Origin of the sequence: Granulicella sp. S190 (genome assembly GCF_009766095.1) — a bacterium.
GTDB lineage: Bacteria > Acidobacteriota > Terriglobia > Terriglobales > Acidobacteriaceae > Edaphobacter.
Window position 1 is genome coordinate 573,715 of record NZ_LMUD01000014.1, and the last position, 57,671, is coordinate 631,385.

The window sequence follows — 57,671 nt, forward strand, 5'->3', positions numbered from 1 at the left end:
CACCCTGCTGCGCGCAGATCTGAATGAGCAGGCACTCCCGCAGATCTCTCGACCCCACTCCCACCGGATCGAGATAGTTCACTACCCTTCGCGCCTCGCGAACAGCCGTTAGAAGCGGCCCCATCGTCTCATCCGCTGCTGCCGCAATATCCAGCTCAACGCTCTCCCCAGCCTCTTTCCCGCCGGGCGCCTCCCATAGGTGCGCCAGCCTGCCCTTGGTTCCGCGCTCGAAGGGAATCGGCTCAGACCGGGCAGGCTCGCGCATCTGCATCAGAGCTTCGACCAACTCCTCGTCGCTCGCCGTCAGGTAGCCATTCTCATCGAGATTTCCGATTACCAACTCAGCCGCTGCACGAACCTCCGGGCTCAGGGTCAACGAACCCAGCTGCCACGTCAGATGGTCGCTCAACGTGCCCGGTTGAGACAGGAAATTTTCAAACGAAGGCTTGTCGTACTCCTCAAAGTTCGAGGCCGTACGAAAACCCGGGTCAAGATAGTCCTGAAAATAACTTCCGAAGTCGATCTCATCGAAGGGGTCTTTTTCTACCCGCTCGCTCTCCGCCGCAACGTCTTCCGCAGAGCGCTCCCGATCTCCTTCAAGCCCGGCTCTCTCATCCAGCGAGACGACCGACTCCTCCAACTCTTCCAGCACCGGATTCTCCACCATCTCGGTGTTAATCATCTCCCTCAGCTCAAGCTTGTTCAGCGCCAGCACGCTGACCATCTGCACCAGTCCAGGCGTCAATACCTGTCGTTGTGAGACTTTCAAGTTCAGCTTCGGTTGCAGCAGCAAGTTAAACCCCTCATCGACCAACAACTAAATTTGCTGTAGAAGCGCCGCTTTGGCACCTCTCGTGCTCATTGTGCAATTAACTACAAACAGAGCGCCATTTTCTGACTTTGCCTCAGTCTACACGCCCCGTCTTCAACTGGCTGTAAGTCTAACCCTATCAAAGGCTGCGCGTGCTGCATCAATAGCATCTTGGTCTTACAACAGAAGTTGTAAACTTGCGGCCAGCTAATCCATGGAGAAGTTTTCACCAAGATAAATCCGCCGCACCTCGGGATCACGCCCCAGTTCCCCCGGTGTTCCCGTCTTAAAAATCTTCCCCTCGGCGATGATGTACGCGCGATCGGTCACCGATAAAGTCTCCCGCACGTTGTGATCTGTGATCAATACGCCGATCCCACTCTTCTTCAATCCGAAGATGATCTCCTGGAGATCCAGCACGGCGATCGGATCGATCCCGGAGAAGGGTTCATCCAGCAGAATGAATGCCGGTTCGATCGCCAGGCAACGCGCGATCTCCACTCGCCTGCGCTCTCCTCCGCTCAGCGCATACCCTCGCGTCTTTCGCACATGCCCAAGGTTCAGCTGTTCAATCAGCTTCTCTGTACGTGTGCGACGGCTCTCCCAGCTCAACTGCTGGGCCTCCAGCACCGCCAGAATATTGTCCTGCACCGTCAACTTGCGAAAGACCGAAGGCTCCTGTGGTAGATAACTGATGCCGTAGTTCCTTGCCCGTAGATACATTGGCAACCGGCTGATGTCGTGGCCATCGGCCAAAACGCGCCCCGTATCCGGCCGCACCAGACCCACGATCATGTAAAAGCTCGTCGTCTTTCCCGCACCATTCGGCCCCAGCAGCCCCACGACCTCGCCCTGCTCGATCTCAAGACTGACACCCTTTACCACCTGGCGGCCGCCATACGACTTGCCGATCTCCTCCGTCGATAACGTCTTCATTGCTTGTTCTTCACCCGCGTCTCCGTGCGCACTCTCTGCCCTGCGCCACTCTCTCCTTCATTAGAAACTACGACGTTCTCATCGCCCGCATGGAATCGCAACGACGTACCGGTCACGGTCCCTTGCTGGTCGTCCACAACTTTGGGCAGAGCCGCCGCCGTCCCGGTCAACACGAACATGCCATCGCTCGCCGTGTACACCACCTGCTCACCACTCGCGCGGCGTCCGGGCTGCTGTATCTCGATATGTCCGCTCGCCACCACCCGCTCCACGCTGCCGCCCATAAATCCTCCGGCAGCGACAGCCTTCTTCGCTCCATTCGTCACGGCTGCCTGCAGATAAACTACCGCCTGCTGCCCGCGCATGCTGCCCTCAGCACTATCGACCTGAATCCCGCCCGTAAAGTCAGCCCTGCGCACCTCGTCGGAGTAGACCAGATCCCGGCTGATCACCCGCACCACGCTGGCCTTCCCGCCCGCGATCTGCTTCCCTGTCTTAGCCGGACTCGCAGCATCCGCCTTCGGATTCAAGCCACTGACCAGCACCGTATGCACCGCACCCGGAGCGCCCTGCCCTTCGCCATGCGCCAGCAGTCTCTTCTGCTTCTGCTCAAACTCGATCACCGGAGCATCCACCTGGGATGCACCCTGCCACAACCGGGCCGGGCTGCTTCCTGAGCCATAAAACTTCGCTACCTGTGAATCATGTTTCAACTCTGCCCGCGACGCCAGAACATGCACCGGCTCGTCCGTACTGCCCGGCTGACGAAAACTCGCCTTCACCGAGCCGTCTGCCGTAGCGTCACCCGTCTGCTGCTCGCTGATCACGCGATCTGCCCACAGCACATTGCTCCCATCGCTCGCCTGCACATTGCCGGTCAGCGTCGTACGCTCCAGCTCCCCATCGTAGACGGCGCGTTCCGCGGTCACCCGTTCTTCCGTCGGCGCTGCAGAATCTCCAGGCTTCTTCACCGGCAGCTCCGTCATCACCACGTGTCCCCGTTCGGTAGCGTTCGCAATCTCATCGGCACCCTGGCCCTTATGCGTGACACCTGCCGTCACGGGCCGGAAATGTGCCAGCAGAGAGTCTCCAGAGCTCGTCTCAACCACTCCTTTCGCATTAACCCTGCGCATCGACGTATGTCCATCGCCATGCAGCTCTGACAGATGATCCGCGTTCCCGACTCGTACAAAGTGTGCGGTCAAAACATCTCCACCCAACGCGCTGCTGGTCGCACCGCCCCCCTTCAACGCGGGGTCCATTACCTTCAGCCGAGCATCTCCCGTAGCCTTCGCGTCTCGAATCTGCGCCTTCTCTGCCCCCTCTGCTGCAAGCGACAACTCTACCTGCCCCGCATTCAACTCACGCTCCGACCACGCCTCGCCCGCTGCCTCACTCGCCCGAACCTTCTCGTGCAGATGCACCGCCCCGATCATCACCACATGCTCCGGACGGCCAACCTTGTCGAACGCCGCCCGCCCCTCCTTGGCCTCACCCTTCGCCTGTCGCAAGGGTTCATCCGTCGAATACCTCACCCCGCCCAGCATCACCGCCGACTGCGGTTGACTCTGCGCATTCAACGTCATCTCGCCACGCGGCGCCACCATGGTTCCGCTCGTTCCATTGGTCAGGGTCACGTCGCCCTCAGCCTCCAGCCGCTGCACCGTTCCATCAGGCCTCAGATGCACTACAACGTTCTTGCCCTGCACCGTCTCTCCAGCGCCGCTCTTCCCACCTACGGCCACGTACTTCGCCTGGGTCAGCAAAGCTCTCTCGTTCTGCCGGTCCAGCTCTGCCCGCGACGCCGTCAACACCACCGGCCTGTCACGCTCCAACCCATTCACCTTCACGGCCGAGTGCAACACCACCACGCCCGTATCCGAGTTGTAGTCCGCCCCCACCGCATGCCCCGTCAACCCGCCCGACTCAAACTCGATCTCATTATCCGTCGCAGCAATCCCCAGCTTCTGCAAAAACACCAGCCCGCTGGTCGTCACATGGATCAGCCGCACATCCTTCTTCTCCTCGGCCTTCCCGCCATGCAGATCCTTCCCTGCCGCATAGTCCATCTTCGCGTTCGCATCGCTGGCCTCGGGCGCCTGCAGATCGATGTGTACCTCCCCCTCCGCACGAATCACCCCGTTCTTCTGGTCGTACTCAAACTCTTTCCCGTAGATGCGGTCCGCCCGATCTTCCTTCCGTCCATACAACACGATCCCCACATCGTGCAGCGTCACCTTGCCGTCGGCACGCTCCACCGCCTTCGCAGCATGAACTGTGTAGATTGTCCGCCCCTGCACCGACTGCGAGTACGTAAACCCGTTCGTCTCCCGTCGAACGTTCACCCCCAGCTTCTTCGGCAGATTCGTCAGAAACCGGTGCGCCCGGTAGTGGGCATACCCCAGAAAAGCCGCGATCACCATCACGAGCAGGCCCGCACCCACCAGCAACCACACTCGCAGCCGTTCTACCGAAACGTTCATTCCCTACTATCTTCTCATTCCGGTCACTTCGTGACGTGTATACCGCTTCGCTCGGCGCTCCCGTTGGTCGCGAACTAGAATTCCGAGCAACGAGCACCACGCGAAGCAATCACGCGCCACGAAGTGGCCACCCTCCGCGCAGGAGGCCCGTCCGGCAGGACACGTCTTCAACCATCTAAAAGGTCTAAACTAGAGATATGGCCGATCAGCTTTACCTTAGTCTCTGGTTTCCCAACTTCCGCTTCGACACCCTCCCTGCGACCATGGTCTCGGTGATGCGCCAGTTCGCCCTCATCAGCGGAGAAAAGCGCGTAGTGGCAGCCAGCGTCTACCCCATCAGCTTCACCGAAGCCCCGACCTACCAGCGGATCTACGTTAATGACGACCGTGCCGAAGAAAATCTGGATACCTCCGGCTCCATCATTGAAAACGCCGTCGCCGAGGCCACCGAGCAGCTCCACGACGACATGGCCTATGAGTTCGAAATGCGCTGGAAGCTCTGGTCGCCCGAACTCAACCCAACCCCGATCAACCTGGACATCGATTCCGACAACGACATCGACCCCGAGTACGAGTCCGCTGCGCTTGATACGCTCTGGAAGCTCCAACCCGCCACCGTCCGCATCCTGGGCTTCGGCCCCCAATTTGACGACTCCAGCTTCGATCAGAACGGCCACATTCGCATCGACTTCGGCCTCGATACGCCATGGCTCGCCGAAACTCTCGAAGACGAGCAGCTCGACGAAGACGCCACCAAACACATTCAGCAAAATGTCGAGATGCTCTTGGCCTTTACCCTCTCGGTAGAAAAAAACTGCGGCATCAGCAGCCGCCTGCTCTGGACCGAGTCCGGCGAACCCCTCGCTCAGAAGCTGATCGACCGCCTCCAGCGCGTCAACTAGCGCCATCTAGTAGTTGGCGTAGAGTCTGCCATGCCCCTTTGTCTGTCACTCCCGAAGAGTCTGCGGGTTGCCTTCAACCCAGACAAATCTGCGCTAGCTCTCAGCCGTCGCAGACTCACTCTGCGCAATCTTTGCCACCGCCGCAGCCTTCGCCTCTTTTCGCAGCCTCGTCTCGCGTAGTGCCACCCACATCAACCCCGCAAAGGTCAGCATCAAGACCCCGTAAGCCCGCGTTCCATGCAGCTGCGAAGCATCTTCATACAGCAGCGTCAGCCCCACAAACACAAAGAACACATGCGCGCAGAACACCTGCAGCGAAGCCTTCCCCAGCGTCAGAAACGGCTCCACCGAGATCAGCCGTATCAGATATCGCCGAAACCAGTAACAAATGATCAAAAACGCCGCTAGATTGACCACCCGCATCGGCCCGATCTGCCACTTGTCCAGCCCTATTCCCAACGACTCCTGGGTCAGCATCGGCCCCAGCCAGTTATGCCGCACCCCAAGAAAAAAAAGACACACCGCCCCGCAACCAGCCACGGCATATCCCGGAATCCGCTTCAGTGGCATCTCTCCCTGCGCGCTCTTCGCGCTAAGCCATAGCCCCGCAATCCACACCCCCTGCCATGCGAACAGGTTGAACGCGCCTGTCTGCTGCAGCGGAATCGGCAGGTGCGTCACGCGCACCACCCAGGCGTGCACCAGCTCTCTCAGCCCGAACTGCGCTCCGACCCACAGCGCCGCGCTTCCGCCAAGCACCCACCGCCAGCCGTAGCGCACACCCACCGCCAGCGCAATCGGCGACAAAAACAGGAACAGGACATACATCGGCAGAATATCCAGCAGCGGAGGGCAGTAGATCAGCAGCACGCCACCTAGAATCGCGACCTTCGGATGAGCAAGATAAAAGTTGATCAGGTTGTAGATCGCCGGCCTGTGCGTCTTCGCCGCAAACTCGGCCGCAATGGTAAACGCGAACGCCAGCATCAGCAGGTGGTAGCCATAGATCTTCAGCGTCCGCCGCCATAGCTTCACAATCACGCCCCGCACGCCTGCCATCGCGTCTCGCAGATACACCTGGCTCACCAGCATCGCGGACAGGAAGACAAACCCCTCCGCTGACGACACAAACCCGGCCGGCTGATTCACAAAGTCGCTGAAGTGTGTTGGCATGTGGGTGAACGTCATCCACACCAGGAACAGCCCGCGCAGCGCATCCAGCTCCGGTCTCCTCTGCATCTTTGGGCTGCTAAGCGTCACCAGACCCCCATCCCTTAGAGCGCCCCTTCAGTGTATCGGCACTCCAAACGACTCTCGTCACGCCACACCGTCTCTGAGTTCGCCAGACCGAGACTCGTGCGCAGTGCGTTCCTTTTATCATCCTGTTCTTCCACTTCAAATGAGACGCGCAAATAGCGCATTCGCACCCTTCTCCTCCGCACTCAAAGTAAATTTCCTTATCCGTTGCAAGAAATACGAAATGACAAAAATGAGACATCAAAGAGACTTGAAGGAGGAAAAGGAGGGAATTTTCACTCAAAAACTGTGTTCTATCTGCAGGAGAAATTTGTAATGCGATCAACACTCAAGAATCTCGTACTGGCATTTGCCGCTCTTACAACCGCCACTTCGTTTGCCGAGAATGTGCGTGCGTATGTTCCATTCAGCTTCAACGTCAAAGCACAGGTGTTTCCAGCCGGCTACTACGACGTCACGTTGGACCCGCCCCACAGCTTTATCAGCCTGGTCAGCGAAAAAGACTCAACTAAATTCTTCACCATGGCCACTGGATCGGCAGAAAAACGCACCGCTGAAACCGTACTGCACTTCACCGTCACCGGCACAGACCATTGCCTGAATACCATTCAAATGGGACAGCGACTCACTCTTAATGTCGCCTGTCGCACGCCCAGCCGCGACATCATCACCGTGCAGGGCCACTAAGAAGACACCAACAAGAAGCACGTGGCGGCCTCATTGCGGAAGCAGCAATGAGGCCGCTTCTCTTTACGAACTTCATCGAAATCTCTTATGCCTTCTTTACGAAGGCGGTGCTGAAATAGGACAAGTCGGCAAGAACAAAGGCCGACAGGAGAGAGTTCGATGAACACCTTTCGCACCCGCAGACCGCTTCTCGTAAACGCCACGCAGTGCCTCCACCCCACGCTTATCCTCACCGACTCTGGCCAGCGCAAAGCCTATCCCGGCGACTGGATCATCGAAGGCGAAAACCGCGAGCGCTACATCGTCGACAACACGTTCTTCCAGCGCACCTTCGCCCCCATCCCGTGGGAGTCCTCCAGCGAAGGCCGCCACTACGGCAGCTAAACGCCGCCAGCCCCGCCACAACCCTGAACCTAAACTCAACCAACAGCCCGGTCTTCGCGACTAACCAAAGAGAAAAGCGCAGTGTCCTATGGCATTGTCCCAGATACTAGAACCCCCCTCATCTCCGTTCCCACCCTCGCTGACACACTCACTAACAGCCTCATTTCTTCACTCTGACTCGCCAGCGCGGCCTCTCCCCGCAACTCCCCGCAGCAACCTCAAAACCATCTTCCTGCGAACGCGCAAGGCGCAGTTGCAGGACACCCACGCGATCCATCAACTCATTAACAGCCTCTCGCACGATGGAACGCTCCTGCCCCGCTCCCACGCCGAGATCTGCGCCAACATCAACACCTTCACCATCGTCGAAACCCATACCCACCAGTTCCTCGGCTGCGCCGCACTCCACGTCTACGGCCAGCACCTCGCCGAGATTCGCTCTATCGTCGTACGCCCCGACATCAAAGGCCACGGAGCCGGTGGTCTGCTCGTCAAGGCCCTCATGCACCAGGCCAAATCACGCGGCATCCAGTGCGTCTCCCTCTTCACCCGCATCCCCGGCTTCTTCGAGCACTTCCACTTTCGCGTTGCCGGCCGCCAGGCCTTCCCCGACAAGGTGTTCAAAGACTGCAGGCACTGCGCTCGCCGCCACGCCTGCGACGAGACCGCCATGGCCTTTGGCCAGCTTCCCACCGCACGAGATCTGCAGCAGGTCGAACACTTCCTGCCTCCCCAGGAATCAGGGCTGGTACAACTTCAGCTCTGAAACATGACCAGGAAGTGTCATCCAAGGCACCACCTTCGCACGTTACTCTTGCTGCCAACGGTTTCGCCATGCATGATGACGAACACGTAGCAGCAACGAATCAGCGTCTCACATCACCATAGTAGGTTGAAGGCGCATCTCCATTGCAGTTGAAGGAGCAATTTGCCCTAAAGTCCCCGGAAGCCAGCGACACCTCGCCCAGGAAAACATGATGAACTACATCGAATCGAAACAGATCGCACCGACCTTTCAATCCAACTTTCGCGCAGAAGATGGCCTGCATTCCCGCAGCCGCTGGAGCAGCTTCTGCGAAGGAGTCCTCATCCCGCTGGGCTCCCTCTTCGCCGTGTTCCTCTTCATGCTCGGCGCAATGCTGATCCTGTCCTAGCCCGCGACCACGATCTCCGAGAAGTCCGCGATCCTCGAAAACTCCCCGAAGACATTGTTGACAAGAGAGAGACGGCTCGCACGAACGTCAATCTGATCCGTAAGCACCATCACGGTATCAAAGAACTCCCGAAGCAGTGGCCCGAACTTCGCTATATCGATAAGCGCACCCTCATAATCCCCTCCCGCCGCCAAATTCTCGATTTCAGGCGCTCGAAGTCGTAACTCCTCATAAAGCGCAATCTCTGAAGAATCGAATAATTTTCCAGGTGCCGAAGGTATTTCATATCCCTTCTCCTTTGCCTGCGCAAGGATGTTCTTCATCCGCTTGAATGCCGAAGCAACTTCTGCAAAGCCCTCGCCGCGACGAACCGCCGTCACCGCCTCTGCACGCGCCACGGCATCCCGCACATCGTCAGAGCCTGTCGCGAGCACTGCCTTGACCACGTCATAAGCCTGTCCCCGCGCTTCGCGCAGATAGAAGTCGAGTCGCTCCGCAAAAAAATCTCGTACCTTTGCAACCACCGCAGGATCGAAGCTCCCGCTCTCCGCAACTTCGCTCAGCTTCAACGGAAGCGCCATCTCCGTCTCCGCCAGAATCTTCACAATCCCATTCGCCGCCCTGCGTAGCGCGAACGGATCCTTCGAGCCGGTTGGCTCCAGTCCCAACCCAAACATCCCCGCGATCGTATCCGCCTTATCCGCAATCGCGAGCAGCGCGCCCTCCACCGTCCGCGGTACAGAGTCATCCATCGACTCCGGCTTGTACTGGTCATAGATAGCATCGCCGACAGCGGCAGGGAATCCCTGCGAACGCGCGTACAGTCCGCCCACCACACCCTGCAGCTCCGTAAACTCCTTCACTAACTCGGCAGTCAAATCCGCCTTCGCAAGTAAAGCCGCTTGATCCAAGGCCGCCACATCGACCGCCACGCCATGCTTTGCAACAATCCCGGCAAGTCCGGCCGCTACCTTCCGCACCCGCTCCGTCTTCTTTTCATAACTCCCAAGATCCTTCTGGAACGTCACGTTCTCCAGCAGCTTTACCCGCTCCACCAGCGGCACTCGCTGATCGAACTCCCAGAAGAACCTCGCATCATTAAACCGCGCTCTCAGCACCCGTTCATTGCCATGCCGAATCACCGCCACACCCGCCTCATCGGCCTCGGTATTCAACACCGCCAAAAAATGAGGAGCCAGCTTGCCTTCCTTATCCTCCACCGCAAAGTAGCTCTGGTGATCCCGCATCACCGTCACCAGAACCTCCTCAGGCAACGCCAGGTACTCGCTCTCGAACCCGCCCAGCAACACCGAAGGCCACTCCGTCAACTGCGTCAGCTTGTCCACCAGCGCATGATCCTCGCGCCATCGCAGCCCCGACCCCGTGGGATCACCAGCCCGCGTCACCTTGTCCAAAGCCTTGCGAATCCTCTGCCGCCGCACCTCCACATCCGCGACCACAAACCCACCCAGCAGCGCATCTTCATAGTCAGCGGGAGCGTTCAGAGCGATCTCCTGCTCCCCAAACAACACCCGATGTCCATGCGTAACACTTCCAGCTACATATCCACCAAACTCCACCTGCACCGTCTCGGCGCCCAGCATCGCCACCATCCAACGCACCGGCCTTACAAACCTCTCCGGCCGCCCCTCACGCCAGTACATATTTTTCGCCCAGTAGATCCCCGCAAGCTCCTTAGGCATCTCCGCCGCGATCACCTCCGCAGCACCACGCCCTACCTTCACCGAAGTCGCCGCAAGATACTCTCCCTTTGCGTTCGTAATCGTCTTCAGCGCCGCAACTTCAACTCCAGCCTTCTTCGCAAACGCCACCGCCGCAGGTGTAGCCACACCATCCTTGTAAGCTACCTTCACCGAAGGCCCCACCAGCTCCTCGGCCACATCCTGCTGCTGCTCCGCAACACCCGCGACCCAAACCGCCAACCTCCTCGGCGTCGCAAAGCTCTTAGACACAGCACCCGACTCCACCAGCCGCTCGCGCTCGAGCATCTTCACCACGCGCTGCTCCAACTCCGCCTGCGCGCCTGCAATCATTCGTGCCGGAACCTCTTCCAACCCAATCTCAAACAAAAAATCAGCCATGTCTTCTACCGAACCTCTACTTCCGCTGCACTCGTTGTCTGTCGCAGCTGCAACGCCTCACCCTGCGCCGCATACGCCTTCGCCAGTCCCACCACCAGTGTCCGAATCCGCGCCATCACACCGACGCGCTCCGTCACGGAGATCGCTCCCCGCGCATCGAGCAGGTTAAACATATGCGAGCACTTCAACGCCAGCTCATAGGCCCCCAGCACCGGAAACCGCTTCACTGTTAGCTCATCCATCTTCGCGAACTCCTTGAAGTCGTCACGAAATCCAGCCTTCTCCAAAAGAGCCTTGCACTCGGCCTCATACAAATTCAAATGCTCCCAAAGCTTCCCCACATCCGCATAGTCGAAGCTGTAAGCCGAAAACTGCTCCTCCTCGGCCAGACGCATCTCCCCATACGTCACTTCGCGCCCGGTGTCAGGCTCGACCGCCCAGACGATGTCATAGATCGAATCGACATCCTGCAAAAACCCGGCGATCCGCTCCAGCCCATACGTAATCTCTCCGCAGATCGGATCCAGATCCATCCCGCCGCACTGCTGAAAGTAAGTGAACTGCGTAATCTCCAGCCCATCCAGCATCACCTGCCAGCCAACGCCCCACGCGCCGCCCACCGGCCACTCCCAGTTGTCCTCTTCAAACTTGATGTCATGTTCCTTCAGGTCGATCCCAATCGCCACCAGCGACTCGAGATACATCTCTTGAATCCGCACCGGTGGCGGCTTCAGAATCACCTGCAGCTGCGTATGCCGAAACAGCCGGTTCGGATTCTCTCCATACCGTCCATCCGCCGGCCTGCGCGAGGGCTGCGCATACGCGATCCTCACCGGCTTCGGCCCCAGCACGCGCAAAAACGTATCCGGCGACATCGTTCCCGCGCCTACCTCAACATCGTAAGACTGCTGCAACACGCAACCCCTATCCGCCCAAAACCGCTGTAGCGTAAACAACAGCTCCTGAAACGTCAGCGCGCGCTTCTTCCCAGCAACCTCAGAAACCGATCCAGTCATATCTCTCTCTTCAATCCGGCAATCCCTCGATTCTAACCGTTCACCCCCATAACTCCCACGACACAGCCCAGCGCCCACTTAATTGACATACGCGCGGAACACTCTGTCTTTCACTGAGGCGTCGTAAGTAGGTGGCGGCTTCCCACCTCCGGAGCCAGTGAAGGATCCGTGTGCACCGTCGTAGGATCTCCCATCACCTTCGCATCAGCGATCGGAACCGAGATCCCGGTAGGTCGGATAAACGCGTTGCTCTTGTCGATTGTGACCGTCAACTCATGCCTTCCCTGGGTCGAGTTATACGGACGGGGAAACTCAACAATGTAGCGACCACGAACCAAAGACACAAACTGCGGCAGCTTTTTTTCAACACTCGCTCTATTCACCGTTAGCACCATGCCCCCGCTAAGTTCACATATCGAATCGAATGCGCTCACAGAGTCTCTGCCTTGCGAAAAAACGTGCATAGGATCATTCGGGACATAGTTCATGCCAAAGATCGCCACCCCCGAGCTCTGCGCAAACACCCTCACGTCGTTCCATCGATGAGTACTCCCTTTATCGCTCCCGTCCGTTATCGCCAGAATCACGCGTCTCCCCGGCACGCCGGATAGCTGGTCAGTGAGAAACGCCAGAGCATCCCAAAGAGGCACCTCCTGCTTACACTTCGTGCCGTGTCTGTCCTCTCCTCGATCTGTCCACGGCTTCAAAGCCCCTGCCACTTGCAGCTTCAGCCTCTCAGGCGTGGCCGGACTATCGACCGTGGATCGAGTGAAGTTACAGTCCAGCGCATACACGGTCACATGGTCCTGCGGACGCAAAGACGTCGGCGCCAGCGCAGCAATGGCGCGCTTCAACTGCGGCATCAGCTCCTCTTCCGGCCCGCTCGTATCCAGCAGGATCGCCAGCGAAATCGGATCATCCCCCTCTACCCGTACATGCGAAGCCTTGAACGGAGGCCCTCCATCGAAGGTGACGCTAAATCTGCTGCTCGCAATCGGCCCGATCGTCTGGCGTCGGGAACCCAGCACCAACACCGGGATCTGGACCGTATTCGCATAGACGTGCAGCGTCGGAATCCCTTGATCCTGTGCCGCCATCAACCGTCCGCCCGATCCATCCACCATGCCGGTACCAAGTAGGCATGCAAAGACCAGTCGATAAATATTCTTCCAACACCACGCAAAGAAGCTCTGCTGCATCATCCCCGCAGTATGCCAGAACTCTGCCACGACGGCTATCCATCACATCACGCTGCTATCTTCACGCCTCTCTCAAATGCCGTCCGCTCCTGTTCGATCTCCTCCTCGTGCACTTCGCCTTATCTTTCACCTCCGGCTTCTTAGCTGTACTCCAGGCCGAACTCACTATTTTTTTCCATGAAATTTTCACTCTCTTCTGCCTAAGTGTAGATATTTCAGGCACCTACTTCCCCAGGCCGCCCAAAAACCCTACTATCAATTAGGAGAATTCATCACCCATGAACACCACTGGCAATACCATTCTCATCACCGGCGGCGGCTCCGGCATCGGCCGCGGCCTCGCAGAGGCCTTCCACAAACTCGGCAACCACGTCATCATCGCCGGCCGTCGCAAACAACTCCTCGACGAGACCGTCGCCGCCAATCCCGGCATGTCATCCGCCGTACTCGACATCGACAACGCCGCAAGCATCCGCGCCTTCGCCGCCAAGCTCATAACCGACTTTCCCACCCTCAACGCCGTCATCCACAGCGCCGGCATCATGCGCTTCGAGAACCTCCTCGCCCAACCCGAAGATCTCGTCGACGCCGAGGCCATCGTCACCACCAATCTCCTCGGCACCATCCGCCTCACCGCGGCCCTGCTCCCTCACTTCCAAAAGCAGCCCCACGCCGCCATCCTTACCGTCACCTCTATCCTTGCCTTCTTGCCCCTCGCCATGGCGCCCACCTACAACGCCACCAAGGCCGCCATCCACTCCTACACCGAATCCCTGCGCCACCAACTCAAATCCACCAACATACAGGTCCTCGAAATCATCCCTCCCTACGTCCAGACCGAGCTCACAGGCAGTCACCAGGTATCAGACCCGCGCGCCATGCCCCTCGCCGACTACCTCAACGAAACCATGCAAATCTTCAAAACCCAACCCAACGCCACCGAGATCCTGGTCGAACGCGGCAAGCCCATGCGCTTCGCCCAACAAAACGGCCCGGAAAAATACGCCGCCTTCTTCATCCAGTTCAACGACGCCATGTCGTCGCATTAAACCCAAAAGCCAGTCCTACGCCGTACACGCATAGGACTGGCTCTTTCAAATCTGCAGAGCGAGCTAAGAGACAGGCAACCGCATCATCACAAATCCGGCCGCGCATCCCAGCAGCGCAACCGCACCTGCAAGCTGCGCACTGGTCTTCCACCCCAGCTGCTTTCCCAAAGCCGTAAGCGAATAGAGACTCACCGGACCCAGCGTGCACAGCAGCGCCGCGACATAAGGCAGCGGCACACCGGCGTGGTAGAGCACATACGCAATGCCGACATCGAGCGCCATCGGCACCGGTAGCAGCGTACCCAGAATCGCCACCCCAATCACACCCAGCACCGATACCGGAACATGCGTCCCATAGGCCGGAATCAGCTCAGCCGCCATCGCACCCGTCACTGCGGCCAGCAGCATCCACGGCAACGTCAACAGCGTCAGCCGCAACAGATTCCGCAGGTACGTCCCACAAAACGCAATCAGCCTCGGTCCCAGCTCCTGCGCCGCAACCGGAACCCCAATACTCTTCACCACCAGCTTGTTCTCCGCGACCAGCCACGGCAGTGCAATCAGCAACAGCACCGGCACCACCACGCGCATCGCAGCCAGCGGGAGCGGAAACAGAACAAAAGCCATCGCCACCACGACAGGATTGAAGCTGGGAGAGCTGATCATCGCAGCTACCGTCAGTCGCGTGCTCGCCCCACCCACCAGCAGACTCTGACCCACAGGAGTCGCGCAGTTCGTACACACTCCCAGCGGCGCACCCGCCACCGCCCCGCACAGCACATTTCCCGCAGCGGACGAGAACCGCTTCGGTGTACCCACCCCAACCAGCAGCGTCATCATCGCCGCGCCAAACGGCAGCGCAAAGTACATCCCAAACCGATTCGTGTAGAGCCAGTTCACACTCGTCCGCAAAACTCTCGTCGGTGCCGGCATCGCGGGCGTCACCTTCAGCAACGTGTCGAACGAGATCGGCCCCGCAACCTTAATCGCCGTTCCTGCATGCATCTTTTTCAGCAGCGCCGGATACCTCTGCTGGCTCCAGAAGATCATCACAGCACCAACCGCGATCAGCAGAGCCAGCGATATCTCAAGCGACCGCGGTGACGAAGCGGGACCCGCGAACTTGGGACGTACCATCCTGGTTGTGCTCATAAGAGGCCCAAGTCTACTTCACACTCGGTGCCATCGAACATCCATCAATAGGTTGAGGCACAAAACGTCAGCCTAAGCTCTGCCGAGCGCCCTCGCGCTCACCAATCGCCGCTCCAGATGCCGCTCCAGCGTCTCCACGGCAAACCTCCGCAAATCCGCCGCCCGCCCCTTCGGCCACTCCTCCTTCGCCAGCTCCCCCACCGTCCCGCGAAACATCCTCACCGCCTCGCCAACGGACTCCGCCGGCAACGCCACGCTCCCGCTTCGCCTGTCATCCACGCAGGTCACCCCATCGCTCGTACCCGAATACCAAACCGTTTCACTCCGCAAATCCAGCCCACACACCACGCAGTGGCCAAGCTCCGGCATCCACCCCATCAGCCTGCTCATCCACAGCGAAAAATAAGTCACCGGCATCCACACCCGGCCCACCTGTATCTGATCCAACACCGCCAGCACCAGCCGAAACACCGCGTCCTCCGGAGCCTGCTCCGGCAGCGCTTCCTCCACAACCTCGGCTAAAAACTGCAGCGCTGCCGTCCGCGCATAATCGATCGGCCTTGAGAGCGGCGAACTCAAAATCTCAAATGCATCCAGCCGCACCAGCTCCTGCTTCGGTCTCTCCGCATAGGTCGCCCGCACATACGTCATCGGCTCCAGCGCCCCGCCAAATCTACGCCGCGAACGCATCGCATGACGAGCCACCCCCTTCACTCGTCCCTGCTCCCGCGTAAACAGGCTCACCAGCAGGTCCGCCTCCTGGAACGGCCACACCCGCAACACGATCGCCTCTCCCTGCCGCTCTGTCATCTCTCCCAGACTAATCCACCTAAAGCATCCAGGCCGAGCCGCTCATTTAGGCTTGAACCCCAAAAGAAAAACGCGCAGCCCTTAGGCCACGCGCGTCTCTCGAACCACTGAAAAAATTACCGCCCGAAGTGAGCCGCATTCTTCGTCTGATACTCCGCCCACTTCTCCGGCAGGTCATCACCGGCATAGATCGCCGACACCGGGCAAACCGGCACGCACGCGCCGCAGTCAATGCACTCCACAGGATCGATGAACAGCTGAACCGCATCGCTATATCCGTTCTCGTCCTTCTTCGGGTGGATACAATCTACCGGGCAGGCATCCACGCAAGCCGAATCCTTCGTTCCGATGCATGGTTCCGCAATCACATAGGCCATCTCAAAAATCTCCCTTATCCACGTCTAAAGTCGTCGCCTAAATTCGCCGCGCAAAACTAAGCTTGTGACTCGATTTTAGCAGCACAACCGCACTCCTTCGCAACTCGCGGGGTTGTGTCATGAAGACCACTTAGGCCTCATTCCGCCGCAATCTCTCGCTCTGCTCCCGCATTCTTGCTGTAAGAATTGCGGAATATCCTCCCCTACTTCGCAGCCGCCCGCCGCGCCGCAAACTCCGCCGGAGAAGGAATCGCCCCCAGCTCCCTGCCCGCAAACATCTCCGTAAACAGGTGCACCATCTCGCCGTGGATCAATCCATTCGTCCCCAGCGTCTCTCGGCTGTCCAGCGTAAACTTCCCGCCATCGAAGTGGCTCATCGTCCCACCGGCCTCTTCCACCATCAGGTAGCCCGCCGAGGTATCCCAGGGATTCAGATTGAACTCCCAGAACCCATCCAGCCGCCCTGCAGCCACATACGCCAGGTCCAGCGCCGCGCTCCCGGCACGTCTCACCCCATGCGACCGCAGCGTGATCTCGTTATAGAAGTGGACGTTCGGACTCTCGTGCCGCTTCTTGCTCGGAAACCCAGTAGCCGTCAGCGACTCCTGCAGCGTCGCAATCTTCGACACCGCGATCTTCCGTTGATTCAGCCACGCGCCCTTACCCCGCTCCGCCGAAAACATCTCATCCCGCAGCGGATCGTAGATCACCCCGGCAACCATCTCTCCATCCGCATCCGCCGCCAGCCCCGCCGCACGTCTCTCCAGACCCAGCACCACGCAGAACGCCGGAAACCCGTGCGCAAAATTAGTCGTTCCATCCAACGGATCCACATACCACCGGTACTCGCTGTCCAACCCGCTCCGCGTTCCCTCTTCGCCATACACTCCATGCGAAGGAAACGCAGCCTTCAGCTTCTCCACAATCAACTGCTCGCTGGCACGGTCCGCCTCGGTCACCAGGTCCACATCGCCCTTGTACTCGGTCGCCACGCCCTTGGCATAAAACCCACGCAGCAGCGCCCCCGCCTGCCGCGCAATTCCCTCAGCCACGTGCGCAAAATCGAACTTCTTCACCATCCCCATCACAACACCTCATCTTCCACCCTAGCACCAGCCGCCACTTCGAACCGCCGCCAGTGCTATCGTTGTCCTCCAGAGTATCCTTGTGTCCCGCTGAGCCTGCTCAAACTCCATCTCCCCAGAGGTCCGTCTTGCCAAAGTTTTTGATCGAACGCGACATCCCCGGCGCGGGTCACTTCACGCGCGAGCAGCTCATCGCCATCTCTGAAAGCTCCTGCCGAACCCTCCGCGGCATCGACCCCGAAGTGCAATGGCTCACCTCCTTCGTCACCGCCGACAAGATCTTCTGCATTTACATCGCGCCTGACGAAGAGATCATCCGCCGCCACGCCTTCGAAGGCGGCTTCCCCGCCAACGTCATCACCCTCATCCACAACGTAGTCGATCCAAGCTATGCCGATGCGTGACCCTCATTTTTGTGATTCATATGCCTTCAGTTGCATAAGCTGCGAGGCCTGCGAAGGCACGGCCAGTTGCCCCCGCAAAGCATCCGACACTAACTCGCGGTCATAAGGCTCCTGCGTCCACTCATGTTTTGCATCACCTGAGTATTGCGTCCCAAACACTTGCTTTTGACCGACCTTCCAGAGATACCGATCCAGAGTAGCCGCGGCGATCCAAGTAGCGGTCGTTTCTCCCTTGGACACCGCCGCGACCGCCAGGGTATGAGCCAGGAGATAATCGTCCGGCGTATCTCCGTGCTGAAACACGACAGCCGCCTCTTCGAAGTCCTTGCCCGTATGTAGCGAACCGACGGCCAGCAGCTTCCGTGTCTGCTCTCGCCGCTCTGCGTCAGTCTTATTCACCATCTCCCAATCGACCTTCGCCACCGTCCGAACGCGTTGATCCTCCTTCGAGATCGCCTCCATTTCGGCGTTCGAAACATCCGAGTCGCGTGCGGTATAAAGCCGGTTGGGCTCCCAATCCAACGCCACCGTCGCTCCAACTCCGACTCGTTCAAACAAATCAGGCTCCTCTATATCTTCCGCAGGAAGACCATCAGACATCACCGTCGCCCGAGCCCCATCCAGCCGCATCACATAGGCGTCCACGTCCTTCGGGTCGTCGACGTTCTGAACGGTAAAGTGCAAAGCCCCATCAACCATCCGAAGCTGAGACACCCTGTCCTTCCGCACGCCCCCCGCGCATATTCGCAAACCCATAACCATTGCTTGAAAATTGCGCCGGTCGATCCCTGCTGCCGCGCAAACTCTCGCCATCCTGCACCAAACGCAGAACGAATATATTGCGCGCTCCCAACCGCAACGCCCACGTCCCGGCAAAGTCCTTCATCTCAGTCGCATGGGCGACGGACGGCACAAAGAGGAATACCGCAATCAAAAACTGCATCCCACATCTAAGCATTGTCTTTACCTCGCATCCGCGTAGTACCCCGCCCTGTACCGCAGGTCATACTTCCCCTTCAGCTCCGGATCCGTCATCCTCACCTTGATCTGCCGGTAGGAAGTATCCGTACCCCGCCGCGGCGCGTAGTACCCCAGCAGATACTGCGTCCTCAGGTCATCCGACACATGCGCAAACGCGGGCTCCAGATCCTTCGGGTCCACCACGTAGTAGTACTTCCCCCCCGTATCCTCGGCCATCTGGATCAGAGCATGCTCCCCGCCCGTATTCCTCCCCGCATCCGCATAGATCGGCACAATAATGATCGAGTACACCATCGCGCCCGCCCTCTGCGCCTGCTCCAGCGCCTGCGTGTATCGCGACCCCTTCACCGTATCCCCGCCATCGGTGATCAGCACAATCACCCGCCTCCGCCCATTCGCCGCCGAGGTCGCCGCCAGCCGGTCCGACGCCAGGTAGATCGCGTCATACAACGCCGTCGCATCACCACGCTGAATCTCATTCAGACCACTCTGAATCCGTCGCTTGTCATTCGTAAACGGCACCAGCTCCCGCACCAGGTCGGAGAACTCCATCAGATCAAGCTCATCCTGCTCCCGCAGCAGCGCCTGCACAAAGTGCTTCGCCGCCTCCTTCTCCAGCCTCTCGTTGGTCAACACGCTCTCGCTCGCATCCACGGCCAGCACGATCGACAGCGGCGACGTAGCCTCCTTCTCGAAGATCGCGATCTTCTGCACCTTCCCATCTTCAAGAATCTGAAAATCGTCCCGCCCCAGCCCCCCCACTGGAGACCCCTTCGCGTCCACCACGTTCAACGCGATATTCACCAGCCGCGTCTCCACCTTGATCGTAGGAAACCCGCCCGTAGGAGAGCCACCCGCAGCAGAACCCGCCTTGTTCCCACCCGTCTGCGGATTCACCGCCGGGGGATTCTGCACATCATCCGGACCCTTCGGAGCCTGCGCGCCCACCGTCGGAGGAGGCTCTCGCACCACCGGAGCCTGCGCAAGCAGATCCCCCAGCGCCAGTACCAACCCAACCATGACCCCGACCAGCACTCTCACCGACCGCCTCCACCCTCGACCTTCGCCACAGAACCGGGTGCCCCAGCTCTCGATTTTGAGATGTGGGCCTCGTCCGAACCGGGGTCCCCGACGAGCGCCTTTGCTCGTGGGGGTGGAGAAGGACGACCGCTCTCCTCCCCCAATCCGCCCTTCAGTTCAAAGGCAACACCGCGAGAAGAGTTCTCCGTCTCGCTAACTCGCTGCTCACTCGATCCGCCAACCCGCTGCTCTTCAGGAAACGGCTCCCCATCCGCCCAGATCGCCCCATCCACAAACTGCTCCTTCTTCCAGATCGGCACCGTCTTCTTCAACGTATCGATCAACCATCTGCAAGCCTCGAACCCCGCCCCCCGATGCGCCGAAGCCACCACGATCAACACACTCGTCTCGCCCACCACCAGCCGTCCCAGCCGATGCACCATCGCAACATCTCGCACCCCAAACCGCTCCACCGCCTCACCCGCAAGCCCCTGCATCTTCTCCAGCGCCATCTCACGATACGCCTCATAGTCCAGATACAGCGTCTTCCGCCCCCGCGTATTGTTCCGCACAATCCCGTCGAAGACACACACGGCGCCATCCTCGCCGGCCTTGATCTCCGCAACAATCTCCGCCGCCGGAATCACCTCATCTGTAATCTCAACCCGCATCCTAGCCCTCAACCCCGCCACTCACCGGCGGCAACAAAGCCACCTCGTCCCCATCCTTCAGCAGATCACCCGCCCGTGAGTATTCCTGATTGACCGCCACCGCCAAAGCGTCCCAGACCGAAGTCGCGATCAACCCACGGTGAAGCGTCAGCAGATCAGCCACGGACGAACCCTCAGCCAGTTCCATCTCTACATGGTCATGCCCGAACAGGTCCTTCAAAACGCCAAAATAAAGCACACGAACCCGCATCAAGACAGAATACGCGACCCTGAGCCTTTGACTCCTTCCGGCTCAAACCGGTAGTCACTCCGATAGCGATCCACACCAACCGGGAAAACAAGCTCCCGTAAGAATCAACCTGGACCTCTTCCTCCCTGAACAAACGGCCAATTCCATACTTTACGGCCGTACTCATCTTGCTAAGATCTCTCCTTAAAAACACTCTGGCCCGGTAATCCGGGCCAGAGTATCGTTTCCAGGACAATAGCGTTTAGGAAACCTTATTGACGGCACGCTTCGCCACAAAAGCCCGTGCATATACGACCTCAGGGCGCTTTGTCCGATCCCCTCCCTTGGTCACCTTCAAAAGCAGCGTGTAATCACTCAGAGCTTCCTCTGGTTTACCTGCTGCCTCAGCCGCTCGACCCGCATGATAGAGCGCATTGAACCGGTTAGGGCTCAATTTCAGCGCAGTGCGGTATTGAATCAGTGCTTCCGCGGGACGGTTTTCAGCCATCAGCATATCCCCATACATCTCACGTGCCGGGATGTCGACCTCAGCCTGGCCGACGCGGTCCTGACTATCCGCAGCCGCGCTCAGTTCCTGCAACGCCTGCGCGTCCTGTTTGTGAGCAAAACTCTGCCACGCCTTGATGGTCCCCTGCGCCACAATAATTTCTGCACCAATTGGACTGCCTTCTTTTGCCGTCGCATCTGCTATCTGTGCGGCTGCTGTTGCTGCACGATCGGCGGCCGCAGCGTCGTGAAGATGGCCAGCGGCGATGGCCTGCGCCCAATAGCGGAAATATTTGGCCGAAACGACCGCATGGGCCGGCTCTGGAATGGAGAGAACAGCCTTCCAGTCGTGCATCTCCAGGAAGTAGATGCTCGGGAACTCTACCTCAAAGTACGTCGCATACATCGCCATCCCGTCGTTCTCGATTCCAGGCAGAGTGTGAAGATGCTCGACCGTCGGCTCGATAACATCCAGCGTGCGCTTCGCCTCCGCATCATCACCTTGCTGCAGATACGCATACAGGAGAAACTCTTGTGCGTGCATCTGATGTCCGATGCCGTCCTGATGGTTCTTCTCAGCCAACTCTGAGGCCCGTACCGAAGCCACATTCGAGTCGATATCCTCCTGCCACATTCCAAGCCGTGCAAAGATATGCCCCGGCATGTGCAGAGCATGGGCCGACGACGGTGCAATGGCAGCATACTTCTCTGCCGCCGGCAGGCCTTCGAGAGCAAACTGCGGGCTGTCGCAGGTATGAATGATGTAGTGTGCAAACCCAGGATGATCCGGATGCGCCTCAAACTCCGGTTCGAGGATCGCAAGGGCCTTCCGCGAATCCCCTGCAGGATCCTGTCTTCCGACGCTGGCAGCCAGCCCTAGCCCATAGAAAGCCGCTGCCTCCACATCGTCAGGATAGGCCGTATGCAAAGCGCCCATCGCGTCGTCATACGCATGCAGCGCCCTTTCATTCTCTGATGGATCGGCGTGCAGATACCCGCTCAGGGCAGCAATATACCGTCGCTCCCGGTCTGTCTTCACGTTCAAAGCCGTGGCCTTATCAATCTCCACGATGCCAGCCTTGCGCCGCTCCTCCGGCATCCCATCCCAGAACGGACGCCACTCCGTCATCGCCAGCCCCCACTGCGCCATCGCACACTGCGGATCGGTCGTCGCGACTGCCTGAAACTGCTTCCGAGCCTCTTCGTACCAAAACGAGTGCATCAGTGCGATGCCCCGCTCAAAAGGAGCCTGCGTTGAAGCCGCGCAGGAGATCGGCATATGGATCGAACCGAACTTCTCGATAGCGGCATTCGCGTCGCCACCCTCAGCTCCGTGATGCTGATGTTGACCCATAAGGGCAGTAGAGCTAGCCATCAGACTCAAAAGCGAAAGCTTAGTGAAGAACTTCATCGGCAAGCTGACAAGCGAAACCGGAATATTGCTAGGGATTCTGCGTCGCCGAGCGACAGACCAGAAATTAGTGAAACACTCGACAAACATCTTCTCTCCAACTGGGAATTCCAAATCTCATGCCGTTTGACTTCTGCGCCAGGAAAACAACAACCGCGACAAAAGTTTCTCTATCTAGTCATCTTTATTAAGAAACACTCAAGAATAGCTTTTATTCCCTATGCTTTTGCATCGAGATATTACATATCATACTAGGTTTACCCAAACCCCTACCGCAATCGGAACAACACCAGGAACCGCTGACGCATACCCTCGAACTTCATAGACGTTCAGCACACCATAGATAAGCAAGCGACGCGATGCACCTTCTCCCGCATCCTCGGCATCACCCCCGCCGAATACATCCACCGCTTCAAACGCCCCATTAAAACCTAGCGCATCTCTATTAAACCTTCGCTGTCTTCTCCTTCGCCGCATGGTACTTCTCCAACAGCTTCCGTCCCTTCGCAGCCAGCTTCTTGGCCGCAGCCTCAGTCTTCGGCACCGCCTCACCCCAGGCATGAGCGCTCAACGCTAACCGCGTCGGCTCTCCATCCTTCACCATCGGCCCTCGCGGATGCGTAAAGTGCCTCGTCAAAAACGAGCCCTTCCTCCGCATCTTCTCCGGAGTATCCGCCTTCCCCTTCACTCCGGGCTTCAAATTCGCCCCCTCGGTCGTCTTGTAAAACTCCCGCCCAGCAGCCGTAAGCCCTCCCTCAGGATCCTTACCCTTTGCAGGCATCGACTTAGCCCCAGTCTTCTTCCCCGTCATTTTCTTCGCAGTGGCCATCTCCTCCACCTCCCATCCCTAGGATCCATGCCGCCCACGGCAAGGTAGTACAGCCCAACTCTCGAATTCCCCCCTTCCTTCATCCGCTCAAAGACAAGCCCTTGACAATTCACCCAGCGCAATCGGTTACGATTTCCGCAGCAATCAGGCTCCGAAACAAAATGCACTTCGCGCACAAGAAACTCTCTGAAGTGCTTTTCTATTTCTCCAATAGCTGATATATAAAGTTCAGTCCTTTCCTCATTCAACAAAAATTCACAAGCGACAGCTCCTGAGCTCCCGTCGCTTGGCTGCTGTCTCTTCAGCACCATCGGCACCAAAACCGATTCGCGAACGCACATACATTAGTCGATCAGTCGCTTCAGAAACTTTTTTGGAGGCAGCTATGAGCAGACGTATCTATGCAACCGCTCTCATCGTGTTGTTGGCAGTTCTTACCGCCACCGCATTCGCGCAAAACGCCACCACCTCACTCCGCGGAGTCGTAAAAGATCCCTCCGGAGCAGTCATGGCCAACGCCACCATCACCCTGCTTGACAACGCCACCGCACAAAGCTTCTCCACAACCTCCAAATCAAGCGGCGAGTACCAGCTGCTGCAGATTCCTCCCGCCAAGTACACCATCTCGGTCTCAGCTGCCGGGTTCGGTAATCAAACCAAGGTCGCCGAGCTTCTCGTCAACCAGCCTGCCACCGTCAACTTTGTACTCTCACTGCAATCCTCCAACGAGATCGTCAACGTCTCCGCAGAGGCCCAGACCCTCAATATCACCGATGCCTCCCTCGGAAACTCCACTAGCAACGCCACCATTCAGGCCCTGCCCAGTGAAACCCGCAACGTCCCCGACTTGCTCAGCCTCCAGCCCGGCGTCTTCTTCCTGCCTCCGCCGTCCAACCCCCAGCTTCAGGACAGCCGCAGCGGCGCAGTCAACGGCGGCCGCTCCGACCAGGGCAACATCACCCTCGACGGCGTCGACGACAACGACCAGGTCAACGGCTTCGCCTTCTTCGGCGTCCTCCGCCAGACCCAGGACTCCATCGAAGAGTTCCGCGTAACCACCGGTATCGCCAACGCAGACTCTGGCCGCTCCTCCGGCGCTCAGGTCTCCCTCGTCACCAAATCCGGCACCAACAAATTCCACGGTGCGGCCTACGAGTACAACCGCCCCACCATCACCGTTGCCAACGACTTCTTCAACAAGCAGGCTCAACTCAACGCAGGCGAACCCAACCGCCCCGGCAAGCTCATCCGCAACATCTTCGGTGGCGACCTCGGCGGCCCCATCATCAAAGACAAGCTCTTCTTCTTCGCCAACTATGAGGGTCAGCGCCAGGCCGAAAGCGCACAGGTTGTCCGCACCGTTCCCACGGCACTCTATCAGCAGGGCATCCTGCAATATACCGGCTCGGGCGGCGAGACCGTCGCACTCACGCCAGCCCAGGTCGCAACTCTCGATGCAGGCTGCACGGTCTGCAACACCGCCGCCTATGCCCCTGGGCCGGGACCAAACCCCAACGCCCTCGGCTACTTCAACTCCGAGCCCGCGGCGAACGGCTTCAACGCCGGCGACGGCCTCAACACCGGCTCCTTCTCGTTCGCCTCACCCAACCCCAAGACACTCAACACAACCATCGTCCGCTTCGACTATCTGCCGTCTCAAAAACATCGGCTCTTCGTCCGCGGAAACCTGCAAAAAGATACGACGGGTGGAGAAGAACAGTTTCCCGGTCAGGGCCCCTCTTTTTCGCTCATAGATAACAGCAAGGGAATCACCGTTGGCGACACCTGGTCCATCTCTGCCACCATGGTCAACGACATCCGCTACGGGTACATCCGGCAGGGCTCCGGCAACTCAGGCGTCGGCACCGGAGACTACGTAGACTTCCGCTATCTCGACTTCGCGACCTCCGAGGCGCGCAGCATCATCGTCAGCGTTCCCGTCAACAACATCATCGACAACTTCAACTGGACCAAAGGCAAACACAGTATCCAGATCGGCGGAAACTGGCGCTTGGTCCATCAAAATCGCTCCTCCAACGTCAACTCCTTCAACTCCGGAACATCGAATCCCTCCTGGCTTGGAGGCTCTCCGCCGGATCCCTCCACTCTGGGCCTGGATACCGTCAGCGACGGCTTCTCTTCTTCCTTCGTCCAAGCCTATGCCAACCTCGTCGGCGTCATCCCCGAGGTCACCAATCTCTACAACTACGCCGTCAGCAGTCCAACCACAGGTACCCTCCTCGCCGATGGCGCTCCCATCGACAGACACTTCAAAGCCAACGAATACGAGTACTACGTACAGGACGCCTGGCGTCCCGCCCCAAACCTGACTCTCACCTTCGGTCTGCGTCACACCATCCTTCAAACACCTTGGGAGACCAAAGGCCAGCAGGTCGCCCCAACCATCGATACTCACGCCTGGTTTACGCAGCGCGAAGTTGCCGCGCTCCAGGGACAAATCTCTGAGCCTGATCTCACCTTCGCCCCCAGCGGACCCTTCTACAACCAGCCCGGCCTCTGGGCAAAGTCGAAGAACAACATCGCACCCCGCTTTGCACTCGCCTACTCGCCCAATGCCAGGACCTCCATCCGCGCTGGCGTTGGCATCTACTACGACCACTACGGCCAGGGCCTGATCAACACCTTCGACCAGAACGGAGCCTACGGACTCTCATCCTCCGTCTCCAATCCCGCCAGCACCTACAACGTCGAGAACTCGCCACGCTTCACCGACCGTCGCACCCTTCCCTTCACCAACGGAACCGCACCGCCCACCCAGACCTTTCCCTTCACTCCTGCAGAAGGCAACTTCGCCATCACCTGGGGCCTCGACAGCAAGCTCAAGACGCCTTACTCCGAGGCATTCGACTTCTCTGTTCAGCGAGAGCTCCCCGGCGGCTTCACAATCGAAACCGCCTACGTCGGCAGGCTCGGCCGCCATCTGCTGCAAAGCCAGGACCTCACCCAACCCGTAGACTTCGTCGATCCGCAAGGTGGAGGTGACTACTACACCGCTGGCGGCCAGCTTTCAGCGTTGGTCGATCAGAACGGTGGAAACCCCGCTGCCACCGTCCAGCCCATTGCGTACTTCGAACATCTCTTCCCCTACTTGGCTGGCAACGACTATCCAGGCGAAAGCGCGACCCAGGCCATCTATACCAACGAGTGGGCTCCCTTCCGCACCAATCTCGGAGCGACCTCTGCTCTCGCAGATATCGACTTCTTCTGCTTCAACGGGACCCTCGGCGTTCCCTACAACTGTCCCGCCGACCATCAGTCCCGCTTCTGGCAGGATCAGTTCTCCTCCCTCTATGCCCTCACCACCATCGGCATGAGCTACTACAACGCCGGCCAGATCACCCTTCGCCATCCCATGAGCCACGGTCTTCAGGCTGACATCAGTTACACCTACTCCCGCTCCATCGACTTCGGCTCTGATACAGAACGCAGCACGGAGTTCTCCAACGGAGTCGCCTTCGGCAACAGCAGCATCATCAACACCTGGAAGCCCTCGCTCAACCGAGGCGTCTCCGACTTCGACACCACCCATCTCCTCACCGTGGACTACGTCTACCTGCTCCCCTTCGGAAAGGGTGCATCCTTTCTCTCCAGTGCGGGAAACCTGGTCAACGCCTTCATCGGCGGCTGGCAGCTCTCCGGGATTCTCCGCGCCACCAGCGGCCTGCCCTTCACCCTCGGCGAACCCGGGTGGACCACCGACTGGCAGCAGGGCGGCTACGGCATCGTCACCGGAAAGGTCAAAGTACACAAACACTTTGATCAGAACGGAAACCCACAGTTCTTCGCCGACCCTGACGCCATCAACAGCGGTATCAGCACAGGAGGACCAATCCGCCTGCCCTATCCGGGCGAGGTGGGTCAGCGCAACAACTTTCGTGGCGACGGCGTCTTCGATCTCGACTCGGGCCTATCGAAGCGCTGGTCTCTCGGCGACTATGGTGGCCTCAAATTCGCCTGGGAGGTCTACAACGCCACCAACACAGTGCGCTTCGATGTCCCCATGAATCTCCAGTCTCAGTTGACCAGCGGAACTCTCGGAGTCTCTAACACTCTGCTAGGCACTCCCCGTCGTATGCAGTTCTCCTTGCGTTACGACTTCTAACCAACAAGCGGCGCAGGCAGAATCAAATCCGCCTGCGCCGCTTCACAACCCAACGCCTCAACGCGCCGTCAAGCTGTAGAAGGCATAAGCGTCGGTGCTTCCAGCACGGTTGTCGACTCCACTCCGCTGGCCAGGCGAGTGATCGTCAGCACAGTTACATTGTCATCCTGACCGAAGACTACAGCCGCTTCCGTGGCCTGCTTCGCATCGGGCCTCGTTGCGACCAGTCGCTGCAGACGTTCGAAGCCGAAGAGTTCCCCGGTGGAGTTACGCGGACGGAGACGGGAAGATTACTGACGTGGCAGCAAGGGAAACACCCATCCACAGAGCCCACTATCGAACGTCAGCTTCGCTGGTACTTCAAAGTATCCTTCGCCAGACGCGATCGTCATCGACGCGGTCGCCCAGCCTGAAGGTGCAGCGCCCAACCTCAGAAAAACCATGTCGGCTGTAAAAGCGCTTCGCCCGTGCGTTGTGGTCAAACACCGTCAGATAGATCTCGGACGCACCGTCAGCACGCGCTGTGTCGAGCGCCCAGTTCATAAGTCTTTCAGCGACGCCTTGCCCTTGCCAGCGACTGAGGACGTAGATCTGCTGCAGCTCGACCGCCCCCGGCTGCGGCTCGGGCGCTGAAGCCCTCAGAGGGGAAAGCTTCACGTAGCCGATGAGCTGATCTCCAATCGCGGCAACCTGCCAGCGAACCGAAGGATCGCAGAGATCACTCTCCATCGCGCCCCCGGGTCCGTAAGCTTCATCGAGAAATTGCTCAAACGGAACCGGATCATACAGAGGAGCAAACGTGTCCGAAAACGCCCTTCGCGCCATCGCGCCAAGAGCAGAAGCGGCATCTTTCGTCGGCGTGAAGTAATGAAGGATCTCGTTCATCGTCTGCTCCTCAACATACTAAAGACCAACTCGTTTACTTCACGACTCACGAAACAGGCGTGCACCAACTAATACGAGAACAAATGCCGGCCGCACGAGAAATAATGCAGGGTGCCCCATATCTCGATTTTGAGATGTGGGTATTCGTGCGAAGCACGAGCCGCCGTCCATTCCATAAGAGAAAGATAAACGCAACTCTCAATCCCAGAATCAGCTAACCTCAACGCCCCCACAAAAACACTTCACTCAAACAACCGCCCAACCTCTGCACCTCCGGGATACCACACCCTCCCGTCCTCCACCCTCGCAAACTCCGTCATCTGATGCTCCCGCCGCGAGCTCCCACCCGCCGCAGTAACAAAGACATCCTCCACCATCCCGCCACGAGCCAGCACCGCATCGCCAATCAGCGAACGGTGACAGCGCCACGGCACCGCCTCCGCGCACATCACCACCGTCGCCTCCAGATCCGGCAGCCCCATCAACCAATCGATCTCTCGCGCAAACTCCGGCATCTGCATGTAGTCCGCATATCCGCGAAAGCTCTCGTTCCGCCACCCGGTATTCACACTGTCCCTCTGCGCCTTCCTGCGTCCACCCAGCCCAACCCGCCACACCCCGCCGATTCCAACCCCGTCCAGCGAACGAAACAGACTCTCCTGCCCAAACTGCGGATACCTCTTCGACCCCGGATATCGCCTCACGTCAACCAGCCTCGAGCACCCGTTGTCGTTCAGAGTCTGCAGAAACACCTCGAGGCTCAACGTCGAGTGCCCAATCGTCATCATCGCCCGCACCGCCAAAATAAAGTTCAAAACCCTGTCACTTTTTTAGAAGCCCAAAACATCGTTGCTTAGCCACCACATCAGCCACGCAAACCACCACGCCTACACCACCAAAACACCACGTCAAAACACGAACATTTCGCAAAAACCCCAACAAAAACACCACTCCACCACAACAGAAAAAACTCTACTCATAAAACGAAAAAACGGGCGGCCCGGCAACCGCCGAACCGCCCGCCTGAACTCCATCAACCTACACGACAGCCTGCAGAACCTCTTCCCGAACCGCTTCGTCCTGGACCTTCTCACGCTGCGTCTTCGGCAGCGCAACCGCCAGCACGTCTTCAATTCGGGTAGCGTAGTGAAGCGTCACACCTTCAATCTGATCCGGCGTTAAGTCCTCATCTACCTGCTGCTTACAGTCTCGCGGCAGAATCACGTCCCGCACGCCGGCACGCTTCGCCGCAAGGAACTTCTCCTTTATTCCGCCCACCGGCAACACGTTGCCGCTCAGCGTAATCTCGCCCGTCATCGCCGTCAGCGGATGCACCGGCGTATCCGTCAACAGACTCACCAGCGCAGTCGCCATCGTCACACCGGCCGATGGACCATCCTTCGGAATCGCCCCTGCAGGCACATGAATATGCAGGTCCATCTCCTTGGTAAAGTCTTCATCGAGCCCTAACGACGCGGCATTCGAGCGCACCCACGTCAACGCGGCCTGCATGCTCTCCTTCATCACATCACCGATCTGACCAGTGATCGTGAAGCCGCCTTTGCCCTTCATGCGGTTCGCTTCGATGAACAAAACATCGCCGCCCGCCGGCGTCCACGCTAGTCCTACTGCAACGCCAGACCGCTTCGTACGCTCCGCAATCTCAGTATCCACGCGGACTTTAATGCCACCAAGGAACTCGTGAACGACCTCAGGAGTAATCACAACCTTCTCCGTCTGCCCCTCAGCCATCTTGCGCGCAACCTTGCGGCAAACAGTACCGATCTGCTGTTCAAGCTTACGAACACCAGCCTCACGCGTGTAGTGCCGCGCGATCAGATGAACGCTCTCCTTCGGAAACTCAATCTGCTCTTCCGTAATGCCGTTCTCTTTGATCTGCCGCGGAATAAGGTATTTGATGGCGATATTCACCTTCTCCTCTTCCGTATAACCCGTCAGTTCAATGATCTCCATACGATCCAGCAACGGCCCGGGGATCGTATCCAGCTGGTTCGCCGTGCAGATAAACAGCACCTTGCTCAAGTCAAACGGCTGATCGAGATAGTTGTCGCGGAACGTATTGTTCTGCTCCGGATCAAGCGTCTCCAGCAGCGCACTCGCAGGATCGCCTCTGAAATCGCGGCCCAGCTTGTCGATCTCATCCAGCATGAACACCGGGTCCTTCACCTCAACCCGCTTCAGATGCTGAATGATCTGCCCTGGCAGTGCACCGATATACGTTCTTCGATGCCCGCGAATCTCCGCCTCGTCATGCATGCCACCCAGCGAGATGCGCGAGAACTTGCGATCCAGCGCCTTCGCAATCGACCTCCCGAGCGAGGTCTTGCCCACGCCGGGAGGCCCAACGAAGCAAAGGATCGGCCCCTTCATATCCGGTTTCAAACGCCTCACCGAAAGGTAGTCGAGAATGCGATCCTTCACCTTCTTCAAGCCATAGTGATCCTCATCGAGAATCCCCTTCGCCTTCAGAATATCCACCTCGCCCGAAGAGGTCTTCCCCCACGGCAGAACCGCCAGCCACTCCACATAGTTTCGCGTCAGCGAATAGTCCGCAGCAGCAGGATTCATTCGGCTCAGACGCCCCAGTTCCTTCAGTGCATCCTTCTTCACATCCTCCGGCATGCCAGCGGTCTCGATCTTCTCCTTCAGCTCCGCGATGTCTTTCTGGGTATCGTCCTGGTCGCCAAGCTCCTTCTGAATCGCCTTCAACTGCTCGCGCAGGTAGTAGTCCCGCTGCGATGACTGAACCGAATCCTGAACCTCGGTTTGGATCTTGTTGCGCAGTTGCTGTACCTCAAGCTCCTTCGCAAGGTGCTTGTTGATGCGCTCCAGTCGAGCCGATACATCCGGCGTCTCCAGCAGCTCCTGCTTATCGCTGGTCGTCAGGAAAGGGAGAGAAGAAGCAATGAAGTCCGCCAATCTGCCCGGCTCGTCAATATTGATCGCAATCGTCTGCAGGTCATCGCTCAAAGTCGGAGAGGAGGTCACAATCTGCTGAAACTGACTCACCACATTTCGCTGCAACGCCTCAGCCTCAGGGCTCTGCTGCGGCTCTACATCAGGAATCGCCACATACTCCGCCATCATAAACGGCGTCAGCTGGGCAAACTCGCCAACGTGCACCCGTTCATTGCCCTCGGTAAACACAAACAGGCTCTGGTTCGGCATCTTGACGACCTTGTGCACGGTCGCCCGCGTACCCGTAGCGAACAGGTCCGCGGCCACGGGAGAGTCCTGCCGAGCATCCCGCTGGGCCACCACCAGGATGGTCTTTTCTTCACCCAGCGATTGGATCAGCTGGATCGAACTCTCACGCCCTACCGTCAAAGGCAGCACCGCATGAGGAAATAGAACCGTATCCCGCACAGGCAAAACGGGGATTGGCCGGCGGTCCGAAGCTTCAGCACCACCCTCTTCAGTATTTTTTGAGGCTGTCGGTTGAATCACACTTACAAAATCATTCGGCATTGAGTGTACCTCTATCAGATTATCCACTATTCGATGCAGCAAGTCCTGCTTCGGTCGCAAATCCACCCTCCCCTCTCAAATCACCCGTTCGTTCTTTCCTGTCATCGGCCATAACTCCTTTTCCATCAGTAAATAGCCCGCTAGGATTCGCTGGATGAGGTCACACTGGAAGAGATCAGCTTCCTTCGGCTCACTGACCACTTTCCGCAAGGTCGCGTAAACACAAGTACCGTACCGGGCATCCTACGCCTTCATCCGTGAGCTTGCCACTTCCCGCTCGAATCTCCAGCAAGACATCAACAGCCCATTCCCGGCTGCCTATGCAGCCCGATAGTGTCCCAGCACCTTCACCATTCGGCAATGTCCGCGCAGGGCACTGAGAGCGGCCTCAGGCTTCTCCACCGTATCGAAGCGCACATCAACGTAAAAGACGTACTCCCAGGGACTCCCTGGCACCGGTCTGGATTCGATCTTGGTCAGATCAACCCCGGCGTCTGCCAACCGCTGCAGCGCCGCCACCAGGGTGCCCGGACGATGATCAATGGCAAATGCCAGGCTCATCTTGTTCGCATCCCTTATATCCAGCACCTGCGAAGCGTCGCCATCGCGCCGCACGAGGTGAAATCTCGTGTAGTTCTCCGCATGATCTTCCACGCCTGCCACCAGAACCTCAGCCCCATACTGTGTTGCAGCAAGCACAGGAGCGATCCCGGCTACATCCCGTAAACCCGCTTCCATCAGGTGCTTCACGCTACCCGCAGTGTCATAAAAAGGAACAACCTCAAACGCGGGATGCGCAGCCAGATATCTCCGGCACTGGGACAACGCCACCGGATGGGACATCACCCTCCGCACCTCACCGAGCTTCACCCCAGGCATCGCAATCACATTGTGCCGAATCCGTAGCAGACTCTCGCGCTCGATGTGCACCGGCAGATCAAGCAACAGATCGTAGTGTTCCGCCACTGACCCATGCAGGCTGTTTTCAATCGGCAATACTGCCCCATCGACTTCATAGGCAATCACTTTGGCAAGAACCTGAGCCGAAACTGTACACGCGATGATCTCCAGATCGTGATGGTTGCCTAGCATCTCGACAGTCGCCATATGACTGTTTGAACCCAACTCCCCCTGAATCGCGACCTTCAATCGACACCCCTTATCCAGATCCCATATTTTATTCCCATTGGCAACCTCCCTGGCGAACCTGGCAACTTATCTCAAGAAGGGCCACAGTCGTTGAATGCCATCACAGCGAACCGGGGAAATTAAATCCGGCAATCGTTTTAGGAGAACGAAATGCTTTGGACGATCACCATTATTCTCTTCATCCTCTGGGTCGTTGGACTCGTGAGCAGCTACACCCTCGGTGGATGGATTCACATTCTTTTGGTCCTTGCCATCATCGTGCTCATCTTCAACTTGCTCTCCGGTAGACGAGCACTCTAACAACGACGTACTCAACCGCAGCCCTCCCGTTTTACCCATGGAAGGAGCAATATGAACACCGAAAAAGTAGAAGGAAAGTTCGACCAGGTCGCAGGCAAGATTAAACAAAGCGTTGGCGAAGCTGTCGGCAATCAGAAGCTCGCTAACTCAGGAGTAGCTGATCAGGTAAAAGGTGCAGCTAAGGAGACATGGGGCCACGCCAAAGACGCAGCCTCTGCAGCTAATGACGATGCAAGAGCACGTGCTGATGTCAGAAGCGAAGACTATAAGGTCCGCGCCGAAGACACCGCACACAATATGCGCGAGAAGATTGCAAACACAGCGCAAAACGTAAAAGACAGTGTGAACGAGAAGCTGGATAACTTCAAGCGCGAGCATAAGAGCTAAACCGAAGTAGCGCGCTCTACAGAAAAGCCCGCCTCGAGGCGGGCTTTTCTACGGATGCAGCAGCACATCAGCCGCAACGAACCCGAAGAACACTACCGAGATCACTCCATTCAGAGTAAAAAACGCCGCATTCATCCGCGACAGATCCTTCGGCGAGATAATCGAGTGTTCATATAGCAGCAGAATCGCGACCAATCCGACGCCCAATCCGGCGATTCTTCCTAGCCCAAATAACTCCATCAACCAGCAGAGCAGAAGCAACATCCCCAGGTGCATCGCGCGAGCAATCCAGAAAGCCGTTGCAATGCCGAAGGCCTGCGGCACGCTATTCAGTCCAGCCTTGCGGTCATGTTCGAAGTCCTGACACGCATACAGCACATCAAAGCCTCCCACCCACAACAGCACCGCTGCCGTCAGCACCACAATCCTTAGATCGAGCGACCCTCTCACCGCGATCCACGCAGCAGACGGAGCAATCCCCAACGCCAGCCCCAGAACCAGGTGCGACCACCGCGTCACGCGCTTCATATAGCTGTAGGCCAACACCACCACCAGCGCAACGGGAGCAAGCTCCAGCGTCAGCCGGTTCAGCATCGCTGCGCCCACCACAAACAGCGCCATTGCCGCCACGACAAACGCAGCAACAAAGCCGCTGCTCAGCGTACCCACCGGCAAAGCCCGCATCGCTGTTCTAGGATTCGCCGCATCCAACCTGGCATCTGCGAGCCGATTGAAAGCCATCGCCGCAGACCGCGCCGCCACCATGCAGACGATGATCCATCCCAACACCCGCAGCTTCGGCCAGCCCCCCGCAGCCAATACCGCGCCCGTCAGCGCAAACGGCAGCGCAAACACCGAATGCTCCCACTTAATCATCTCAAGTGTTACAACCGTACTCTTCCACAACGATGCCATCTCTCTATCGTAAAAGAGTTGGGCTGCGCCGACCTCCCCACCAAAGCACAAATCTGAAAAAGCAGCTTTATTTGTCCGATTTCTCCGCCGTACCACCAACGACCTCAAGGTTATTCACTACCTTGAAGACCCCCGAAACAGTATTCGCCCGAATATTCGCTACATCTTTATCCGATTGGCTGTCCACGACCCCCGACAGCGTCACATTGCCGTTTACCACGGTAATCCGAATAGGTTTCGCCGGATCGATCGCATATTTATTCAACTGCGGAAACCCATAGATCGACCGCGCCTCCGCCAGCCGAATCCGGTCATCCATCGGCGACACCGGAGCCACCTCCACATTGTCGATCACGTCCTTGACGCCTGCATAATTCTCCACCAGGCTAAGTGCGGAATCCTTATCTGTCGGTCCGTATGCCGCTCCACCAAGAGTGACGACTCCCTTCTCCACGCCAATCGTAAACGCATTGAACGCCGTCGTTCCATACCCCACGCGGTCGTAAGCCAGCTTCTCCGCCAGCTTGTTCCGCAACGTCACATCGTCGACCTCGGGTCCCGCCACCTCAATCTGATTCTCGACGCCCTTCACATTCTTTCGGTGATGCGCGCGATCATCCGCATCCAGCTTCGCGCTGTACAGATCCACCGTTCCCGTCAGCGTCACCACACCACCCTGCACAGAACTCTTCACGTCCTTGAATCTCTTGTTATCCAGCGCCTTCGTCACATCCGTCTGGATCTGCGCATCGTTCGGCCCTGATCCCACATTCGCCGCCGCTGCCTGCGCCAGACCACTCGCTGTCCCGCCCAACATTACCAGCCCGGAAAACCCCAATAGACCAACGCACACCAGATTCCTAGCTCTGTTCATACTCTTCCTCCGAAGATGTAAGCATCACTGCAATCAGCCCTGTTGTCATCGAGTACGATGCACTTCCGCCTGGGCACGCTATCGATATCTCTTCCGCAGCTTATACACAATGCTGAAGACGCCCGATTCGTCGCGTCCGATCACAATCGAATTATCGTGGTTCAAGTCATACTGCACCTGGATCAGTTGCTGTGCCGACGTATTCACGTTCGTCGCAAACGTAGCCGTAATCTGCCGCGACAGCTGCTGCTGCACTGTAATTCTGGCCGACGACCCGCCCAGCGTACCTACGAACGCCGGGTCGATCTTCACGCTGCCCACGCCAAACAGCTTCTCCACCCGGTTGCTCACCGTAGCGTTCAACGCGCCGCCAAGTAATGCGCTCGTCGTTGGATCGGTCCCCTGTTGCACCTGCCGTTCCTGATACAGCTGCGCCTCTTCCTGCGTCCGCCCCAGCGCCAGCAGCGCAAACACGTCCGACTCACTCAGCGGCGGCTCCGACCGGTACGTCGGCTTCAGATTCGTCGAAGTTCCATGCAAGCCAATCGTAATGTCGTAGTTCTCCACCTGCGCCGTAGCGTCCAGATCAATGATCGGATCGATCCGCACCGGATTCGTAAAGTAGATCTCCCCACGCTGCAGTTGATACTTCGTCCCGGCAAACGTCGCGCTTCCCTCATTGATCTCGATGCGCCCAAGCACCGAAGGCACCGCCGCCGAACCGCGAATCTGCAGATCCACCGTCCCCGCAAGCTTCGCGTACGAGTTCTGAAAATCTAGCTGCGGCGCGCTCGTCACATGCACATCCAACCGGATCTTATTCGCCGGCGAGTTCGGGTCAGGTGGTGGACTTACCCCACCCGCGGAGCCGAACGCCGCAAAGTCGACATCCGCCCCCACGCCAAACCGCGTGATCAAAATCGTCCCGCTCAACAGTGCGCTATCCGGTCCGCCCTGCAACTTCAGATTCGCATTCGCCGTCGCACTCAGCCCATACAACCGCACCCGCACCACGTCGCCCGTAGCCGACAAATCCGCATACAAACCATTCTTATAACGAATGAATCCGCCAATCTTAAGCGTGCCTCCGCCGGTCGTCGCCGTCACGTTCTGCACCTGCAGTCGATCGCCGTTGAAGACCAGTGTCCCGTTCATATTGCTCAACCCATTCGGCACACCATCTACTGCGACATTCACCTTTTCAAACTGCACCTTTCCCGTCAGCTCAGGGTTCGTCACATGGCCGCCGGCGCCGACGGTGAAATCCACCTTGCCGGTCGAAATAATATCGGAGTCAAACGTGTGCAGCAGGGTCATGCTCACGCTTCCGTTCGCGGAGACATCCAGCTTGCCGCCCTTCGGATCCGTCGCTCCAAACAGCTGCGCCGTCCCACTCGCCCGCATATCCGTATCCTGACCGGTGATATGGACCTGTTCAAGCGTCGCCAACCCGTCGCGCAACCCTACACGCAGCGGCTCGGCTGCCTTCAACTCCACTCCCTGCAGCTTCACATCAACCTGACTAAACTCAGCCTCGCCGCTCAACGCCTTCGGAGTCTTCAGCGGTCCGCTCACCGTCGCCATGCCGTTGATCAGGGACTGCGCCTTCACCGTTCCCGGCCCGAACATCGCCATCGGCTTGCCGATATCCAACCCCGCTACTGTCATCTTCGCCTGCATCTGGTACTCGCCGGTCAACCGCGTCTGCCCTGAAGCCTCCAGCTTCGCCCCCACCACCGTTGAACTCGCTGTAAAGTACATCACCTCGCCCTGGCTATGCGCCTCCATCATCGCCTCGCCAATCCCCTGCCCCCGATACGACACGCCACTCAACGCAATGTTCGCCTTCAGCCCCGGCTGCGTCAGCGTTCCATTCGCATCCGCAACCAGGTTCACCGTCCCATCCACATCGTTCTTGGCCTTCTTCACCGTCTCGAACTTCGACAGCAAGATATCGTGCCCTTCGATATGACCATGTAACTTATCGCTGCCCATGTCATATCCGCCGTTCCCGGCAATCTGCATTCCATGCAGCCTCAGCACGACGTTGCTTGCCTCCACATCCTTTCCCTGCACCGTCAAATCCGCTACAGCCGACTCGTAAGGCTCCCCATAAGCCACGCCGTTCATCAGTGAAAGATGTCCGCCCCCACTCAAACTCCGCAACGTCCCCACCGCATGTCCATTCAGTGCGACAGCTCCCGTCAAAGAAACCTTCTCCTGCTGTCCTGCAATCTGCAACACATCCACCACCTGCGCATTCGCTAGCTGAACCTTCGCATCCAGGGCCATCCCGTCATCCCACACATAAGTCGCTACGCCACGCCGGGACACCACCTTCCGCGGCGCAATCTTACCCACTAGATTCAGTACCGCCGTCCCGCGTTTGATCGTCGAACTCGCCACCACAACCCCGGTGTTCGGCGAATACTCTGCATCCGTCACCACCGAATCGATCAGAACATCCGTAGTCCCCAGCGCAAACTCCGCATTCGTCGCCTGCAGATGTCCCTTCACATCCAGATCCGCAATCTTTCCCTTCGCCATTCCATTGAACTGCATCGCCCCATGCAGTACCACTGGAATCGCAGCCGTCCCCTTCTTTCCATTCCCCTCCAGATCCAGCGTCGTCAGCAACTGGTTGTACTCCGACAGATCCCGCACTGTCATATCCACCCGCAGGTCCGTCAGCGGATCGCCCTCGTTCACGCCCAGCACTCCCGAAGCCTCGAAGTTAGTCGCTGGCATCTGCAGCGAAATCTGCTGAATCCGCACCGTCTCATTGCGCCCCGTGTAATGTGCCAGCGTCTGACCCGTCACTGGCACATCATTCAACGCCCCGCGTCGTTTCACTCCAGTCGGCGCAAACGTCAGATTGCCATCGACCTCCACGGTATCGGAAATATCCTTCGCCGGGCCGCCCCACTCCACCTTCACCGGTCCGCTCACAGCCGTATCGAACCCCAGGTCGCCATAGTCCACCGGCGCCGTCACATCCATAATCGTTCGTAACGGAATCTTCGAAACCGTTGCAGTCAGGTAAGCATGCGCCACCTGCACCTGCGGCACCTTCACCGACTCTGTAATCGGCTCCTTTGCTCCAATCGCCTTGGCGGTCGTATTCGTCGTTGCCACTGCGGCCCTCGTCGTCGACGAGCTTAGCGCCACGTCCTGCGACGGTACTTCGCCCAGCCAGTTCGCAATTCGAAGCTCTCCTGCAGCGCTCCCGCCACCAGGCAGATATCCCGTCAGCGCCGTCAATAAAAGTTCCGTCGGCGTCACATGCAGCGTCGCTCCACCATCCACATCATGCAGCCGCACATGCTCGTCTCTGTACGCAGCCTTATGGATCTTCGCCGTTCCCGCCAGCAGATATCCGGCCACACAATCCGGATCCGGTGGCAGAGGTTTCAGTGGCACCGTCGTTTCTTTAGGATGACTCCGCCGCCAGAACGGCGGATGCTTCTGCGCAACCGCAGGCGACGTCGCACAGTTGTGACCGTTCAAATCCAGGTCCACCGTCCCCGCGTTCAAACCATCCACATCCGCAAGCACCGAAACCTGCTTTACATCGAGCGTCCCATTCACCTTTGCCTGCCACTCCGGCTTGGCAAAGTGACGGAAGCTCCCGGTAGCATCCAGCTTGGAACTTTTACCGCTGGTGAACTCAAATTTCTTCAACTCCACCGCATCCCGCCCCAGATCCACACCCAAACTCAGAGACGACTGGGCCTCTACCTGCTTCCCCATCTTCGTTCGCAGATCCTTCAGGTCCACCGTCGCGCCATACTGATCCGTCGCAGCAAGATAGTGCACCTGCGCATCGAGATCCCGCGCTGCCAAGTTGAAAGGAATCGCCCGATTATTCAGGAGCGCCACGCCATTCGAAAGCACCACCTCCTGCGCCTTCAGATCCAGCAGTGTATCCGTAACCGAAGTCTTGCTCGTGCTCGGATGCTTCGGCACGGGCTGGTTCGTCTTCCCGTCTTTATCTACGATCAAGTGGAACTGCGGACGCTCTACTCCCAGGTAGTTCAACCGCACATGCGACGAGATTCCACTTCCAGTCACGTGCGTGAAGAAATCGAAGATCTGCACGCGAAGCAGAACCTTGTCCACGGCGATGTAAGGTGCCTCACCGGGACCCTCTAGTCCGTGAATCATCAGTCCATCTGCCTCAACCGCGAGGTGCCACAGGTCGAAGCTGATCTTCGCCAACTCCACCCGCCCGCCCGTCGCATCCTCCAGAACTTTCACGACCTCCTTCCCCACCCTCCGATTGAAGTCGTTCGTCTTCGAGTACCATGCAAACGCGCCGAACAACACAAGCACCAACACCAGCAGCACAAGCACGGTCCAGCCAATCCAGATCATCATCTGCTTGGCCAGCGACCGCTTCACCTTTGCGATCTCGCCCGCGACCTTCGCCTCTAACTCATCCTTCTTCTCGTGAAGTCTCTTCTCCAGGTCGCTCATGGCGCCACCTCACCCGGAGTCATGACCTTCACGCTTCCCTGCACCCGCAGCGACTTCAGCCAGTCCACCAGCAGCGCTCCCACCTGCTGCTGCAACAGCACCTCTTCAATCCTCTTCGAGATCGTATCCAGCTTTGGCGGAGCCACATTCTTCTTCGTGTACTCCGGCAGCATCTTCGTCTCGTAGAACTCCTTGATCTCAGCATCCGAGATCTTTATCCCATTCCTGAAACGCACCTCGATAAACTTCAGCAACACCATCCGCTGCCGCCACCGCTCGCGAAACTCCTCCTCCGTAAACCCGTGGCTCGCCAGAAACTTCGTCCATCCCTCATCGGTCGCACATTGAAACTGCTGCTTGCAATCCGGGATATCTTTTCGCAGCATCGCCAACTGATCATCCAGCTCCTTATCCGAGACCGCATCCTCCGGCTCGAGCGCTGACTGCTGCAGAATTAAAGCCCGATCGATCAACCGTTCAATCGTCTTATCTCGCGAGCGATCGGCCGCCGTCCGACGGTAAGGTTGAATCTCTTCAAACCGCCTCTCCTCATCGACGTCGCTCTCCAGAATCACATCGCCATTCACCACTGCAACCAATCGATCCAGTTCCACCCCTTGCCGCGAAGTGGTATCGATGGAAGAATTCGCGCTCCCAGCCTGTGGAGCCGCGATCTGCTGAGCAGCCGCCCCCACAGGCCCCCACGCGAGCACCAACACAGCCGCACCTGGCAACAACCACCGCGTCATCGAGTTGTGCGTCATCCAGCGCATCTAGAAGCTCTCACCGATACTGAAGAAGAAGTTGAAGTGCGAAGCCTGACCCTCATGCGGAGGGTTGTTGTTGAAGTCGTAAATAATCGGATACACCGGAGGATTCAGGTTATAGCTGAAGTCCACGCGAATCGGCCCAACCGGCGTCTTGTAGCGCGCGCCCAATCCCACAGCATGCGAAAAATAATTGAAGTTGCAAGTCCCGATACTCCCCGACACATTCGCGCAGGTTGATTTATTCGGCTGATTGAATCGCGTAAAGCTGGGAAACATATCCTTCGCATTCTGAAACACGTTCCCCATATCGTGAAAGATCACGAAGCTCACGCTGTTGCCCACAAGCGGCAGCGTCTGCGCCGGCAGCCTCAGCTCGAACGTATTTACGAACGCCGCAGACCCGCCTACCGGAAAGCCCGTCTGCAAATCCCGCGGCCCGGCCCCGTTGATCGGAAATCCGCGATGCGAGTTCGCCCCGCCCGCATACAGCCGCTCCGGCAGTGGAATAGCACTGCAACTTGGGTTAGTTGTCAGTAGGCCCCCAACGCAAGCAGCATTACCAATATTCGGATTCGACCCCGAAGCCCTCTCATATCCAATCCGCGTCTCTCTCGCAAACACGTACTTCTGCTTGCCAAACTGGTAGTACGTCGAATTCGTCCCATCCAGCTTCCAGAAGTCCGTCTGCGATCCAAACCTCGATGACGCCACAAACGTCTGCAGCGTCGAGTAAGACCCCTTCACCGCATCCAGCGGCCCCGGCGACCGCGTATCGTGAAACCACGTCACCCCCGGCCCACCCACGCGCACCGGCTGAGACAACAGCGGAATCAAATCCGCAGACACCTGCAGGCTGTTCGGATCCACCTTCACCCGGCGATAGAGAAAGTCATAAATAAACGTGTCCCTGCGTCGAAACTTCTCCGTAACCCGAAAGTCCCCTTGCAGCGTCGAAGCTTCGAACGTCGTAATGTCCTGCACATTGGAGTAGCCGCCCGAGATCGCCGCGCTGAAGTTCTTACTCCCGCGCAGATGCGGATTCTGCAGCGTCAAAATCGCAACCTGCTCCAGCAAACCGTACGTCGTGTGCAGCGTCAGCGAATCCTCACTTCCCCTCAGGTTGATCCTCGACACATCCAGCGATACTCGTGGGCTCACGCCCGGTTTGCCCTCCGGAGACAGTTGGTTGCAGGGAAAGGTCAGTCCAAGCTGAATACACGACGCCTCGGAGATCGTGCCTGCCTGCGGTGTCCCCAGCGCCGCTTCGAACCCAAACCCGTACGTCACATTCCACCGTTTAGCCTCCGTCACCTGCAACACCACGTTCTTCTGCGGAGCGTCGCCCACCGGATTCTGCACCGCCGCCACCACCTCGTTGAACAGCGCAATGTTGTAAAGATTTCTCTGCGTCTGCAGCAGCGCCGTCTGGTCCAGCGGATCACCCGCATGCACCAGAATCTGCGACTCCACCACGCTGGGCCTCGTCTTCTCCACCCCGGACAGCAGCACCCGGTTGACGAACACCTGCTGCCCCTCCGTCACATTCAGCGACACATCCGTCTTATCCGCGTCCGCCGCCTCCTTCGTCTGCTTCAGCTCAACCTTCACCTGGTCAAACCCATGGGCAAGGTAGTACTGCAGCACCGTATCGCGATCACCCGAAACCGTCACCAGCGAAAACGGCTGCCCTGGCTGCGCATTCATCAACCCGCGCACATCCTGCGTCCGGCTCGCATCCACACCCTCCAGATCCACCTTGCCAAACTTCTGCTGTGGCCCTTCGACAATGGTGTAGGTCACGGCGATCTCACCCGCCTTCAGCGGCTTTCCGTTCTTCGCGGTCGTAACATCCTTCACATCGGTGGTCACCTTCGCCTCATCGAAGCCATTCGCCCGATAAAGCGCCTGGATCGCACCCACATCTGCCGACACCAGCGCCGGGCTATACCGGCCGCTTCGTTGATAGGCATTCGCCTTCTGTACTCTCATCCGCTCAAACAGCAGATCATTCGAGAAGTACTTATTGCCCTTCAAGTCCACATCAATCACCTTGTGCTTCAGCCCACGATCCACCGTGAACACCACCTGCTCCGCCGTCGTCCCGCTGCCCACCACCCTCACATCCACCTTCGAGTCGAAGAACCCCTGTTGCTGCTCGAAATCGCGTATGTTGAACACGCCCTCGTTCAAAAGATCGTTATCGATCGTTCCCTCTTCGAAGATCGGAACCAGCAGGTGCAGGCGGCTGGTTCCAATCTTCGCCCCCTCCACCGACACCTTCACCTCAGGTCCCTGGTTCGCGTGGAACTCATAGTCCACCTTGTCACGTGCATCGTCATACGTCTGCTTCTGCAGCGTAACGGTCGCCTCTAACCGGTTCTTCTTCTGATAAAGCTTGCGCAGTCGGTCCAGCGCATTGCTCGTCGTATCCCGCCGGATCTTGCTGTTCTCCTTCAGCTTCGACCTCTTGCGAAACTCCTCAGGCGTCAGCCCCGTATCGTCGCCTACCAGCTTGATCTCGCCAACTCGTGCCTGCGGCCCAATGGAAACCGTATAGGTTACATTCACCTGGTCGCCCGCCGTGTCGACCTCGGACTTCACCGACACCTTCGGCTCGTAGTACCCCTGCTGCTGCAGAATCTCCTTGATCCCGGCCGTTCCCGCGGCAATCTGAGCATCGGCAAACGCGGTTCCCGGCGAAAGCTTCGTCGCAAACTCCAGCAAGGAAGTCAGCCTCTCAATCTTGACTCCGGCAATCGTCACTCGCCCTACATAGAACCGCGCCGCCCCAGCGAAGATCAGCGTCACCTGGTCGCCCTGCCGAATTCCACGAACCGAGATATCCCGGTATCGTCCGCTCGCGTAGAGCCGCCGCAAGCTCGACCGCACCTGCTCAGGATCCAGTGGCGCTCCCGCCTTCTGCGTCAACTCCTTCGGCAGCGTGTCCGTCGCATCAAATGTCACGCCCTCGAATAAGATCTTCTCGACGATTAGCCCCTTCCACTGCCACACACTGTTCGTCAGACCAGCGTTCTTCTCAACAGACGCGTCCGTCGCACTCTCACCCTTCTCAGTCTGCTGGCCTTCTGCCGAAGCTGCGGTAGCCGCCGAAGCAGCTGCGGTGGGCGGCGGCGCCGAAGGGACTGCAGGCGTGGAAGCCGCCGGCACCCCTTGCCCCAAAACCAATGGTCCCCACACCAGGAGTCCTAGCCACAGCGCCGCGCAACAACCGCACCTCATCCAGCGTGGTATCCGCGCGCGACCTCGAAGCACCTGACCCAAAAAACCACCCATCATTCCTTATCTAATTTGAGGAGCCCAGCAAGTCTTTCACGACACACCACGAATCCGCATCCAGGCCGAACCACGCCGCCAGTTAGTCTCCGTAAGATGCCGAAAACCCCTGATTCGTCAACCCGTTCCCTACGCATCCGTCCTTCCCTATACTACGAAATAGCCGCTTCTTTAGACGGCACGATCTTCATCATGTCAAAGCCTCCCGCATCCCCCTCCGAAGAACCGGCGACACGCACCCGCCTCGGCACCCCCGGCGAGCAATCCCCGATCTCCGCCCCGGCAGCTTCAACCGCTCCAGATCCCATCCCCGATCAAGAACGATACTCCCGCCAGATCCTCTTCCCCGGCATCGGAGCCACCGGCCAGCATCTCCTCGCCTCCGCTCACGTCGCCATCATCGGCGTCGGAGCCACCGGAGCCGCCACCGCCTCCCTCCTCGCACGCGCCGGAGTCGGCACCCTCACCCTCATCGACCGCGACTTCGTCGAACACTCCAACCTCCAGCGCCAGATCCTCTTCGACGAAGCCGACGCCCGCGATGCCCTCCCTAAAGCCGAAGCCGCCCGCCGCAAGATCGCCCTCTTCAACTCCGCCATCACGGTACACTCTCACATCGCGGATCTCGTCCCCGCCAACATCCACGAGCTCCTCGCAGCCGCTCACCTCGTCCTCGACGCCACCGACAACTTCGAAACCCGCTACCTCCTCAACGACTACTGCGTCCAGCACTCCAAACCCTGGATCTACGCTGCCGCCATCGGCGCCTACGCCGCCACTATGAACATCCTCCCCCGCCACACCAAGGCCAGTACCGACAACTGGCATCCGACCGCCTGTCTCGCCTGCATCTTCCCCAAGCCGCCCACCGGCCCTGTAGAGACCTGTGACACCGCCGGCATCCTCTCCACCGCCGTCAACCTCGCAGCCTCGCTCCAGGCCACCGAAGCCCTCAAGTTCCTCACCCGCCAATCTCACCTCATGCGCCGAACCCTCCTCTCTTTCGATCTCTGGTCTCTCGAAGGCAACGGCAACTTAGCACGCAGCGAGATCAGCACCGCCAAACCCGACCCATCCTGCACCGTCTGCGGTCAGCGAATCTTCACTCACCTCGCCGGCGAGGGCCGCCCCCACATCACCCTCTGCGGCCGTAACTCCGTCCAGATCCACGAGCACCACCGCCCCGTCGACTTCGCCGCCATGCGAGACCGCCTCACCCCCCACGCCGACATTCACGACGTCCGCTTCAACGATCTCCTCCTCCGCTTCAAACGCGGCCCCCACACCTTCACCCTCTTCCCAGATGGCCGCGCGCTCATCCAGGGCACCACCGACATCACCCTTGCGCGCTCTCTCTACGCCCGCTTCATAGGCTCATAAACGAGGTCAAGGCCGACAAATCCATACAGATCGCAGCCCGTCCACACAAACAACCCTTTCCACCTGTGATCCATCTGATTGATCTACGACCATTTCTTCCGTTTGCGGTAGGCTCGAAGCAGGCGAAAACTTAACGGTGACCCATTAATTTAGTCCGGAGTCTAGCTATGGACGTCCAAGGCCAACAAATGACCCAATCAGCACCGACCCCAGGCGTCTTCAAACGCAACCCCCCCATCGCGGGAGAAGCAGAAGCCATTGAAGCGGCAAAGAACGGAGACGCAGAGGCTTTTTCCAAGCTCTACGCACTCCACAAACGCCGCGTTTACACCCTATGCCTCCGCATGCTCGGCAACGTCTCTGAAGCCGAAGACATGACCCAGGAGGCTTTCCTCCACCTCTTCCGCAAGATCGGCAGCTTCCGCGGAGAGTCCGCTTTCTCCACCTGGCTTCACCGTCTCACTGTCAATCTGGTCCTTATGCACCTTCGCAAGAAGGGACTCAACCTCGTCTCCCTAGAAGAGACCATCAACCCTTCAGAAGAAGACGCGCCAAAACGCGACTTCGGCAGCCGCGACCTTGCGCTCACCGGCTCGGTCGACCGCGTAGCTCTCGAGCGCGCCGTCGCCTCTTTACCTCCCGGCTATCGCATGGTCTTCGTCCTCCACGATGTCGAAGGCTTCGAACACAACGAGATCGCCACCATGCTCGAGTGCTCCACCGGCAACAGCAAGTCGCAGCTTCACAAGGCCCGGCTCAAGCTCCGCGAACTCCTCCGCCAGCCTGACCCAATCGCCCAGCCAAATGGCCTCAAGGAGGTGGCGGTATGACTGAATTTCAATCGCTCGACTTCGACAAGATGACCCCAGCCGACTTCGAGCAATATCTGCCTGAGTTCTTCTCCAACGGCGACGGCCACGTCAGCAACGATCCGCGCCTCCAAACCTTCCTCAGGAACAACCCCGACTGCGCCGCTCTCGTCCGCGACCTCGAAGCCATCGCTGACCAGGCCCGCAGCCTCTTCGAACCCACCGAAGATCAGGATCCAAGCGACGCCGTCTGGAGCAACATCCAGAACAAGCTGAAACAGGATTTAGGCGGCGAAGACGAACTTCCCATCCCCCAAACTGTATAACAAACCTACGAATGCAAATAGCCCAGCCTTCGCACTCTCATCGTGAAGGCTGGACTGTTTCGAGTCACCGATCTAACCGCCACCGAAGGCTACCTTACCCTCCATAAAAGCATCTCGAACACCCCAACACCGTCATTTAGAACACCCATAAAGAATTCGTCATCTCGACCGAAGCGACGGACAGTCTCATCGTCCGTCGCGCAGTGGAGAGACCCCCGCATTCAGTCTTTGTTCTTGCCAACCGTCCGTTCGTCAACCCCTCCCAACCCTCTATTCGTCAATCCGTCCCAACCCCTTGCAATACCCCAAACACGCGTGTATCGTCTTACCAGCATGTCGAGCCGCTTCCAGTTCGCTTTTTTTACCTACTCCTATTGGCGCCACCCAGCGGCCAGTGGAGTCCTCGCATGCATCTCTGAAAACACCTAACAACCTTCAGAGACTTCGATCTTCCCGAGCCGCAACCCACACCAGGTTGCGGCTCTTTCATTTCTGCAGTTCTCAAGGAGAGGCAATGACCACCATCGAACCCAAGACTGAATCCGGCAAAGAGACCCGGAAAGAAACCAAGACCGCACCGACCATAGCACTCCCTGTCGGGCTCAAACGCATCGTCCTCACCGGCTTCATGGGCGCGGGCAAATCCACCATCGGCCGTCTCCTCGCCGCACGCCTCGGCTGGAACTTCCTCGACCTCGATACTCACCTCGAAGCCCGCACCAACGCCACCATCCCCCAGCTCTTCGAGCAGCACGGCGAAGCCCGCTTCCGCCGCTTGGAGTCCACCGCCCTCGCCTCTGCCCTCGGCTACAGCAACATCGTCCTCGCCCTCGGCGGCGGAACCCCCGAGGACCTCACCAACCGCCTCCTCCTCGAACAAACCCCCGCCACCTTCACCATCTTCCTCGACGCACCGTTCCCCACGCTCTTCGACCGCTGCATGTTGCAGGACATCGCTCGTCCCGTCCTCACCGATCCCGATGCCGCCCAGCTCCGCTTTGAGCGACGCCACCCCCTCTACCGCCGCCTCGCTGGTCTCACCATCGAGACCGCCGACCAGACCCCAGATCAGACCGCAGATCAGGCCATCGAGGCGCTCCTCGCAGCCGGCCTACTCAAATCGTGACCACTCCCCGCCAATCTGTAACCAAAGAGGGAACGAATAAAGGGTTCACGAGCACCGAGTAGAACCAAACTCCGCACTTTCGCTCCTAGGCAGTGGAAGCGCACACTATCTGCATCTCAACGTCAGCACCCAGGAGAACCCGGCTGACCAACCCCGCGCCCGACGACCTCACTCCCTACGAGAAAAAAAGCCGCGCGCAGTTCCGCGGCAATATTCTCTTCTTCTTCGCCGTCATTCTCCTGCTCGCCCTCGCCTGGACCCTCCAAAAAGAGCTTCTGATCCTCTACGTCAGTGCTCTCTTCGCAGTTGTCCTCATGCCTGCGGTCACCCGCATCCGGCAGTTGAAGCTTCGCGGCTACCACCCCTCTCGCGGCGTGGCCATCGTCATCCTCATCGCAGCCGTAGCGTTAGTTCTCGGAGTATTCTTCACCACCGGCCTCCCACCTGTTCTACGCGATCTCCGCAACTTCTCCGCCGACCTCCCCCAGCGAATTCCCGAGGTCGTCGCCCGCATCAAGAAGTTGCCCCTAGCCGACAAGTTCGGCATCGACTCCCTCGCCCAGCGCGCCGCTGGAGCCTTCGACGCCACCGCTGGATATCTCTTCACCTCGCTCCCCCTCTGGCTCTCCCACATCTTCGACATCCTCACCGCCACCTTCCTCTGTATCTACTTCATGCTCGAAGGCGAGCACGCCTACCAGTTCTTCCTCTCTCTCTTCCCCAGTTCCGAACGCCACCGTCTCGACTCGACCCTGAAAAAAGCCGAGCGCAAGGTCAGCAAGTGGCTCCTCGGTCAGGGCCTCCTCATGCTTGTCCTCGGCGTCTCGAGCACCATCGTCTTCGGTCTCCTCCACGTCCGCTACTTTCTCCTCCTGGGCTTCCTCATGGGCCTCTTCAACATCATCCCCATCGCTGGCGGAGTCATCACTATCGTCATCGCTGCCGGGGTCGCCGCACTCGACTCCTGGACCAAGATGGCCGGCGTCCTCATCTTCTACGCCATCTACATCAACGTCGAAAACGCCGTCCTCACTCCGCGCATCATGCGCTCCAGCGTCAACCTCATGGGCCTCACCGTCCTCGTAGCCCTGCTTTTAGGAACAGCTCTCGCCGGCATCGTCGGCGCCCTCGTCTCGGTCCCCACCGCCGCCCTCATCACCGTCCTTCTGGAGGAGTACGCTGTACAGAAAGACTGAACGAGCCATCGGCCGTGACTGGAGACACTTACCATCGCCGCCACGCATCCCCACCTCCATCAACGCTTACGAACCCGACCCTCACAGCACCTCGCTAAATTCAGCTTTTTAACCTTCTGAAAATCAATCACCCTTTGCTATCCTCATGCCAGTGTCCGATCTAAAGTTTGCACAACCCGCTCGACGTAACCTGCTGGCACCGGTCCTACTGGCGTTTCTGATCCTTGGCATCACTCTTGCCCTCGTCATGCGCTTCACCCCGCGCAGAACAGCGGAGATGGATATCCTCCACACCACCGTCTACCCCGCCCACACCGTCTTCAAAGGCGAATCCATCCTCGTCGGCCACGACCAGGCCCAGGACGATCTCTACGTCCTCACCACCCTCCGCGTCACCGACGGCCTTCACCTCCCGCTCTTCCTCAAAGACTTCACCGCCACCCTCACCACCGGCGACGGCCAGGAGTTCACCACCAGCGCCGTCGAAAAAGACGACTTCACCAATCTCTACACCTCCTTCCCCGCCCTCAAGCCCCTCGCCTCCGACCCTCTCCTCCGCGAGACCATGATTAACCCCGGCCAATCCGCTCAGGGCATGATTCTCCTCCACTTCCCCGTCTCCCAAACCGTCTGGGATCACCGCCGCACCGCCGTCCTCAACGTCGACCTCTACCACCAGGGCCAACAGGGCGTCATGATCAGCCGCGCCAGCGAAGCCATCCCCTCACACTCCTCAAAGCTCGCCAACTAGCTCAGAGCGCTCCCACACCGAACTCAAACTAAACCGTAAACTGAAGTTATGACCCGCCGCCGCTGGATCGCCGACACCTGGACCGACACCACCGCCACCCTTACCGGAGACCAGGCCGCCCACCTCGCCCGCGTCCTCCGAGCCGAAGCCGGCCAGGTCTACGACGTCGTCTCCAACGGCTTCCTCCACCGGGCCGAGATCACCCGCGTCACCGCCGGAGCCGGCGATCAAGATTACGAAGTCCTCTTCACCCTCCACGAAGAGCTCGAATCCGACGCCGCCCTTCCCCTCCATCTCCTCCTAGCCGTCTTCAAGTTTGACCACATGGAGTGGGCCATCGAAAAAGCCACCGAACTAGGCATCGCAAAGATCACACCCATCCTCGCCCGTCGCACCGAAAAACACCTCGCCCAATCCGCTCTCAAGCGCTCCGAACGCTGGCGACGCATCGCCCTCGAAGCCTCCAAGCAATCCCGCCGCACCGATATCCCCGACATCGCCGATCCCATCCCTCTCAAACAAGCTCTCGAACAGGAACACTCCCTAATCCGCATCCTGCTAAGCGAAACCGAGCAATCCCTCACCCTCGCCTCAGCGCTCGACAACTCAAACCCAAGCGCAAACGATTGGAAGACATGCCGGGTACCCCATCCATCGCAGCCTTATCGCGATGAGTGGGAGGAACAATCTTCCATCACCAGCATCACCCACGCTATCGCCATCGGCCCCGAAGGCGGCTGGACTCCCGAAGAGATGTCTCTCTTCACTCAACATCAATGGCAGCCCGTAACCCTCGGCCCCCGCATCCTCCGCGCCGAAACCGCCGCCATCGCCGCCATCGCCATCGCTTCCACGCATCTCCACTAGCGCAACAGGCTGCCCGAAAAGAGAAGTTACTTCGGGCAGCCTCTCACTTTTATTTGAAGAGGTTAAACGTAATCCCAGCCTTGGCGACAAAGCTGTTATTCCAGTTGCCATTGTCCTGATTCGTCGCCATATACTCTCCCGGTACCAACTGCAACGCCAACCTCCGCGAGATCTTATAGTCCAACCCGATCCCACCGATCGCCGCCGGATTCCAGTCCGCTACTCCACCGCCCTGTTGTGTCGTCCGAATCTCTCCACCCTCAAGAAACACGAACGGCGTCACCTTCGATCTCGGTGCAAACGTAAACCGTGGTCCCGCAGCCATCAGTACCTGGTTCGTCCCATCAGCAATCGAACGCGTATACAGACCCGAGAACTCCGCCTGCAGCCCAACATACTTGGTGAAGTTCACCTCCGGAACCGCCGACCACCCCATCTGACTTCGACTGGCGCCCTGCAGATCCTGCGCGTACCGGTATACGTAGCTCACGGTAAACGAACCAACCGGCGTGTCCTTCCGCGGCTTCGCAAACAGTCCGCGGCTAAAGAAACCATCCTTACCCTCCGAGGTCTGCGGAGAGCTCTGAATCGAAGCTGCCGGCGCTGCAACCTCTCCGACCGTGCTGGACACTGACGAACTGGCGATCTCTGGACTCTGGGAATAAAGCGCAGCAGGAAAGACGATTAGGGCGATAAAACAGATTTTAAGCATGGTTCTCCTAAGGCCGCCAAAGGCGGAGTTTGCTGTAAACGTTGGTACATATTGATTTAGAGACTATTCCCTCTAGCTGAATAGATGTCGTTAGCACCCGCAACGTTGCGCGAAAACCAACCCGGTCTCAGCAGAAATCTCTAAATCCGGACACTCGTCGCAAAGAAAATGCCTGGGCTATAGCCCAGGCATCTCCCCATCGCACACTAGCTCGCTCACCGGCTGCGTCGCTGACTAGCTGAAAATATCCTTCACCTTCTCAAACAGCCCACGCGACGTCGGCGTATTCTCCACCACCATCGTCTCGCTCAACTGCTTCAGTAACTCTCGCTGTTGCTTATTCAGCTTGCCCGGCGTCTGCACTCGAATCTCCACAATCAAATCGCCCTTGCCATGCAAGTTCAGATGCGGCACACCCTTACCCTTCAGCTTAAAGGCCTTCCCGCTCTGCGTTCCTTCGGGCACCTTGATCGTAGCCGCACCCTCAAGCGTCTGAATCTCCAGCTCTGTTCCCAACGCCGCCTGCGGAAACGAGATCGGCATCACGCAGTGCAGATCATCCCCATCACGCTCGAAGAACTTATGCGCCTTCACGCTCAGCACCACGTACAGATCCCCGGCAGGTCCGGCAAACTTGCCCGCCTCGCCCTCGCCCGAGTAACGAATCCGCGTATCCTGCTCCACGCCCGCCGGCACCTTCACCATAATCGTGTGCTCTCTCGTCACCCGCGTCTCACCCTTGCACGTCTGGCACGGATCAACAATCAACGTCCCCGTCCCTCCGCACACCGAGCAGGTACGCGCCACCGAAAAGAACCCCTGCTGAAATCTCTGCTGTCCGCGGCCGCCGCACTGCGTACAGGTCACCGGAGCCTTACCCTTAGCCGCGCCTGAGCCCCTGCAATCGATGCAGGTCTCCATGCGCCGAATGGTAATCTCCTTCTCCTTGCCGAAGACCGCCTCCTCGAACTCAAGCTTCATGTCGTACCGCAGATCGCGCCCGCGCTGCACCCGCGAACTCTGCTGCCGGCCATTGCCGCCCATGTTGAACATCTCACCGAAAAGATCGCCGAAGATGTCCCCCAGGTCTTGCGCATTGCCGCTGAACCCGCCGCCGCCAAACGGACCACCCGCCCCGCCGCCGTTCTGAAACGCAGCATGTCCATACCGGTCATACGCCGCGCGCTTCTCCGCGTCGCTCAACACCGAGTAGGCCTCGCCGCACTCCTTGAACTTCTCCTCCGCAGAGGGATCGTCCGGGTTCCGGTCCGGGTGATACTGCATCGCAAGCTTGCGATAAGCGGTCTTCAACTCCTGGTCGCTCGCATCCCGCGAAACACTCAATACTTCGTAGTAGTCAACCTTCGTCACGTTTGCCGTCGCCATGTTCTTAAAAATCGCTTTCTAATCTCTCTTGCTTTTGTACTTGCTGCTGCACTCGCACTTGCTGTTGCCTGTTCTTTTGTTGTCATCCCGTAGGGATCTGCGGTTGCACTTGCTGTTGCACTCGCACTTGTCTGCTCTTTTGTTGTCATCCTGTAGGGATCTGCTTCAGTCGTCCAAAAAACAAGACAGGCCTGCCAGCCAACAGCAAGCCCGCCCTTCAATCCCTAATCCGTAACCTGATCCGGATTCGCCGCAATCCTCACCAGCGCCGGCCGCAACAGCTTCTCGCGGATCTTGTATCCGCGCCGAATCTCCTCCAGAACCTGATGGTCCGGGAACTCCTTCGTTTCGATGCTTCCCAACGCCTCGTGGATTCGAGGGTCGAACTGCGCCCCAACGGTCTCAACCGCCTGCACATTCAACCCCTTCAGCGCGTCTTCCATCTGCTTCAGGATTAACTCCACACCGCCGCGAAGCTGCTCCGCCGTCCCATTCGCCTTCAGCGCAAGCTGAAAGTTATCCATCACGCCCAGAAACGGCTCCACGGTACTCGAAACCGTGTAATCCCGCGAATCCGCCCGCTCCTTCGCCTCGCGCTTCCGCGCATTGTCGAACTCGGCCTGCAGCCGTGCCAACCGGTCCAGCAGCTGATCCCGTTCGCCCTTCACCTGCTCCAGCTCAGCCTGTACGGGACTCATCTCGCTAATCGGCTCAACCTCAGAACCCACAGCCACCTCCGGGTCAACAACTCCCTGCCCGTTCATCTCATCCTGCATCTCTTTAGAACTCCTCATAGTGCTACCTCTTCTATTGTTGCCCATCCGGGCCCATCGCGCGAACTGCTCCTTCGCGTTCACCTCGAAAATCCTCTGCCTGCTCTTCCGGCCCCGAGCGTCCTCTCAACAAACTTCAAAATCCCACCTCAATCACAGCCGCAAAAATAAATCCTCAAATGGTGGCGCATCTTTAGTGGCTCGAAAAATGACGTCCAAAACACCACATCCACCACACAAAGCACCACGCTTACACCACCAAAACACCACGTCCAAACACCGCACTTTCTCAAAAACCCCAGCAAAAACCGCACTCCACCACGTCCAGAAAAAAACTCCACAAATTCAATCCACGGGATGCAGCATCCGGTCGAAGACCTGCGCGATATAACTCACAGCGTTCATCGTGTTCTCATAATGCATCCGCTTCGGCCCAATCACTCCCACCGTCCCGCGACTCTCCCCGCCCATCCGCGCCGGCGCTGCAATCAGCACAAGCCCTGCCATCTCAGGCGCTTGCTCCTCTAAATCAAACACCACGCGAACGCTCTCCTGTCGCGCATCGATGTACGCATTTAACAGCTCCACCAGCCGCTGCTTCGCCTCGAGCGCCGTCAAAACCTCGCGTAGCCGTTCGCTATCCTCTTGAGAACCAACAAGATTCGCCACCCCATCCACATAAACCGTCTGCACCGGCACCCCGCTCTCCGGCACCGTCTTCACCCAAAGCTGCTGCACAGAGTTCAGCAATCGCTGATACTCGCTCTTCTCCCTCTCCACCAGCCGGGCGATCTCTGCCCGTACCCGCTCCACGCTCCATCCACGAAAGTTCTCATTCAGGAAGTTCGCCGCAACTTCTAACTCCCTCAGTGTCAGGTCTTTATCAAGCGCCAGTACCCGGTCCCGCACCAGCCCGCTCCGCGTCACCACCACCGCCAGCACGCGAGCCGGAGCCAGCCGCGAAAAGTGCACATGCTCCAGCATGTCCCCATCCGCCGCAGCCGCAATCGCCACGCCCACACCGCTCGAAAGCGTAGCCAGCACATGCGAAGTACGCTCCAGCACCGCTTGAGTCCCCGCAACTCCAACAAAACTAAGATCGATCTGTGATCTTGACCGCGCCGACAACCGGGCGGCATCGACCCGCGGATTCACCCCGCCGCTCAACTGCTCCACGAACATTCGAAAAGCTCGCGCCGTCGGCACTCGCCCCGCCGAAGTATGTGGCTGCTCCAAGAGCCCCGCATCGGCTAGCTCCGCCATCTCATTCCGCACCGTAGCTGGACTAAGCCCAGAGCTTTCACCAGTTTGCAGACGCGCTATCGTACCCGAACCTACTGGCTCGCCTGTCTCAATGTAGCTTTCAATTATGGCCGTCAGAATAGCTCTCTGCCGCGCCGTGACCCGCTCCGCATCCGCCATTCGTTCCTCCACACCTTAACTCTACGCCAGCCGTCAATAACCCCATCACGCTAACACTTCAACCCCCAAAGAAGGGCATTCTGCCCTCAGGAGATCTCCAAGACATCCTCGCTCTTTGCACCAATCTCCTTCGCCTTTTCCGCCACCTTCGCCGCTATCTCATAGAAACTCCTGGCCAACTTGGAGTCCGGCCCTGCCAGCGACACGGGCAAACCCTTGTCTCCTCCTTCGCGAATCTGCGGATCCAGCTCCACCCCACCCAGAAACTCCAGCCCGAACTGCGCCGCAGTCCGCTCCGTCCCTCCAGCACCAAATACATCAATCACTTGGCCATCGGGCAGAGTCATCTGCGACATGTTCTCTACCATGCCGATAATCTCCACCTTCACCTGGTGAAACATCTCCAGCGCCTTCCGAGCGTCCTGCAACGCCACACCCGAACCGGTAGAAACCACAACCGCCCCAGTCAAAGGCACCGTCTGCACCAGCGAGATCACCACATCCCCTGTCCCTGGAGGTAGATCGATAATCAGAAAATCCAGCTCTCCCCACTCCACTTGCTGCAGAAATTGTCGGATAATCTGGTGCAACATCGGCCCACGCATCACCATAGGCTTATCGCCCGGAGAGATCAGCCCCACCGAAATAAACTTCACGCCATGCGACAGGATCGGCTCAATCCTGTTCTCCCCCACAATATTCGGCTGCCGCGAAACACCGAGCATCATCGGCACGTTCGGACCATAGATATCCGCATCGATCAGACCCACCCTGTATCCCAGCTTCCCCAGCGAAACCGCCAGATTCACCGCAACCGTCGTCTTCCCTACCCCGCCCTTACCACTACCAACCGCCACAACGTGCGCCACTCCCGGCAGCGCCTGCGGCCCCTGCGGTGCTCCTGCTCCCATATGTCCCATGACTTTCTCCTGTCGATTCCGTATCGTTTCGTATGCAGCGAAGAGGCGGGCTACAAGTTAGACATGCCAGCCAGCGCCCAAAGCAAGCCGCATCTCTTTCTTTCTTTGCGTCTCTCCTCCGCGCATCTCCCGCCGTCGCCCCGCATCCTCAAACCTGCGCTTTTGATGCTCTGTTTCCGGCACTACCTGCGGGACCACCAACCTGTTTCCCTCCCGATCGACCGCTACAAAGGTGAGGTAAGCAGAAGAAACATGCCGCAGATGCTGCTCGCGTACATCCTCCACCATCACGCGAACCCCAACTTCCATAGACGTCCGGAACGCCCGATTCACACTGGCTTTCAAGATCAGCAGCTCCCCAACCTTGACCGGGGCCACAAAATCCAGGTGATCCATCGAGGCCGTTACAGTGATCGCCCGGGCATGTCGGCTAGCGGCCATCGCGCCCACCAGGTCGATATACTGCATCAAGCGGCCGCCAAACAAATTTCCCAACGCATTCGAGTCCGTCGGAAATACAATCTCACTGCGCTCCGACTGCGACTCAGCCACTGTCCGTTCCGAAACCAAATCGCTCATTCCTACAAGTCTAAATCGGCGCAAAGCTGCGTGCCGAAGACCAGCCGCCGCACCCCCAAGCCAACAGCACCTCACTCAATAGAATCAACCCGCCATACGCGAATCAACCTCTCAAACTTGCCAATCCAGCCCTAAACACCGCACCATCGATCTATGGACAAGATCGCCGCCCTTACCGAAATCCTTACCGCCGACCCTACCAACGCCTTCGCCCGCTACGGTCTTGCGATGGAGCACATTAGCCAGGGGCGAATCGACACCGCACTCGCTGAGTTCACCACGCTTATCCAGCACAGTCCCGATTACGTTCCCGCTTACCAGATGTCGGCTCAGACTCTGGCCAAGCTAGGTCGCACCCAAGAGGCTCTTGACCGCCTACATCAGGGCATCGCCACTGCCAACCGCACCAACAATCAGCACGCCCTCGCCGAAATGGAAGCGCTTCGCGACGACCTTTCTACTTAAAACCTAGCCACAATCGCGATGCACTGTTCACACTGAAAATTCAAGGCCCTTTGTTTCAACTGCACTTCCATCCGAACCCTTCATCGCCGCCAAACATCTATACTTAGACATGGCGACCACACTCCCGACCACCTTAGGTTCTCTTCGCGCCAGCGAATTCACTCCAGCACGCCTCGCCCGGAGCGTCAAAGATGAGCTACGTGAAAATCTTATCGCCAAGCTGCGCAGCTCTGCGAAGACCAAGGCTCCGCTCTTCCCTGGCATCGTTGGGTATGAGGATACGGTCGTGCCTCAGATCGTTAACGCCGTCCTCTCGAAACACAACTTCATTCTTCTAGGACTACGCGGTCAAGCTAAATCCCGCATCCTACGCTCGCTTACCACGTTGCTTGACCCTCACTGCCCTTATATTGCTGGCTCCGAGATCCGGGATAATCCCTATGCCCCCATCTCCAAGTTCAGCCGGGATCTGATCACGAAGATGGGTGACGAAACGCCCATCGCATGGATGACACCCGACGACCGCTTCGTTGAAAAACTCGCCACTCCCGATGTCACCGTGGCCGATCTCGTCGGGGACATCGACCCCATCAAGGCCGCGCGCAGCAACCAGGATCTGGGCAGCGAGCTTACCATGCACTATGGTCTGCTGCCTCGTGCAAACCGCGGTATCTTCGCTATCAACGAGGTTCCCGACCTCGCCGGAAAGATTCAAGTTGCTCTTTTCAACATCATGCAGGAAGGCGACGTCCAGATTAAAGGCTACCCTGTTCGCCTGCCGCTTGATGTAGCCATCGTCTTCTCTGCCAATCCCGAGGACTATACCGCGCGCGGCAAGATC

General features: G+C 58.5%; 51 protein-coding genes and 1 pseudogene (1 of these 52 running past the window's edge). 19 read left to right on the forward strand and 33 right to left on the reverse strand.

Features of this window, described 5'->3' with window-relative positions; translation table 11 throughout:
- The 3 genes and pseudogenes from GSQ94_RS08945 to GSQ94_RS08955 all read right to left on the reverse strand — a co-directional run.
- Positions 1 to 793 (reverse strand): annotated as a pseudogene (locus GSQ94_RS08945) (RNA polymerase sigma-54 factor); the annotation flags it as partial.
- A gap of 225 nt (positions 794 to 1,018) precedes the next feature.
- Positions 1,019 to 1,747 carry an LPS export ABC transporter ATP-binding protein gene (gene lptB, locus GSQ94_RS08950; RefSeq protein ID WP_158943193.1) on the reverse strand — a complete coding sequence of 243 codons (729 nt, stop codon included), beginning with the start codon at positions 1,745 to 1,747 and terminating at the stop codon, positions 1,019 to 1,021.
- Positions 1,744 to 4,230: an LptA/OstA family protein gene (locus GSQ94_RS08955; RefSeq protein ID WP_158943194.1), complete on the reverse strand. Its 2,487-nt coding sequence runs from the start codon at positions 4,228 to 4,230 to the stop codon at positions 1,744 to 1,746. Before GSQ94_RS08955 ends, lptB begins: the two co-directional genes overlap by 4 nt.
- Positions 4,231 to 4,427: 197 nt before the next feature.
- Here GSQ94_RS08955 and GSQ94_RS08960 point away from each other — a divergent pair, with 197 nt between their 5' ends.
- Entirely contained in the window at positions 4,428 to 5,132 is a 705-nt protein-coding gene (locus tag GSQ94_RS08960) for a hypothetical protein (RefSeq protein ID WP_158943195.1), read from the forward strand.
- Between the two features lie 93 nt (positions 5,133 to 5,225).
- On the opposite strand, the gene opgC is transcribed toward GSQ94_RS08960, so the two are convergent.
- Positions 5,226 to 6,371, reverse strand: coding sequence for an OpgC domain-containing protein (gene opgC / locus GSQ94_RS08965; protein ID WP_158943196.1), 1,146 nt, complete (start codon positions 6,369 to 6,371; stop codon positions 5,226 to 5,228).
- A 333-nt stretch (positions 6,372 to 6,704) separates the two neighbouring features.
- On the opposite strand from opgC, the gene GSQ94_RS08970 reads away from it, so the two are divergent.
- The 4 genes from GSQ94_RS08970 to GSQ94_RS08985 all read left to right on the forward strand — a co-directional run bounded on the left by GSQ94_RS08970 (position 6,705) and on the right by GSQ94_RS08985 (position 8,614).
- Positions 6,705 to 7,076 carry a hypothetical protein gene (locus GSQ94_RS08970; RefSeq protein ID WP_158943197.1) on the forward strand — a complete coding sequence of 124 codons (372 nt, stop codon included), beginning with the start codon at positions 6,705 to 6,707 and terminating at the stop codon, positions 7,074 to 7,076.
- A gap of 159 nt (positions 7,077 to 7,235) precedes the next feature.
- Positions 7,236 to 7,460 carry a hypothetical protein gene (locus GSQ94_RS08975; RefSeq protein ID WP_158943198.1) on the forward strand — a complete coding sequence of 75 codons (225 nt, stop codon included), beginning with the start codon at positions 7,236 to 7,238 and terminating at the stop codon, positions 7,458 to 7,460.
- A gap of 88 nt (positions 7,461 to 7,548) precedes the next feature.
- Positions 7,549 to 8,226: a GNAT family N-acetyltransferase gene (locus GSQ94_RS08980; RefSeq protein ID WP_158943199.1), complete on the forward strand. Its 678-nt coding sequence runs from the start codon at positions 7,549 to 7,551 to the stop codon at positions 8,224 to 8,226.
- Positions 8,227 to 8,434: 208 nt separating this feature from the next.
- Positions 8,435 to 8,614 (forward strand): hypothetical protein, encoded by a 180-nt coding sequence (locus GSQ94_RS08985; protein WP_158943200.1) that lies wholly within the window; start codon positions 8,435 to 8,437, stop codon positions 8,612 to 8,614.
- Here GSQ94_RS08985 and glyS read toward each other — a convergent pair.
- From glyS to GSQ94_RS09000, 3 genes are all read right to left on the reverse strand, one after another.
- Positions 8,611 to 10,716, reverse strand: coding sequence for a glycine--tRNA ligase subunit beta (glyS, locus tag GSQ94_RS08990; protein WP_158943201.1), 2,106 nt, complete (start codon positions 10,714 to 10,716; stop codon positions 8,611 to 8,613). The two genes, GSQ94_RS08985 and glyS, sit on opposite strands and share 4 nt — an antisense overlap.
- Positions 10,717 to 10,721: 5 nt before the next feature.
- Positions 10,722 to 11,732, reverse strand: a complete 1,011-nt coding sequence (locus tag GSQ94_RS08995) for a glycine--tRNA ligase subunit alpha (protein WP_158943202.1) — start codon at positions 11,730 to 11,732, stop codon at positions 10,722 to 10,724.
- A 110-nt stretch (positions 11,733 to 11,842) separates the two neighbouring features.
- On the reverse strand, positions 11,843 to 12,961 hold the full coding sequence (locus GSQ94_RS09000; protein WP_254063749.1) for a hypothetical protein: 1,119 nt from the start codon (positions 12,959 to 12,961) through the stop codon (positions 11,843 to 11,845).
- A 248-nt stretch (positions 12,962 to 13,209) separates the two neighbouring features.
- Here GSQ94_RS09000 and GSQ94_RS09005 point away from each other — a divergent pair, with 248 nt between their 5' ends.
- Entirely contained in the window at positions 13,210 to 13,980 is a 771-nt protein-coding gene (locus tag GSQ94_RS09005; RefSeq protein ID WP_158943203.1) for an SDR family oxidoreductase, read from the forward strand.
- Between the two features lie 63 nt (positions 13,981 to 14,043).
- Here GSQ94_RS09005 and GSQ94_RS09010 read toward each other — a convergent pair whose 3' ends face one another.
- From GSQ94_RS09010 to GSQ94_RS09025, 4 genes are all read right to left on the reverse strand, one after another.
- The gene (locus GSQ94_RS09010) at positions 14,044 to 15,132 is read right to left on the reverse strand and encodes a hypothetical protein (RefSeq protein ID WP_158943204.1); all 1,089 of its coding nucleotides are present in this window, start codon (positions 15,130 to 15,132) and stop codon (positions 14,044 to 14,046) included.
- A gap of 72 nt (positions 15,133 to 15,204) precedes the next feature.
- The gene (gene recO, locus GSQ94_RS09015; protein ID WP_158943205.1) at positions 15,205 to 15,942 is read right to left on the reverse strand and encodes a DNA repair protein RecO; all 738 of its coding nucleotides are present in this window, start codon (positions 15,940 to 15,942) and stop codon (positions 15,205 to 15,207) included.
- A gap of 116 nt (positions 15,943 to 16,058) precedes the next feature.
- Positions 16,059 to 16,319 (reverse strand): ferredoxin family protein, encoded by a 261-nt coding sequence (locus GSQ94_RS09020; RefSeq protein WP_158943206.1) that lies wholly within the window; start codon positions 16,317 to 16,319, stop codon positions 16,059 to 16,061.
- Between the two features lie 203 nt (positions 16,320 to 16,522).
- Positions 16,523 to 17,404, reverse strand: coding sequence for an inositol monophosphatase family protein (locus GSQ94_RS09025; RefSeq protein WP_158943207.1), 882 nt, complete (start codon positions 17,402 to 17,404; stop codon positions 16,523 to 16,525).
- A gap of 128 nt (positions 17,405 to 17,532) precedes the next feature.
- Here GSQ94_RS09025 and GSQ94_RS09030 point away from each other — a divergent pair, with 128 nt between their 5' ends.
- Complete coding sequence (locus GSQ94_RS09030; RefSeq protein WP_158943208.1) at positions 17,533 to 17,808, forward strand: DUF4242 domain-containing protein; 276 nt, start codon at positions 17,533 to 17,535, stop codon at positions 17,806 to 17,808.
- Between the two features lie 3 nt (positions 17,809 to 17,811).
- Here GSQ94_RS09030 and GSQ94_RS09035 read toward each other — a convergent pair whose 3' ends face one another.
- The 7 genes from GSQ94_RS09035 to GSQ94_RS09065 form a co-directional block, all read right to left on the reverse strand.
- Positions 17,812 to 18,522: a hypothetical protein gene (locus GSQ94_RS09035; protein ID WP_158943209.1), complete on the reverse strand. Its 711-nt coding sequence runs from the start codon at positions 18,520 to 18,522 to the stop codon at positions 17,812 to 17,814.
- On the reverse strand, positions 18,500 to 18,751 hold the full coding sequence (locus GSQ94_RS09040) for a hypothetical protein (protein ID WP_158943210.1): 252 nt from the start codon (positions 18,749 to 18,751) through the stop codon (positions 18,500 to 18,502). Before GSQ94_RS09040 ends, GSQ94_RS09035 begins: the two co-directional genes overlap by 23 nt.
- A 20-nt stretch (positions 18,752 to 18,771) precedes the next feature.
- A complete protein-coding gene (locus GSQ94_RS09045) occupies positions 18,772 to 19,830 on the reverse strand; it encodes a VWA domain-containing protein (protein ID WP_254063750.1) in 1,059 nt (352 codons plus the stop codon).
- On the reverse strand, positions 19,827 to 20,480 hold the full coding sequence (locus GSQ94_RS09050) for a molybdenum cofactor biosynthesis protein MoaE (protein WP_158943211.1): 654 nt from the start codon (positions 20,478 to 20,480) through the stop codon (positions 19,827 to 19,829). Before GSQ94_RS09050 ends, GSQ94_RS09045 begins: the two co-directional genes overlap by 4 nt.
- A gap of 1 nt (position 20,481) precedes the next feature.
- Complete coding sequence (locus GSQ94_RS09055; protein ID WP_158943212.1) at positions 20,482 to 20,730, reverse strand: MoaD/ThiS family protein; 249 nt, start codon at positions 20,728 to 20,730, stop codon at positions 20,482 to 20,484.
- Positions 20,731 to 20,971: 241 nt separating this feature from the next.
- Positions 20,972 to 22,717 (reverse strand): hypothetical protein, encoded by a 1,746-nt coding sequence (locus tag GSQ94_RS09060; protein WP_254063751.1) that lies wholly within the window; start codon positions 22,715 to 22,717, stop codon positions 20,972 to 20,974.
- 355 nt (positions 22,718 to 23,072) lie between these two features.
- Entirely contained in the window at positions 23,073 to 23,456 is a 384-nt protein-coding gene (locus tag GSQ94_RS09065) for a DUF6321 domain-containing protein (protein ID WP_216843054.1), read from the reverse strand.
- Between the two features lie 385 nt (positions 23,457 to 23,841).
- Here GSQ94_RS09065 and GSQ94_RS09070 point away from each other — a divergent pair, with 385 nt between their 5' ends.
- Entirely contained in the window at positions 23,842 to 27,579 is a 3,738-nt protein-coding gene (locus tag GSQ94_RS09070) for a carboxypeptidase-like regulatory domain-containing protein (RefSeq protein WP_158943213.1), read from the forward strand.
- Between the two features lie 360 nt (positions 27,580 to 27,939).
- Here GSQ94_RS09070 and GSQ94_RS09075 read toward each other — a convergent pair whose 3' ends face one another.
- From GSQ94_RS09075 to GSQ94_RS09090, 4 genes are all read right to left on the reverse strand, one after another.
- Positions 27,940 to 28,464 (reverse strand): GNAT family N-acetyltransferase, encoded by a 525-nt coding sequence (locus tag GSQ94_RS09075; RefSeq protein ID WP_158943214.1) that lies wholly within the window; start codon positions 28,462 to 28,464, stop codon positions 27,940 to 27,942.
- Positions 28,465 to 28,706: 242 nt separating this feature from the next.
- Positions 28,707 to 29,279: a DUF488 family protein gene (locus tag GSQ94_RS09080; protein ID WP_254063752.1), complete on the reverse strand. Its 573-nt coding sequence runs from the start codon at positions 29,277 to 29,279 to the stop codon at positions 28,707 to 28,709.
- A gap of 223 nt (positions 29,280 to 29,502) precedes the next feature.
- Positions 29,503 to 31,953, reverse strand: a complete 2,451-nt coding sequence (lon, locus tag GSQ94_RS09085; RefSeq protein WP_158943215.1) for an endopeptidase La — start codon at positions 31,951 to 31,953, stop codon at positions 29,503 to 29,505.
- Positions 31,954 to 32,271: 318 nt separating this feature from the next.
- The gene (locus GSQ94_RS09090) at positions 32,272 to 33,102 is read right to left on the reverse strand and encodes a prephenate dehydratase domain-containing protein (RefSeq protein ID WP_158943216.1); all 831 of its coding nucleotides are present in this window, start codon (positions 33,100 to 33,102) and stop codon (positions 32,272 to 32,274) included.
- A gap of 150 nt (positions 33,103 to 33,252) precedes the next feature.
- On the opposite strand from GSQ94_RS09090, the gene GSQ94_RS09095 reads away from it, so the two are divergent.
- A complete protein-coding gene (locus GSQ94_RS09095) occupies positions 33,253 to 33,402 on the forward strand; it encodes a lmo0937 family membrane protein (protein ID WP_125484556.1) in 150 nt (49 codons plus the stop codon).
- A 51-nt stretch (positions 33,403 to 33,453) separates the two neighbouring features.
- Positions 33,454 to 33,789 (forward strand): CsbD family protein, encoded by a 336-nt coding sequence (locus tag GSQ94_RS09100; RefSeq protein WP_158943217.1) that lies wholly within the window; start codon positions 33,454 to 33,456, stop codon positions 33,787 to 33,789.
- Between the two features lie 48 nt (positions 33,790 to 33,837).
- Here GSQ94_RS09100 and GSQ94_RS09105 read toward each other — a convergent pair whose 3' ends face one another.
- The 5 genes from GSQ94_RS09105 to GSQ94_RS09125 form a co-directional block, all read right to left on the reverse strand.
- Entirely contained in the window at positions 33,838 to 34,704 is an 867-nt protein-coding gene (locus GSQ94_RS09105; protein WP_158943218.1) for a UbiA-like polyprenyltransferase, read from the reverse strand.
- Between the two features lie 67 nt (positions 34,705 to 34,771).
- On the reverse strand, positions 34,772 to 35,578 hold the full coding sequence (locus GSQ94_RS09110) for a BON domain-containing protein (protein ID WP_158943219.1): 807 nt from the start codon (positions 35,576 to 35,578) through the stop codon (positions 34,772 to 34,774).
- A 78-nt stretch (positions 35,579 to 35,656) separates the two neighbouring features.
- Positions 35,657 to 40,054, reverse strand: coding sequence for a translocation/assembly module TamB domain-containing protein (locus GSQ94_RS09115; RefSeq protein WP_158943220.1), 4,398 nt, complete (start codon positions 40,052 to 40,054; stop codon positions 35,657 to 35,659).
- Positions 40,051 to 40,827, reverse strand: a complete 777-nt coding sequence (locus GSQ94_RS09120; RefSeq protein ID WP_158943221.1) for a SurA N-terminal domain-containing protein — start codon at positions 40,825 to 40,827, stop codon at positions 40,051 to 40,053. The genes GSQ94_RS09115 and GSQ94_RS09120 overlap by 4 nt, the downstream gene beginning before the upstream one ends.
- A complete protein-coding gene (locus tag GSQ94_RS09125) occupies positions 40,828 to 43,992 on the reverse strand; it encodes a POTRA domain-containing protein (RefSeq protein WP_254063753.1) in 3,165 nt (1,054 codons plus the stop codon). It abuts the gene before it with no gap.
- Positions 43,993 to 44,310: 318 nt separating this feature from the next.
- Between GSQ94_RS09125 and GSQ94_RS09130 the strand changes: the two genes are divergently transcribed.
- From GSQ94_RS09130 to GSQ94_RS09160, 7 genes are all read left to right on the forward strand, one after another.
- Positions 44,311 to 45,498 (forward strand): ThiF family adenylyltransferase, encoded by a 1,188-nt coding sequence (locus tag GSQ94_RS09130; protein WP_158943223.1) that lies wholly within the window; start codon positions 44,311 to 44,313, stop codon positions 45,496 to 45,498.
- 167 nt (positions 45,499 to 45,665) lie between these two features.
- The gene (locus GSQ94_RS09135; protein ID WP_158943224.1) at positions 45,666 to 46,328 is read left to right on the forward strand and encodes an RNA polymerase sigma factor; all 663 of its coding nucleotides are present in this window, start codon (positions 45,666 to 45,668) and stop codon (positions 46,326 to 46,328) included.
- Complete coding sequence (locus GSQ94_RS09140; protein ID WP_158943225.1) at positions 46,325 to 46,633, forward strand: hypothetical protein; 309 nt, start codon at positions 46,325 to 46,327, stop codon at positions 46,631 to 46,633. Before GSQ94_RS09135 ends, GSQ94_RS09140 begins: the two co-directional genes overlap by 4 nt.
- A gap of 514 nt (positions 46,634 to 47,147) precedes the next feature.
- Positions 47,148 to 47,759 (forward strand): shikimate kinase, encoded by a 612-nt coding sequence (locus tag GSQ94_RS09145; protein WP_158943226.1) that lies wholly within the window; start codon positions 47,148 to 47,150, stop codon positions 47,757 to 47,759.
- Between the two features lie 92 nt (positions 47,760 to 47,851).
- On the forward strand, positions 47,852 to 48,955 hold the full coding sequence (locus GSQ94_RS09150) for an AI-2E family transporter (protein WP_254063755.1): 1,104 nt from the start codon (positions 47,852 to 47,854) through the stop codon (positions 48,953 to 48,955).
- Positions 48,956 to 49,100: 145 nt separating this feature from the next.
- On the forward strand, positions 49,101 to 49,706 hold the full coding sequence (locus tag GSQ94_RS09155) for a hypothetical protein (RefSeq protein ID WP_158943227.1): 606 nt from the start codon (positions 49,101 to 49,103) through the stop codon (positions 49,704 to 49,706).
- A 48-nt stretch (positions 49,707 to 49,754) separates the two neighbouring features.
- Positions 49,755 to 50,573 (forward strand): 16S rRNA (uracil(1498)-N(3))-methyltransferase, encoded by an 819-nt coding sequence (locus tag GSQ94_RS09160; protein ID WP_158943228.1) that lies wholly within the window; start codon positions 49,755 to 49,757, stop codon positions 50,571 to 50,573.
- A gap of 49 nt (positions 50,574 to 50,622) precedes the next feature.
- Here GSQ94_RS09160 and GSQ94_RS09165 read toward each other — a convergent pair whose 3' ends face one another.
- The 6 genes from GSQ94_RS09165 to GSQ94_RS09190 form a co-directional block, all read right to left on the reverse strand.
- On the reverse strand, positions 50,623 to 51,285 hold the full coding sequence (locus GSQ94_RS09165) for a hypothetical protein (protein WP_158943229.1): 663 nt from the start codon (positions 51,283 to 51,285) through the stop codon (positions 50,623 to 50,625).
- 234 nt (positions 51,286 to 51,519) lie between these two features.
- Entirely contained in the window at positions 51,520 to 52,656 is a 1,137-nt protein-coding gene (gene dnaJ, locus GSQ94_RS09170) for a molecular chaperone DnaJ (RefSeq protein WP_371417484.1), read from the reverse strand.
- Between the two features lie 239 nt (positions 52,657 to 52,895).
- Positions 52,896 to 53,465, reverse strand: coding sequence for a nucleotide exchange factor GrpE (locus GSQ94_RS09175; protein WP_158943233.1), 570 nt, complete (start codon positions 53,463 to 53,465; stop codon positions 52,896 to 52,898).
- Between the two features lie 324 nt (positions 53,466 to 53,789).
- Positions 53,790 to 54,866: a heat-inducible transcriptional repressor HrcA gene (gene hrcA, locus GSQ94_RS09180; RefSeq protein ID WP_158943235.1), complete on the reverse strand. Its 1,077-nt coding sequence runs from the start codon at positions 54,864 to 54,866 to the stop codon at positions 53,790 to 53,792.
- 86 nt (positions 54,867 to 54,952) lie between these two features.
- Positions 54,953 to 55,786, reverse strand: coding sequence for an Mrp/NBP35 family ATP-binding protein (locus GSQ94_RS09185; RefSeq protein WP_158943237.1), 834 nt, complete (start codon positions 55,784 to 55,786; stop codon positions 54,953 to 54,955).
- A gap of 57 nt (positions 55,787 to 55,843) precedes the next feature.
- Positions 55,844 to 56,365, reverse strand: coding sequence for an acyl-CoA thioesterase (locus GSQ94_RS09190; protein ID WP_158943239.1), 522 nt, complete (start codon positions 56,363 to 56,365; stop codon positions 55,844 to 55,846).
- A 153-nt stretch (positions 56,366 to 56,518) separates the two neighbouring features.
- Here GSQ94_RS09190 and GSQ94_RS09195 point away from each other — a divergent pair, with 153 nt between their 5' ends.
- A complete protein-coding gene (locus tag GSQ94_RS09195; RefSeq protein WP_158943240.1) occupies positions 56,519 to 56,830 on the forward strand; it encodes a tetratricopeptide repeat protein in 312 nt (103 codons plus the stop codon).
- Between the two features lie 109 nt (positions 56,831 to 56,939).
- On the forward strand, positions 56,940 to 57,671 hold the beginning of the coding sequence (locus GSQ94_RS09200; RefSeq protein ID WP_158943242.1) for a sigma 54-interacting transcriptional regulator. It continues 804 nt past the right edge of the window; the window shows 732 of its 1,536 coding nt (coding positions 1-732); its start codon is at positions 56,940 to 56,942; its stop codon lies off the right edge, out of view.

Coding starts and splice junctions, on each gene's coding strand:
- lptB (WP_158943193.1), bottom strand. CDS start 1,747: ATGAAGACGTTATCGACGGAGGAGATCGGCAAGTCGTATGGCGGCCGC.
- GSQ94_RS08955 (WP_158943194.1), bottom strand. CDS start 4,230: ATGAACGTTTCGGTAGAACGGCTGCGAGTGTGGTTGCTGGTGGGTGCG.
- GSQ94_RS08960 (WP_158943195.1), top strand. CDS start 4,428: ATGGCCGATCAGCTTTACCTTAGTCTCTGGTTTCCCAACTTCCGCTTC.
- opgC (WP_158943196.1), bottom strand. CDS start 6,371: ATGCAGAGGAGACCGGAGCTGGATGCGCTGCGCGGGCTGTTCCTGGTG.
- GSQ94_RS08970 (WP_158943197.1), top strand. CDS start 6,705: ATGCGATCAACACTCAAGAATCTCGTACTGGCATTTGCCGCTCTTACA.
- GSQ94_RS08975 (WP_158943198.1), top strand. CDS start 7,236: ATGAACACCTTTCGCACCCGCAGACCGCTTCTCGTAAACGCCACGCAG.
- GSQ94_RS08980 (WP_158943199.1), top strand. CDS start 7,549: ATGGCATTGTCCCAGATACTAGAACCCCCCTCATCTCCGTTCCCACCC.
- GSQ94_RS08985 (WP_158943200.1), top strand. CDS start 8,435: ATGATGAACTACATCGAATCGAAACAGATCGCACCGACCTTTCAATCC.
- glyS (WP_158943201.1), bottom strand. CDS start 10,716: ATGGCTGATTTTTTGTTTGAGATTGGGTTGGAAGAGGTTCCGGCACGA.
- GSQ94_RS08995 (WP_158943202.1), bottom strand. CDS start 11,732: ATGACTGGATCGGTTTCTGAGGTTGCTGGGAAGAAGCGCGCGCTGACG.
- GSQ94_RS09005 (WP_158943203.1), top strand. CDS start 13,210: ATGAACACCACTGGCAATACCATTCTCATCACCGGCGGCGGCTCCGGC.
- GSQ94_RS09010 (WP_158943204.1), bottom strand. CDS start 15,132: ATGAGCACAACCAGGATGGTACGTCCCAAGTTCGCGGGTCCCGCTTCG.
- recO (WP_158943205.1), bottom strand. CDS start 15,942: ATGACAGAGCGGCAGGGAGAGGCGATCGTGTTGCGGGTGTGGCCGTTC.
- GSQ94_RS09020 (WP_158943206.1), bottom strand. CDS start 16,319: ATGGCCTATGTGATTGCGGAACCATGCATCGGAACGAAGGATTCGGCT.
- GSQ94_RS09025 (WP_158943207.1), bottom strand. CDS start 17,404: ATGGGGATGGTGAAGAAGTTCGATTTTGCGCACGTGGCTGAGGGAATT.
- GSQ94_RS09040 (WP_158943210.1), bottom strand. CDS start 18,751: ATGCAGTTTTTGATTGCGGTATTCCTCTTTGTGCCGTCCGTCGCCCAT.
- GSQ94_RS09050 (WP_158943211.1), bottom strand. CDS start 20,480: ATGCGGGTTGAGATTACAGATGAGGTGATTCCGGCGGCGGAGATTGTT.
- GSQ94_RS09055 (WP_158943212.1), bottom strand. CDS start 20,730: ATGCGGGTTCGTGTGCTTTATTTTGGCGTTTTGAAGGACCTGTTCGGG.
- GSQ94_RS09060 (WP_254063751.1), bottom strand. CDS start 22,717: ATGTTTGTCGAGTGTTTCACTAATTTCTGGTCTGTCGCTCGGCGACGC.
- GSQ94_RS09065 (WP_216843054.1), bottom strand. CDS start 23,456: ATGGCCACTGCGAAGAAAATGACGGGGAAGAAGACTGGGGCTAAGTCG.
- GSQ94_RS09070 (WP_158943213.1), top strand. CDS start 23,842: ATGAGCAGACGTATCTATGCAACCGCTCTCATCGTGTTGTTGGCAGTT.
- GSQ94_RS09075 (WP_158943214.1), bottom strand. CDS start 28,464: ATGAACGAGATCCTTCATTACTTCACGCCGACGAAAGATGCCGCTTCT.
- lon (WP_158943215.1), bottom strand. CDS start 31,953: ATGCCGAATGATTTTGTAAGTGTGATTCAACCGACAGCCTCAAAAAAT.
- GSQ94_RS09095 (WP_125484556.1), top strand. CDS start 33,253: ATGCTTTGGACGATCACCATTATTCTCTTCATCCTCTGGGTCGTTGGA.
- GSQ94_RS09100 (WP_158943217.1), top strand. CDS start 33,454: ATGAACACCGAAAAAGTAGAAGGAAAGTTCGACCAGGTCGCAGGCAAG.
- GSQ94_RS09105 (WP_158943218.1), bottom strand. CDS start 34,704: ATGGCATCGTTGTGGAAGAGTACGGTTGTAACACTTGAGATGATTAAG.
- GSQ94_RS09110 (WP_158943219.1), bottom strand. CDS start 35,578: ATGAACAGAGCTAGGAATCTGGTGTGCGTTGGTCTATTGGGGTTTTCC.
- GSQ94_RS09115 (WP_158943220.1), bottom strand. CDS start 40,054: ATGAGCGACCTGGAGAAGAGACTTCACGAGAAGAAGGATGAGTTAGAG.
- GSQ94_RS09120 (WP_158943221.1), bottom strand. CDS start 40,827: ATGCGCTGGATGACGCACAACTCGATGACGCGGTGGTTGTTGCCAGGT.
- GSQ94_RS09130 (WP_158943223.1), top strand. CDS start 44,311: ATGTCAAAGCCTCCCGCATCCCCCTCCGAAGAACCGGCGACACGCACC.
- GSQ94_RS09135 (WP_158943224.1), top strand. CDS start 45,666: ATGGACGTCCAAGGCCAACAAATGACCCAATCAGCACCGACCCCAGGC.
- GSQ94_RS09140 (WP_158943225.1), top strand. CDS start 46,325: ATGACTGAATTTCAATCGCTCGACTTCGACAAGATGACCCCAGCCGAC.
- GSQ94_RS09145 (WP_158943226.1), top strand. CDS start 47,148: ATGACCACCATCGAACCCAAGACTGAATCCGGCAAAGAGACCCGGAAA.
- GSQ94_RS09155 (WP_158943227.1), top strand. CDS start 49,101: ATGCCAGTGTCCGATCTAAAGTTTGCACAACCCGCTCGACGTAACCTG.
- GSQ94_RS09160 (WP_158943228.1), top strand. CDS start 49,755: ATGACCCGCCGCCGCTGGATCGCCGACACCTGGACCGACACCACCGCC.
- GSQ94_RS09165 (WP_158943229.1), bottom strand. CDS start 51,285: ATGCTTAAAATCTGTTTTATCGCCCTAATCGTCTTTCCTGCTGCGCTT.
- GSQ94_RS09175 (WP_158943233.1), bottom strand. CDS start 53,465: ATGAGGAGTTCTAAAGAGATGCAGGATGAGATGAACGGGCAGGGAGTT.
- hrcA (WP_158943235.1), bottom strand. CDS start 54,866: ATGGCGGATGCGGAGCGGGTCACGGCGCGGCAGAGAGCTATTCTGACG.
- GSQ94_RS09185 (WP_158943237.1), bottom strand. CDS start 55,786: ATGGGACATATGGGAGCAGGAGCACCGCAGGGGCCGCAGGCGCTGCCG.
- GSQ94_RS09190 (WP_158943239.1), bottom strand. CDS start 56,365: ATGAGCGATTTGGTTTCGGAACGGACAGTGGCTGAGTCGCAGTCGGAG.
- GSQ94_RS09195 (WP_158943240.1), top strand. CDS start 56,519: ATGGACAAGATCGCCGCCCTTACCGAAATCCTTACCGCCGACCCTACC.